Origin of the sequence: Sphingomonas fucosidasi, assembly GCF_036663855.1 — a bacterium.
In the GTDB taxonomy this organism is placed as follows: Bacteria; Pseudomonadota; Alphaproteobacteria; order Sphingomonadales; family Sphingomonadaceae; genus Sphingomonas; species Sphingomonas faeni_B.
The window spans coordinates 54,893-111,314 of sequence record NZ_JAXOJR010000005.1 but is presented as its reverse complement, the minus strand read 5'-3'; the positions used below and the strand labels follow the sequence as shown (position 1 = coordinate 111,314).

The following is a 56,422-nucleotide window of genomic DNA, read 5'->3' as shown; positions in this document are numbered from 1 at the left end:
CGTCGCCGAGAGTCGCAGCTTGTTGAAATCATGCGCGAGCAGCATCGCGCCCGATTGCTGCGTGTAATAGATCGGCTTGATCGTTTGCGAGAAGATGTCCTGCGACAGGCGCGACTGGTGAATGCCCTCGGCACGGATCGCAGCCGTCAATGCGGTCGCGTGATCGAATTCGTAGACGCCGCGGCCGGTGACCGAATAGTCGGCGACGTTCTCGGTGCTGCGGTTCAGATACCGGTCGATCTTGCCTCTGGCATCGAGGCTGAGGCTGTTGCGCGCCCATTGCGACTGCAGTTGCGCCCGTGGCTGGATGCGCAGCAGGCCGTCGGTGACCCTGTCATCCTGCGTACCGAAGATATTGTCGTCGTAGAGGCCGGTGATCTCGACCGACGGCGCAAGCTGGAAACCGCCGAGCGGGATTCCCGGCGCGACATAGCCGGGCTGCACGCGCTCGAGTACGGCTGTATGGCGTGTGTCGATCTGGGGCTTTTCCTCGGGCAAGAGCGGCGCCTCCTGGGCATGGACCAGATGTGGACACACCATCGCACTGCCCAGCACGCCAGTGCGAGCGGCGTGACGAAGCCAAGACGGTGTACGGCGGGACACGGCGGCTAGAAGTTTCGCTCTCGGATCCGGACGGTATCGCCGGGCTGTACGATCACGTCCGCGGTCAACGGCTCGCGTTGCTCGGCGGCCTGTCCGGTATGGCGGATCATCACGGTCTTCTGGTTCGCGCGATAGGTGAAGCCACCCGCCGTCGCGACGGCACCCAGCACCGTCATCCCCGATTGATAGGGGAACTGGCCCGCCTTGTTCACTTCGCCGAGCACGTAGATCGGCCGCGAGGCGATCAGGTCGACCACCAGATGCGCGTTCTTGAAATACCGCGCCTGAAGCGTCTGCGTCAGCGTGGCCGAGAATTCGCCGAGCGTCTGCCCCTGCGCCTTGATCATGCCGACCAGCGGAAACGAGATGTCGCCTTCGCTGTTGACGGCATATTCGCCGGTGACACCCGGTTCGTTGTAGACATTGATCCGCAGTCGATCGTCGGGCGCGAGCCGGTAGACATAGGCGGCGGCGGGCGGTGCTCCGGCCGGAGTCGGCGCGATATCGGGGGTGCAGCCGGTCAGCCAGACCGCAGCCGCAAAGGCCGCCGTCCATGTCCTTGCGACATGCCGGTTCATATCGCCTCTCCGCCACGTTCGGCACCACGAACGCGCTCAATCTCGGTATCGATCATAGGTTTCCTTGTTCGAAACTGGAGCGCCTTGCGCTTCAGGAAGCCCGCCCCCCATGCAAGGTGCATCGTCGCCAGTGCCGGTGCGGCCATGAGCGCGCCGAGCCACCGCGCCTTGACCGCGAACACGGCCGAGGCGGCAAGCAAGGCGAGTCCATATGACAGCGGGATGACGAGAAGCGCGGGCAGCAGGGTTGCGCCAAGCAGGCTGAACCCGATCGCCAGCGTGATCGCAGGAGGCAGCATCTGTCGCAGGCGCAGCCGCTCGCCATGTTTGTGGCTGTTACGCGCGCGACCCGAGCCATAGCGGAAATATTGCCTGGCAAGACCGCGCAGCGTGTTCCGTGGATAATAGATCACCGGGATCGTCGCATCGAGCCAGATCCGGCCGTCCAGCGCCCGCAGCCGCGCATCGAGCTCGGCATCCTCGTTCGCCTCGAAACTGGTGTCGTACCCGCCCGCCTGCTCGAACAGAGTGCGACGGAAGGCCGCGTGATGACCATGATCCACCCAGCCCGATGCGCCACCCATGCGGTGTGCCGAGCCGCCCGTGCCGATGCGACTGTTCTGCGCGATCGCCACCGCGCGCTGGAAGCGGCTATGCCCTCGCGTCGTAAGCCCGACGACGACCGAGTCCGCGCCGCTCGTCGCGAGCGACGTCAGCAGTCGCGCGACATAGTCCTGTGGGTACGACGCATGCGCGTCGACGCGAACGAGGATGGCGAAGCGGGGATCGGCCGCCGCCGCCGCACGATTCATGCCGGCAGCCTGAATGCGCTCTGGGTTGTCGATCAGCCGAACGCGGGACGCGCGATCGGCGACATCGGCCACGCGTTCGCGCGTGCCGTCGCGGCTGCCGCCATCGGCGACCAGGATCTCGCCGACCACGGAGGACGGTTCGCGCAGAAGCGTGTCGAGCAACGCCTCGATATGGGCGATCTCGTTCAGGGTGGGAATGATGACCGTCGCGGTCATGCTGCACGGCTTTCCGGTCGTAACGCCTCGACGAAGCGCGTGCTGGAACGATCGAGGCCGGTATCGTTGAGACGGGCACCGACATGGCTGCGATACTCGGCGATACCGGATGGCGTGATGGCACGCGCCATCGCGCCGGCAAGATCGACATGCGCGAAGTCGACCCGATTGGCAGACGGCAGATAGGACTGGAAGACGTCTATGTCCGACGCCAGGATGGGGATGCGATAGGTCATCGCCTCCAGCATCACCAACGGCACGCCTTCCCACCGCGACGGCATCAGCAGCAGATCGGCCGCCGCCAGGGTCGCATGGGGGGTGTCGGTCCACCGCGAACAGCGAATGTCGACCTGACCGGCGAGATCGTGCCGCAGCCGCTCGATATCCGCTTCACCCTCGCCCGAGCCGACGAACAGGAAGATCCAGTCGCCGAGCCGCGCCGCGGTCCGCCGGATCGCGTCTGCCAGCGCATCCAATCCCTTTTGTCGTACGTCGAGGCGGCCGAGGAACAGCGCGACGCGTGGACCGGGATCGAGTCCGAGCATCTCCCGGGCCTGCGCACGCGCGGGCACCGGCGGCGGTGCGACGATGTTGTCCGCCACGACGATGGGCGCGCTGCCACCCGCCGCGCGAACCTGCTCGACGACCGCGGTGCTCGGCACGATGAAGCGATCGGGTCGACGATACAGCCGGCGGCGGACCCAATCGCCGGGTACCGCGCTGCGACCCAACGCCGCCATGCCGTGCGCCATCGGCACATAGCTGACGACAAACGCATCGCGGGGCGCCGCGAGCAGCGGAACGACGCAATTCTCGATGCGTCCCTGCAAGAGCAACGTCGTGGCGGGACGCAGGTCGGCGAAAGCATCCCGCGCCGCGCGCGCGTAAGCCCGCCGGAACCCTCCGAGATAGGGCTCGGCGCGTGCCTTGGTGAAGACCCAGGGCCTCACCTCGAACCGATCCGAGACATGGGGTTGCAGGCGCTCGGCCAGCTTGGCGTTGGCAGTCGGATACCGCACGACGATGCGGTCGAACTCACCGCTCTGCACGAGTGCCGGCAGGAACCGCAGGAACATCGCTTCGTGCCCGCCAAAGTCCGGGCTGTCCTGGAAGATCAGGAGGGAGCGGCTCATGATACGGCGCCCGGTCGGCGATCGGCCAGCGCAGCTTCGTAGACGGTGCGGGTCAGTGCGCCGATCTGCGTCCAGTCGGGCATGTCCGTAGCGGGTCCGGTGCGCGGATGTCGGCCGATCGAGTCGACGATCGCGCCCGCCAGTGCGCCAAGGTCCGCGGGCGGCACCAGGGCGCCTGCCGCACCGCCGGTACCGATCATCGTCCGAAACGCGCCGATGTCGCTCGCGATCAGCCAGCGGTCGAGGTCTGCCACCAGATGCAGCACACCGCTCGCGTCGATCGTCCGGTAGGGGAAGACGAACGCGTCGGCGCTCCGGAGCAAGCCAGCCATCGCATCTTCGGACCGTCGTCCGGCACGCACGGTAAAGGCGGCGCCGAGGTCCAGTTCCCTGGCGCGGGCCAGAATGGGCTCGATCGGGATCTGGACTTCGCCGGCGACGATCACCTCGAGGCGATCGCGGACCTGCGGGTCGATCAGGCCGAGCGCTTCGACGAGCAGGTCGACGCCCTTATACGCCTGTATCCGTCCGAACAGCACGATCCGCCAGCGACGCGGCTCGACGCGAGGCTCGGGCGCCGCCGCGCGCAACGGCAGGACGCCGTGCGGCACGACGTGGACCCGATCCTCGCGCAACCCACGCGCGACCAGCGCATCGCGTCCCTGCTCGGTGTGCACGATCAGCCGATCGAACGCCGCCAAGATGGCGGTGTAGCCGCTGCGTTGCGCAGCGCTGACCGGGCGACCGTTGAACGGCTCGATATCGTGGACCGTCAGGATCACCGGGCGGGTCCGCCGGATACGGCGGACTGCACGCAGATCGAGCATCGGCAATGCCGCCCACTGAAAGTGGACGAGGTCGAAACGCGCCGCCTCCCGCTGGAGACGCCGCAGTCCGACGGCATGCTCGACACCCTTCAGTGCGCGCCATACCGATCCGACCCGACGCCTTGGCCCATCCGTGTACGGATAGAAGAAGGGCAATGTCGGGATCGCTGCGAGCAGATCCTCCTCCATCGGACGCAACGCGCGCGTCGCCCAGTTCGGTCGGATCGCATTGGCCTGCAAGCCGTTCGACAGCGCCGCGTCGTACGGCGCAGTGAACAGCGAGGGATCGACGAGCAACACCGATCGTATCGCGCGGTGGTCTGCGCGATCGTCGGCCGCAGCGTCGAGGTGGAGAGGGAAATCTCGGACGAGATCCTGGCGAGCGGGGGGCGCGGCGGTGCTCAGAACGACCCCTTGCTGGCAAAAACTGCCGGCACGGTGCGGACCATGATCCAGATATCGCCACCCACCCAGCGCGTCCGGCTGTAGATCGTGTCCATCGCCACGCGTCGCCGATAGCTGATGTCGTTGCGGCCACTGACCTGCCACAACCCGGTGATGCCGGGACGCATGGTGCAGTAGAATTGCATGTACCGGCCGTACCGCTCGACTTCGGCCGGTACGATCGGTCGCGGACCGACCATACTCATATGGCCCCAGACGACATTGATCAGCTGCGGCAGTTCGTCGAGGCTCGACTTGCGGAGAAAACGCCCGAGAGGGGTGATCCTCGGGTCATTGCGCAACTTCTGATCGAGCGCCCATTCGGCCTGCGCTTCAGGATTCTGTTCAAGATGTCGGCGCAGCCTCACTTCGGAGTCGCGGACCATCGTGCGCAGTTTAAGGCACGGAAACATCCGGCCGCCGCGACCGATGCGCCGATGGATGAACACCGGAGAACCCCCGTCCTGCAGAGAAATCGCTATACAAAGCAGTACCATGACGGGCAAAAACACGAGCAACGCGCTGGTGGAGAAGATAATGTCGACCAGCCGCGACAGGTTGCCATCGACCTTCCGCATGACACTGAAGTTGCTTGCCGACTTACTCGAGGCATCAGGTCCCGAGTGCACTCTAACGCGAGTGCGTACATTGCCATAAAATGTCATGGCCGCACCTCATTGACTGCTGTTTGTTGTCGCACTGCAATATCGCAGAGGTGCTAGCGGTTGGCTAGCGTATTGAGCGCCCGCTATCTCACCTTTACCTCTATCTACCGCATTGCAGCATGAACTTGGGAGCGTAAGGCGCTGAACAATGTTGTCAGTAGAGCAGTAGGGAGGTGGCCTTACTTGCGATCGTTTGAAGCGTCGTGCGCTGAATTAACCATATTCTGGAGCAGTCGTAGTATTTCGATAGAAGGCTAATCGCTTGATTATCCTGAAAAATACGGCGAAATCGGCGTGGTCGAGCCGTACTGGCAGGGAATTGGCACGGCGCGCTCGCCGCGGCGCAATCCGCGATGCGTATCCAAAACCGCCAGCAGGATCCGAATCGCTCATCTCGCCTGCTCCGGCGACGTCATGAACCGCTATCATCCGATCTCAGCGAGCTTTCGACACGCTGTCGCAACGCCGTATCGACGGTGATGTTCGACGTCACGCACCGATCGCGGTCATCGCCTTATGTAGCAGGCCGCGTGGGGAGCAGCCCGGGATCACGACCGCTGCGCGCAGCGTCATTCCGGGCCCTTTGTCCTAGGGCGGCGAACCGCCTTCAGGCCGTCTCGCTCACCGTCGCGGCCTGACCCACGGCGATCGCGCTGAGGTTGACGATCCCGCGCGCGGTCACGCTCGGCACCAGCATCTGCAGCGGCTTGGCGAGCCCCAGCAGCATCGGCCCCATCGGCGCCGATTCGGTCGAGGCCGACAGCAGCGACACCGCGATGTTCGCCGCGTCGATATTGGGCATCACCAGCAGATTTGCCGACCCGGTCAGCGGGCTATCCCCGACCAGCCGCCGCCGCAGCGCCTCGGACAGAGCCGCATCGCCGTGCATCTCGCCGTCGAACTCGAACTCCGGCGCGATGTCCTTGAGCAACGCATGGCCTGCGCGCATCTTCTGCGCGGACGGCGAGCGCGACGCACCGAAGCTCGAATGCGACAGCAACGCGGCCTTCGGCTCGATCGCGAACGCGCGGACCGCTTCGGCCGCGAGCATCGTCATCTCGGCGATCTGCTCGGCGGTCGGATCGACCGTCACGTGCGTATCGCAGAAGAACAGGCTGCCGGTCCGCAGGATCACCGCCGACATCGCGTACAGCCGCGACACGCCCGGCATCCGCGGCAGCAGCGGCATGACGTAGGTCATCTGCGTCCACCAGTCGCCGATCCCGCCACACAAGGCCGCATCGACGCGTCCTTCGCGCAACAGCATCGCCGCCGCCACGCTGGGCCGCGTCCGCAGCGCCCGCTCGGCACTGTCGGGCGGCGTGCCGCGACGGCCGACCAGCGCGCTATAGCCCGCCAGCAGTGGCTCGAACACTTCGCGATCGGTCGCCGGATCGAGCACCTCGACGTCGGTGCCGATCGTCATCCGCAGGCCGCTCGACTCGATCTTCTCGGCGATCACCTCGCGCCGTCCGATGAGCACCGGCCGACCGATGCCCTCGTCAATTACCGTCTGCACCGCGCGCAGCGTCCGCGGGTCCTCGCCCTCGCCATACGCGATCGAGCGCCCCGCCTGCTTGGCGCGCGCGAAGATCGGCCGCATCAGCTGGCCCGAGCGATACACGAACACTTCGAGATCACGCAGATACGCGTCGAAATCCTCGATCGGCCGCGTCGCCACGCCCGAATCCATCGCCGCCTTAGCGACCGCTGGCGCGACGTGCAGGATCAGCCGCGGATCGAACGGCTTCGGGATGATGTAGGTCGGCCCGAACACCGGCGTCGCGCCGCCATAGGCGGTAACGACCACGTCGGACGCCGTAGCCCGCGCCAAGGCCGCGATCGCGTCGACCGCTGCCACTTTCATCGCCTCGTTGATCTCGGTCGCGCCGACGTCGAGCGCCCCGCGGAAGATGAACGGGAAGCACAGCACGTTGTTGACCTGGTTCGGGAAATCCGAACGCCCGGTCGCGATGATCGCATCGGGCCGCGTCGCATGCACCAGCGCCGGCTGGATCTCGGGCTCCGGGTTCGCCAGCGCCAGAATCAACGGATCGGGCGCCAGCAGATGCAGCCACTCCTGCTTCAGCACGCGTGGTGCCGACAGGCCGAGGAAGATATCCGCTCCCTCCAGCACGTCCGGCAACGTCCGCGCGTTCGTCTTGCGGGCATAGCGCGCCATGTTCGGCGGCATCACGTCGCCGCGATCGGCATGCACGACGCCGGCGATATCGGTCAGCGTCACGTTCTCGGGGTTGAGCCCCATCGACACCAGCAGGTCGACCGTCGCCAGCGCCGCCGCGCCCGCGCCCGACGTCACCAGCTTCATCTGGTCGAGCCGCTTGCCGCGCAGTTCGAGAACGTTGCGGACCGCGGCGGCACACACGATTGCGGTACCGTGCTGGTCGTCGTGGAACACCGGGATGTTCATCACCTCGCGCAGCTTCGTCTCGATCTCGAAGCATTCGGGCGCCTTGATGTCCTCGAGATTGATCCCGCCGAACGTCGGCTCGAGCACGCGCACGGCTTCGATGAACGCCTGCGGGTCGAGCTGATCGATCTCGATGTCGAAACAGTCGATCCCCGCGAACTTCTTGAAGAGCACCGCCTTGCCCTCCATCACCGGCTTCGACGCCAGCGCCCCGATCGCGCCAAGGCCCAGAACCGCGGTCCCGTTGGTGATGACCGCGACCAGATTGCCCCGCGCGGTATAATCCCGCGCCTTGTCCGGATCGGCGGCGATCTCCTCGCACGCAGCGGCGACGCCCGGCGAATAGGCGAGCGCCAGATCGCGCTGGGTCGCCATCCGCTTGGTCGCCTCGACCGAGAGCTTACCGGGCTTCGGATAGCGGTGATAATCGAGCGCGGCCTTGCGGAAATCGTCTTCCATGGTCTTCCTAACCTGTCGGCCGCGGCGGCGACCGGGTTGAGCGCGCAAGCAAAGCTCGCGGCGACTGTTCAAGGGAGCGCATAGCCGCAGGGGAGGCGATCCGCCAACCCCGCGCGGACGTAGCGTCGGTTTGGTTGGGGGGCAGGGGGCAGCGTCACCTATCAGGCCACCACCCATCAGAGGCCCCCCCGGCGAAGGCCGGGGCTCAATTGGAACGTCGGACATAACGAAGCGCGGTCCTTCGTTACCACCGCCCCTCAAATTGGACCCTGGTCTCCGCCGGGGGGGCAGAGGAGGACGAACCCTCCACGATCCTACCCCGCCAGGGGGAGGTGGCACCGACGGTGACGGAGGGGGAGGGCCACGCAACATACGTGTTCGCTTCCCGCCCCCTCCGTCCGGCAAGTGCCGGCCACCTCCCCCTTGCGGGGGAGGATCGAAAATCGGCGATTCCACAAATCTCCTGTCCTACAACGAACCAATATGGTTCGCTCCCCCCGACAAAACCCGGGGAGCCAACCATGACCATCCACGCCCTAATCGACGCCGTAATCGACCGCGAAGGCGGCTACACCAACCACCCCGCAGACCGAGGCGGCCCCACCCGCTACGGCATCACGCAAGCCGTAGCCCGCACCAACGGCTACCCCGGAGACATGCGCAATTACCCCGCGCGAAGGCCAAAGACATTTACAGCCGCCTCTACTGGACCCGCCCCGCCTTCGATCAGATCGCCCCCCGCGCCCCCAAAATCGCCGAAGAACTCTTCGACACCGGTGTCAACATGGGGCCCAGCGTGGCCGCCACCTTCCTCCAACGCGCCCTCAACGCGCTGAACCGGGGCGCCTCCGACTACCCCGACATGACCCTGGACGGGCGCATCGGTCCAGCAACATTAGCCGCACTCGATGCTTTCCTCGCCCGCCGAAAACCAGGCGGCGAAACCGTGCTCCTGAAAGCGATCGAAGCCCTCCAGGGCGAACGCTACGTCGCCCTCGCCGAGACCCGCCCCGCCAACGAAGCCTTCCTCTACGGCTGGCTCGCCAACCGTACCTGACGCCCCTGCGAAACGCTGCCAGCGTCTATACTTTCTATACTTCACTTTTGCCGGAGGCAGCCAATGACCCCGCAACCCCTTGATCCAGCACCCGATCCCATCCCGGCCGACCTTTGGGTCAGCAGAGCCCGGCCGACCTTCCTCTACGTCATGTACACACTGCTGCTCGGCGCGATTCCCGCCGGCCTGATCGCCGCAGTCAGGCCACAAATGGCGCAGGCCATCGCGGCAGGCATGGCGGCGTACCTCAACGCGATTCCCGAACCGCTCTACGCACTCGTCGGGACCGGCTATCTCGGCTACACGGTGGCCAGGGAATGGGGGAAGGGGCGCTAACCTCCCCCTCCGTCATCCTGACGAAAGTCAGGATCCAGAGCCGAGGACGTCAACCTGCGTTACCCTGGATCCTGACTTTCGTCAGGATGACGGGGAGGGCGCGCGATAAGCGGTCGTGCCGTGGCGGTCCGACCGTTGCACCCCCAAAACCAAACCCTACATCGCTGCCATGAGCAACGACCCCCACGCCATGCCGACTTGGCATGGCACCACCATCCTCTCGGTCCGCCGCGGCGGCAAGGTCGTCGTCATCGGCGACGGCCAGGTCTCGATGGGCCAGACCGTCATGAAACCCAACGCGCGGAAAGTGCGCCGCCTTGGTGACGGCAGCGTCATCGGCGGATTCGCCGGCGCGACCGCGGACGCCTTCACGCTGTTCGAGCGCCTCGAGCGCAAACTCGAAGCGCATCAGGGCCAGCTTCTGCGCGCCGCGGTCGAGCTCGCCAAGGACTGGCGCACCGACAAGTTCCTCCGCAACCTCGAAGCGATGATGATTGTCGCCGACAAGGACGTGACGCTGATCCTCACCGGCAATGGTGACGTCCTCGAGCCGGAAAACGGCGTCGCCGCGATCGGCTCCGGCGGCAACTATGCGCTAGCCGCGGCCCGAGCGCTGGTAAAATACGAGACCGATGCGGAGGTCCTTTGTCGCAAGGCAATGCACATCGCCTCCGAACTTTGCGTCTACACCAACGACCGCCTCACGGTCGAAACGATGGACAGCACGACCTGATGCGAAAACGCGCCGCCTAAATCCCGTCACCCCAGCGCACGCTGGGGTCTCCCCGTTTCAGAGCGTGCCCTCGCGGCACGCGATCCCAGCTTTCGCTGGGATGACGAATTGGAAGCCATGAACGACCAGCTCACCCCCAAGGCAGCCCTGTCTCCGAAACAGATCGTCGCCGCCCTCGACGCCCACATCATCGGTCAGGCCGCCGCGAAACGCGCGGTCGCCGTCGCGATGCGCAACCGCTGGCGCCGCCAGCAGCTCAGCGAAGACCTCCGCGACGAGGTCACGCCGAAGAACATCCTGATGATCGGACCGACCGGCTGCGGCAAGACCGAGATCAGCCGCCGCCTCGCGAAACTCGCCGACGCGCCGTTCGTGAAGGTCGAGGCGACCAAGTTCACCGAGGTCGGCTATGTCGGCCGCGACGTCGAACAGATCGCCCGCGACCTCGTCGAGGAAGCTATTCGCCTCGAAAAGGAACGCCGCCGCGTCGCCGTCAAGGACAAGGCCGAGGAGGCCGCAATGTCCCGCCTGCTCGACGCGCTCACCGGCAAGAACGCCAGCGAGGCGACGCGCGAGAGCTTCAAGCAGCGCTTCCTCGATGGCCACCTCAACAACGCCGAAGTCGAGATCGAGATCGAGCAGGCCTCGGCCATGCCGTTCGACATCCCCGGCGGCGCGCCGCAGATGATCAATCTCGGCGAGATGATGAAGTCGTTCGGCGGCGGCCAGCAGTTGAAGCGCCGGAAACTCACGGTCCATGCGGCCTGGGACAAGCTCGTCGAGGAAGAAGCTGACAAGCGTCTCGACCAGGACGAGGTCAGCCGCGCGGCGCTCGCCGATGCGGAGGCCAACGGCATCGTCTTCCTCGACGAGATCGACAAGATCGCGGTCAGCGACGGCCGTGGCGGCTCGATCAGCCGCGAGGGCGTCCAGCGCGACCTGTTGCCCTTGATTGAGGGCACCACCGTGGCGACGAAGTACGGCCCGATGAAGACCGACCACATCCTCTTCATCGCCAGCGGCGCGTTCCACGTCGCCAAGCCGAGCGACCTACTCCCCGAACTCCAGGGCCGCCTGCCGATCCGCGTCGAGCTCAAGGGTCTCACCGAAGCCGATTTCGTCGCGATCCTGTCGGACACCAAGGCGTCGCTACCGCTGCAATACAAGGCGCTGATCGCAACCGAAGGCGTCGGTATCGAATTCACCGAGGACGGTATCGCCGCGATCGCGCGCATCGCTGCCGAAGTGAATGCCGAGATCGAGAACATCGGCGCGCGGCGTTTGCAGACGGTGATGGAAAAGCTGCTGGAGGAGGTAAGCTACAACGCGGAGGATCGCGGTGGCTCGAACCTCGTCATTGACGGCGCGTATGTCGACAGCCAGTTGAAGGAAATCGCGCGCAACACGGACCTCAGCCGCTTCGTGCTGTAGGCAGGACACCGGTCGGTTTTGTATCCTCCCCACGCCAGGGGCAGGTGGCGCCGAAGGTGAAGGAGGGGGAGGACACGCAACGGACGTGACCCCTTTCCTCCCTCTCCGTCTGGCAAGGGCCAGCCACCTCCCCCTGGCGGGGGAGGATTGATTGTTACGATAGACGTCGGATAATTTTCGTTATGGGCGCCGTCAGGAGAAGATCATGGACGTGACCGAAGCCATAGCCGCTCGCCGATCCGTCCGAGGCTTCCTCGACATCCCCGTCGACCCGCTTCTGCTCCACGATCTGGCCGTAAAAGCATCCCGGGCCGCAACCGGCGGCAACCTCCAGCCCTGGCACATTGCCATAGTCCAGGGCGAACCGCTGACCGGTTTCAAGACCATCATGGCCGATAAGATCGCCACCGGTGCCACCGAAACCCCCGCCTACGACATCTACCCTAGGGAATTGGTCGCCCCCTACCGGGACCGACGCTACGCCGTTGGCGAAGCGATGTACGCCCACATCGGCATCCCCCGCGACGACAAGGCTGCGCGCCAAAAATGGTTCGCCCGAAACTTCGCATTCTTCGGGGCCCCGGCCGCGTATTTCTGCACGATCGACAAGCGCATGGGCCCGCCCCAATGGTCGGACCTCGGCATGTACCTGCAAAACCTAATGCTGCTCGCGGTGGACGCTGGCCTTGCCACCTGCCCGCAGGAATGCTGGGCGATGTATCCGGAAACGGTTGGGACGTTTCTCGGGATACCGGAAGACCGCATGCTCTTCTGCGGCATGGCGATCGGCTACGAGGACAAGACCGCCCCGGTCAACGCGCTGCGCACCGAGCGCGCAGACGAGACGGAATGGTTGACGACTATCCAGCCGTCATCCTGACGAAAGTCAGGACCCAGGGTAACGGAGGGCCGCCCTTATGGCTCTGGATCCTGACTTTCGTCAGGATGACGGGACTACAGAATCACCGTCACCGGCTTGGCGCCCTTGATCCCTGCGAGGATCATCGCTTCCCAAATCGCCGGATCACCCGCAGCGGCCATCGCCTTGTCGGGTTCGCGCAACGTCTTCAGTACGGCGAGCGCATCGGGCAGGTAATCGGGCCATGCATCGTCGATCAGCCGCGACGCCGATTCGGCATCGCCGCCCGCGTTGCAACTGATCCGATGTCCCGCCAGCACGCGCGCGACGCGTTCGGCAACGGGGGTCGTGGAAACGTCCATGTTCGCTCTCCTCGCGGGTCGGCATATAGCAAACCCGCGAGGCGAACGAGAGGCTTAGCGCGCCGGGCCCGAGCCTGCGCCGCGTGCCGGTCCGCGGTTGCCGCCGCCGGCAGGACGCCCGCCGCCAGCCGGACGACCGCCGCCGCCCTGGCCACCGGGACGCCCACCGCCCTGGGGACGTCCGCCGCCGCCCTGGCCGCCACGGCTCGCACCCGCATAGCTGCGGCCGTTGCTACCGGTGGGGTTGGCCGAATGCGTCGCGCGCGGACGTGCCGGATCGCGCGGACGGTCGATCCGGACTTCGGGATCGGCACCCATCGTCTTGACGCGCGTCTGCTTGATCTGGTTCGACAGATTGACGAAATCCGCCGGCAGCGGCTGGACCGTCACCTTCTGGCGGGTGATCCGCTCGATGTCGCGCAGGTACGCCTTCTCGTCATCCGCGCAGAACGCGACGGCGATGCCGCTCGCGCCAGCTCGTGCGGTCCGGCCGATGCGGTGGACATACTGCTCTGCGACGTTCGGCAGCTCGAAGTTGATGACGTGCGAAACGCCCGAGACGTCGATGCCGCGTGCGGCGATGTCGGTCGCGATCAGGACCTTGACCTTGCCCTGCTTGAACTCGCCGAGTGCCCGTTCGCGCTGGCCCTGGCTCTTGTTACCATGGATCGCGTTCGAGGCGATGCCGTTGCCCGCGAGCAGCTTCACGACGCGGTCGGCGCCATGCTTGGTGCGCGTGAATACGAGCGCACGGTCGATCGCAGGATCGGCCAGCGTGATCGTCAGCAGCGCCTGCTTCTCCGACTGGTTGCAGAAGGTGACATACTGGTCGACGCGCTCGGCAGTCGTCGCGGCCGGCTTCACCGACACTGTCTTCGGGTCGAGCAGGAACTGGCTGGCCAGCTCGCGGATCGCGACCGGCATCGTCGCCGAGAAGAACAGCGTCTGGCGCTTCTTCGGGAGCATGCGGACGATCTTCTTCAGCGCGTGGATGAAGCCCAAGTCCATCATCTGGTCGGCTTCGTCGAGCACGAGGATCTCGATCATCGACAGGTTGCAGAAGCCCTGCTCGATCAGGTCGATCAGGCGGCCCGGCGTGGCGACGAGGATGTCGACGCCGCGGCTCAGGTCCTGGCGGTTCTTGTTGATGCTGGTGCCGCCGAACACGGTGGTCACCGACATCTTGCTGAACTGGCCGTAGGCGCGGGCGCTGTCGGCGATCTGGCTGGCGAGTTCGCGCGTCGGTGCAAGCACCAGCATGCGGCAATGCGTCGGCAGGACGCGCTTCTGGTTTTCGGTCAGCCGCTGGATCGACGGCAGCACGAACGCCGCGGTCTTGCCGGTGCCGGTCTGCGCGATGCCGAGCAGGTCGCCGCCCTCGAGCAGGATCGGGATCGACTGCGCCTGGATCGGCGTCGGCTCGGTATAGCCCTTGGCTTCCAGCGCGCGGACGAGGGGCTCGGCAAGGCCGAGGTTTGCAAATGACATGTAGAGTCTCTCAAATGTGCCGGGCTCGCGAATCCACACAAGGACGCGCGAGGGGCGGTGGTGTTTTGACACCCCGCGTGAAAAGGGAAGCCCGTTGGAAACGACCGAGGCGGAGCCAAGACCTGTAAAGGTCCAATCACGCTGCATTACGCTTCGATGGCGGCCCTCTGACGTATCGCCGTCGAAAAGTCAACCTTCGGCGCGGGTCAGCGCGCCGCCGCAGGGTCAGCCACGGATCTGATCGAGGTGCAGATAGCGCTCGTTGAACTCGGCCGCATCGCGCAGCCCGGGCCAATCGACCACGCTGACCTGACGCTTTTTCCGCGCGATCAGCCCATCGGTTTCAAGCGATTTCAGTACGCGGTTGACGTGCACCGGGGTCAGCCCGAGCGCATCGCCGAGCTGTTCCTGCGTCATCGGCAACTCATAGGCCATACCGCCGACCAGCGCCGAATTCCTGAACCGCACGGAGAATTCGCACAGCAGGTGCGCCAGCCGGCTGCGGGCATTGCGCCTTCCGACATTCAGCAGCCACTCGCGGTGGATCGATGCCTCGACCAGCGCATCGATCCACAACGCCTGGCCCGCCGCCGGGCATGATTCGACGAACAGGCGCAGCGCCGGGATCGGCACCTCGGCCAGCGTCAGCCGGGTCAGTGCCTGGATGTCGTGATCGGATTCGTTGAGGAACAGGTTCTGCAGGTCGACGAACTCGCCGGGCATCAGGATCGATACGATCTCGCGCTCGCCATTGGGGGTCAGCTTCTGCCGATAGGCGAGGCCATCAAGGATGAACGCGCACCGCGTCGGACGCTGGCCCTCGCGCAGCATATAGGTCGACGCATCGATCGTCCGCATCTTGAACGGCAAGGCGGCAATCTGGGCGCGATCGTCCGCCCGCAGTTCCATCCGCGACTCGAACTTCCGAATAACCTGTTCAGTCACGGTGGACATATCCACGTGCACTCTCCGCATCCAGGGCAGGAGCACTCGTTTCTCGCTGTCACCCTCTCTGGGATAGCGCGTCGCCGGGCCGTGCACCTTATCCCAGGATTGAGCGGTCCGACAAAACCCATGTTACATTGTGAGGGTGATTATTCTGCCAGCGTGGCCGGTCGAAGGCGCCCCGCGGCATGGGTTCAGACGTGCGGTGAGGCAGGTGCGCTGCTGGAGGTGTTGCCGGGCGCGTCGCCGACCTCGTCGCCGGCCTCGTCGATCATGACGGCGACAGCCAGCAGAACTCGTCCCCGGTCGTTTCGCACCGCGACGCTAAAGTGCGCGCCGTGGCGTGCGATGGCCGGATGGTCGCTAAGATAATCGCCCGCGAAGATGACCGCCTGGACGCGCGCTTCTTCGTCGTTCGCCAGATCGGTGCCGTCGTCGTCATTGACGGGTTTGTGGTTGTCGATGTCGAAGAAGTATCTGGGCATGCTCGACTTCCTCAACCGTTACGCAAGCTCGACAATAACAGGCCGTCAATCGCTCCGCTCTTACCAAAATCAGTTTCTGTGCACGGTGCATGCTCGACTTGAACTGCGTCGCGAGCGTAGGATGCGTGCAAACAATAGAGGATCAGCCGCATGAAACTGGCCAGCCTGAAGCATCCCGATGCCATCAAGGGACGAGAGCGCGGACGAGACGGCAAGCTCGTCGTCGTCTCGAACGATCTCGCATGGTATGCCGATGCGAGCCATATCGCGCCGACGTTGCAGGCCGCGCTCGACGACTGGGATCGGCTGTCGCTCGATCTCAGGAACCTGTCGACCGATCTCGAACACGAGATGATCCCGATGCGGCGCTTTCACGAGCATGACGCCGAGTCGCCGCTTCCGCGTGCGTATCAATGGGCCGACGGTTCGGCGTATGTGAATCACGTCGCGCTGGTCCGGCAGGCGCGTGCGGCGGAGATGCCCGACAGCTTCTGGCACGATCCGCTGATGTATCAGGGCGGCTCGGACGGTTTCCTTGGGCCCCGCGATCCGATCCCGCTCGGCGACGAGGCGTGGGGCTGCGACATGGAGGGCGAGGTCGTCGTCGTGACGGGCGACGTGCCGATGGGCGCGACTCGTGACGAGGCGCTCGCGGCGATCCTGCTCGTCGGGCTGACCAACGACGTTAGCCTGCGCAACCTGATCCCCGGCGAACTCGGCAAGGGCTTCGGTTTCTTCCAGTCGAAGCCGGCGAGTGCCTTTTCGCCGGTGTTCGTGACCCCCGACGCGCTCGGCGACTGGTGGCAGGACGGCAAGCTGCACCGAAAACTGATGGTCGATCTCAATGGCCAGCCGCTCGGTCGCGCGGAAGCCGGGGAGGATATGACGTTCGATTTCGGCACGCTGGTCGCGCACGCGGCCAAGACGCGGAAACTCGGCGCAGGCACGATCGTCGGCTCGGGCACCGTCTCGAACCGCGGCCCCGATGGCGGCCCCGGCAAGTCGATCGGCGAGGGCGGCGTCGGCTATTCCTGCCTCGCCGAAGTCCGCACGATCGAGACGATCCAGGGCGGCAAACCGATCACGCCGTTCCTCAAAAAGGGCGACGTCGTGCGAATTTGGGCGGAGGACGACAAGCGCCACCCGATCTTCGGCGTGATTGAACAGACCGTTGAATAGATAGCCCGCTCCTCCTTGTTTCCCCGCGAAGGCGGGGACCCAGTCTGGGCTCCCGCCTTCGCGGGAGAACAAGGAGTTGGCGGAATGGCCTGCGTAAGTGTTTCGGCCGGCCCGTAATTTCCACCCGGCCATCGTAAGCCCGAAAATCCCCTCGCAATCGCCGTTGAAATTTAATAACACGCTTCGGTAAGAGTGTTCCGCGGTCACAGCGGCCTCATGGAGATGGAATGACGATGGCAAGTGAGCATCCGCGCGCCAATTTGCAACCGCTCACGTTGCATATCCCCGAGCCGAAGTTCCGCCCCGGCGACGCGGTGGACTTCGCCGAAGTCGACGTGCCGCCCGCCGGCGAGGCGCGCCGCCCCGACACTGCGGACAAGGCGTCCGACTTCATCGATCTCGCCTATACGTTGGTCCGCGTGCTCGATGACGACGGCAACGCGGTCGGACCCTGGGATCCCAAGCTCTCGCCCGACGTGATGCGTCGGATGTTGCGCAGCATGGCGCTGCTCCGCGCGTTCGACGAGCGCATGTTCCGCGCCCAACGCCAGGGCAAGACCAGCTTCTACATGAAGGCGCTCGGCGAGGAGGCGGTCGCGGTCGCGGCGGCGTATGCGCTCGATTACGAGGACATGTGCTTCCCCTCGTACCGCCAGCAGGGTCTGCTGGTCGCACGGGGCTGGAGCCTCGTCGACATGATGAACCAGATCTATTCGAACACGGCGGACAGGCTGGGCGGCAAGCAGCTGCCGATCATGTATTCGGTCAAGGAAGCCGGGTTCTTCTCGATCTCGGGCAACCTCACGACGCAGTACCCGCAGGCCGTCGGCTGGGCGATGGCGTCCGCGGCCAAGGGTGATACGCGGATCGCCGCTACATGGTGTGGCGAGGGCTCGACTGCGGAGGGCGACTTCCACTCCGCCTGCACCTTCGCCGCGGTGTACCGCGCGCCGGTGATCTTCAACGTCGTCAACAACCAGTGGGCGATCTCGAGCTTCTCCGGGTTCGCCGGCGCCGAAGCGACGACCTTCGCCGCCCGTGCGGTCGGCTACGGCATCGCCGGCTTGCGGGTCGACGGCAACGACGCGCTCGCGGTCTACGCCGCGACCGAATGGGCCGCCGAGCGCGCCCGCACCAACCAGGGCCCGACGCTGATCGAGCACTTCACCTACCGCGCGGAAGGCCATTCGACCTCGGACGATCCCGGCCAGTATCGCAGCGAAGGCGAACCCAATGCCTGGCCGCTCGGCGATCCGATCAAGCGCCTGAAGGATCACCTGATCGCGATCGGCGAATGGGACGACGAGCGCCACGCCGCGCAGGACAAGGAACTCGCCGAGCAGGTCAAGGCGGCGCAGAAGGAAGCCGAGAAGAATGGCATCCTCGGCCACGGCCTCCACCAGCCACTCGAATCGCTGTTCGACGGCGTGTTCGAGGAACTGCCTTGGCATCTGAAGGAGCAACGCCAGCAGATGCTCGACGAGGAATCCGCGAGCGGCCGCCCATGGGATATCAAGGCGTGAGCGCGTTGATGTCCACGACGTGTGCCTGCCCGCTCCCCCGCGTCGCTCCACCCTCATCCGTCATCCCAGCGAAAGCTGGGATATCCCGGTTATCGAGCGTGCCCTCGCGGCATGAGACCCCAGCCGTCGCTGGGGTGACGAAGGTGATTGTATGAGCGACGTGACAGAAGCACGTGGGTTGGACGCAACCGAGGCAGCGGAAGCGGCCTCGTCGAGCCACGCAGATACCGGACCCACTACCCGCATGAACATGATCCAGGCGATCAACTCCGCCATGGACATCATGATGGAGCGCGACCCGGACGTGATCGTCATGGGCGAGGACGTCGGCTATTTCGGCGGCGTGTTCCGCGCGACCGCCGGGCTCCAGGCGAAGCACGGCAAGACCCGCGTGTTCGACACCCCGATCACCGAATGCGGGATCATCGGCGTCGCAGTCGGCATGGGCGCGTACGGCCTGCGTCCCGTCCCCGAGATCCAGTTCGCGGACTATATCTACCCCGCGCTCGACCAGCTCGTGTCCGAAGCCGCGCGTCTCCGCTACCGCTCCGCCGGCGAGTTCACCTCGCCGATCACGGTGCGCTCGCCGTTCGGCGGCGGCATCTTTGGCGGCCAGACGCACAGCCAGTCGCCGGAGGGGCTCTTCACCCACATGTCGGGCATCAAGACGGTGATCCCGTCGACGCCCTACGACGCCAAGGGCCTGCTGATCGCCGCGATTGAGGACAATGATCCGACGCTCTTCTTCGAGCCCAAGCGCATCTACAACGGCCCGTTCGATGGCTATTGGGATCGCCCCTCGCAGAACTGGTCGAAGCACCCCGCCGGCGAAGTCCCGACCGGCTATTACAAGATCGAGCTCGGCAAGGCGAAGATCGTCCGCGCGGGCGAGGCGCTCACGATCCTCGCTTACGGCACGATGGTGCATGTCTGCACGGCCGTGGTCGCCGAGGCAGGGATCGACGCCGAGATCATCGACCTGCGCACGCTCGTGCCGCTCGATATCGAGACGATCGAGGCATCGGTGAAGAAGACCGGGCGCTGCATGATCGTCCACGAGGCGACTCGCACCAGCGGCTTCGGCGCGGAGCTGTCGGCGATCGTCCAGGAACGCTGTTTCTACCATCTCGAGGCGCCGATCGAGCGCGTGACCGGGTTCGACACGCCGTACCCGCACAGCCTCGAATGGGCGTATTTCCCAGGGCCGGTCCGCATCGGCGAAGCCCTGAAAAAGATCATGAAGGACGCATAATGGCCCGCTTCACCTTCAAGCTGCCGGACATCGGCGAAGGCATTTCCGAAGCCGAGATCGTCGCATGGCACGTCGCCATCGGCGACCGCGTCGAGGAGGATTCGCCGATCGCCGACATGATGACCGACAAGGCCACCGTCGAGATGGAGTCGCCGGTGACCGGCGTGGTCGTCGAACTCGCGGGCGAAGTCGGCGACCAGGTGTCGATCGGCGCCGCGCTGGTGGTGATCGAGACTGACGCGGTGGATGTTGCTGACGAAGTCGTCGCTGCCCCGCAGACGTCGGCGCAGGCCGAAACCGCCGAGCAGTATGAGGCGGAGAACCCAGGCGTCGAAGAGGTGGTTGAGGCAACTCCCTCTCCCCTCCGGGGAGAGGGTCGGGGTGAGGGGCAGCCCCAGGCGGAAACGCCGGCAACTGCTCCAGCCCCTCACCCCAGCCCTCTCCCCGCAGGGGAGAGGGAGCAGAAGGCGCATGCCGTTCCTGCGGCTGAGACCGAGCAGAAGTCTCACGCGCTAGCGTCTCCCGCAGTCCGCGCCCGCGCCCGCGACCTCGGCATCGACCTCGCCTCGGTCAAAACCGACTCCGACCGCGTCCGCCACGCCGACCTAGACGCCTACCTTCGCTACGGCTCAGGCGAAGGCTATCACCCCCCGCACGCCAGCCGCGACCGCGAAGACCAGCCCATCAAGGTCATAGGCATGCGTCGTCGCATCGCCGAGAACATGGCCGCATCCAAGCGCGCGATCCCGCACTTCACTTATGTCGACGAGATCGACGTCACCGCCCTCGAAGCGATGCGCGCCGACCTCAACGCCAATCGCGGCGGCCGCCCCAAGCTTACCATGCTGCCGTTGATGATCGTCGCGATCTGCAAGACGATCCCCGACTTCCCGATGCTCAACGCGCGCTACGATGACGAGGCGGGCGTGGTGACGCGGCACGGCAGCATCCACCTCGGCATGGCCGCGCAGACCGACGCAGGGCTTACCGTCCCCGTGATCCGCAACGCACAGGACCGCAACGTCTGGCAGCTCGCGACCGAGATCACGCGGCTCGCCGAAGCAGCCCGCGCCGGCAAGCTCGCCCCCAGCGAAATGGGCGGCGGCACGATCACGGTAACCTCGCTCGGCCCCCTCGGCGGCATCGCGACCACCCCAGTCATCAACCGCCCCGAGGTCGCGATCATCGGCCCCAATAAGATCGTCGAACGCCCCGTCTTCCGCGATAATGGAAGAGGGGGCGACGAAGTCGTCCGTGCGAAACTGATGAACCTGTCGATCAGCTGCGACCACCGTGTCGTCGACGGCTGGGACGCGGCCAGCTTCGTCCAGGGCCTCAAGAAATATCTGGAAACCCCCGTCCTCCTCTTCGCCGACTGAGCGACGGCCAACTGAAATACCGAAGCGATCATGCCGTTGGCCACGATCGCTTCGGTTACCGTCGATCCGGACCATTCTGAGGTTAACCGCAACCGTCTCGGACGCAGACGGGCGTGACGCACGGAACCTCGAGCGCATACTCGCAGGGCAAGCCTAGCTCCATTCAGTCAGGACTCTGTCGCTGATCGCCTCGCCGTAATGTCGGGAGGTGGTCGGTGTGTGCCCGTGCGTATCCTCAGACAGGAGACCCGAGATGACCGAACGACGCCAATCGCCCATGGCCCTGAAAGCCGGTGGCCGCGCATCATCGCTCTATGCGGCCGAAGGATTCGACGATGCCAATGGCCAGGCAGAGCTTGCCGCCAGCTATATCACGCAGTTGCGCGAACAGGCGGCAACCGTATTGGGCAGCACGGTCGCCGCGACGCTCGTGCCGGTTGAGTATAACGGCGATTTCAACTGGTCGTGGACCGACGGGATCAACGTCAACCAGTTGACCTATAATTATATCTCGGGGGCGGTGACGCCGAGCGAGACGCAGGCGGATACGGTTCAGATCGCCGGACAGGGCACGCTGGCGCTGATGTATCAGCAACTGGTCAACGGTATCGCCTGGCAGTTCAGTGCGGCCGATAACGCCGTGCAGCAAACGGCCATGACGAACAGTCAGACCCAGGCGACCTCGGTCGTTACCGCTTATATCGGCGTCTATGGTGCCCCGACCGCGGCGCAGATGACGGCGGCGCAGGCGATCAACCCGTATATCACGCAGCCGATCGACTATATCGTGCTGTATGCCGCCGGTATCCAATGGGCCGGTATCGCGAAGGGCCTGCCGGGGCTTTCCCTGACGACGATGCAGGGCGCGGCCAATCTGCGCTTGTTGTTGCAATACGCGCCGCCAAGCGCACAGCCGGTTATCCAGGCGATCGTCGCCTATCTCAATGCGCTGGGAGGTGCCGTTCGACTGTTCGATATGCAGTCGCTCGGCAATTATACGCTGCAGCAGATCAAGAACAACCTGACGCCCAACACCACAAATGGCGGCATCTCGCTATTCAACCCGCCCAGCGCCGGACCGGCGCTCGGCTATTCGAGCAATATGACGACGAGCGCGATCCTTCAGGATCTCAACAACGTCAGTCAGAAAGCCACGCTGTCGTTCACGGCGCAGAAGACGCAGAGCAGTTCGTACAACGTCGCGTTCCAGGGTTCTGCGGGGTTGAGCTTTGGCGGCGCCTTGCTCAACATCAGCGCAGGCACTTCGTTCAAGGGCGACGTCGCGGCCCAGCAGGGGTCTGGCTCGTCCATGACGATAACCATGGTCTATCCCGGGGTGACGATCATTCCGTTCTTTCCGACCGGTTATCAGGGAACGGCGGTGCCGACGACCGGCTGGTTCTACGAGCCGATCTTGAACCAGGCCTGGAGCAATCTTCAGGCCGGCTCTGCTGCGGCGGAATCGGGTTTCACGTTCGTGAATGCGATACCCGGCGGGATCACGCTCGGCGCCGACGGGCTCGCCTATATCAAGGCACTCGTCGTGTCGGGCTATCCTACGATCACCGTCGACTTCGCCCAAGGAGAGTATGCCAGCTTCTCGTCCTGGCTATCGACGCATACCAGCGTCTCCGTCAGTCTGTTCGGGTTTATCCCGCTGGGCGGGTCGAGCGTCGATACCTACACGGCCAGTGCGTCGCAATCGTCGTCGGGCACGGGCTTTTCGCTGACCTTGACGCCGCCTGCCGCAGGATCGCAGGGGCAGACTATTCCGGTTGCAAACCAGACGGTGCCGGTTTTGGCAGCGCAGACGTTCCCACTGGGCGTTTCGCAAGCTTGAGCGGAACCTGAATCCGTGTGCGGGGTGGCGACAGATCGTTCGTCACCCCGCATATTGTGCCGTGAAACAGCGGCAGCCGATCGTGGCGGCCGGTTTGGGTTCTCGACGGAGTTCGGGGTTCAGACGATCTCGAACAACCCCGCGGCGCCCATCCCGCCGGCCGTGCACATCGACACCACCACATAACGCACGCCGCGCTTGCGCCCCTCGATCAGCGCATGCCCGACCAGCCGCGATCCGGTCATGCCAAAGGGATGCCCGACGGCGATCGCGCCGCCATTGACGTTATACTTCTCCGGATCGATCCCGAGAAAATCGCGGCAATACAGGCATTGCGACGCAAACGCCTCGTTCAGCTCCCAAAGCCCGATATCGCCTACCGACAGGCCTGCACGCTCGAGCAGCTTCGGGATGGCGAACACGGGACCGATCCCCATTTCCGCCGGACTGCACCCCGCCGCCTGGAACCCGCGATAGATGCCGATGATGTCCTTGCCCTCGGCCTCCGCGGTCCTGCGGTCCATCAGCAACTGCGCCGACGCGCCGTCCGACAACTGGCTCGCATTGCCCGCGGTGACGCTCGACCCCGGGCCGGAGAATTCGCCGCCCGGCCACACCGTCTTCAAGCCCCGCAGACCCTCCAGCGTCGTGCCCGCGCGAATGCCCTCGTCCTGCGACAGTGTGACGCTCTCGATCCCGGCATGCGCGCCCTGCTTGTCGTAGAGCGCCTTCTCGACCGTGATCGGCACGATCTCCTCGGCAAACGCGCCGCTTGCGAGGCCGGCGGCGGCACGCTGCTGGCTCATCGCCGCATATGCGTCCTGCGCCTCGCGGCTGATCCCGTATTTCTCCGCAACGATTTCCGCGGTCTCGATCATCGGGATATACGCTGCCGGCTCCTTCGCCACGACGCTCGCATTGACGTAGCGCGGCGCGTCCTTCGTGACAGTGTAGCTGATCGACTCCATCCCGCCCGCCAGCGCGACGTCCGCCTCGTCGCAGATGATCGTCCGCGCCGCGAGCGCCACCGCGGTCAGCCCCGATCCGCACTTCCGATCGAGCGTGAACGCCGGTACCGACTCGGGCAGCCCACCCGCGAAGATCGCCATGCGTCCTGCGTTGCCACCTTGCGTGCCCCATTGGTTGCCGACGCCCCAGAACACTTCGTCGATGCGCGCGGGATCGATCCCCGCACGCTCGACCACCGCGTTCATCACATGCCCCGCCAGCACCGGTGCTTCGGTCGCATTGAACGCGCCGCGATACGCCTTGCCGATAGCGGTACGGGCGGTCGAGACGATGGCGGCTTCACGCATGCTGGAACCTTTCGAGGATCGGGTATGCGCCCGATCTACCGCGTCGATCCCGCAACGCAAAGCCCGAAGGTCTTACCTCATCAGTACGAGTTCTTCGGCCATGGTCGGATGCAGCGCGACGGTCGCGTCGAAATCGGCCTTGGTCAGCCCAGCCTTCACCGCCACCGCCGCCGATTGCAGGATTTCGGGGCAGTCCGGCCCGATCATGTGGATGCCCACCACCCGGTCGGTCTCGCCGTCGCAGATCATCTTGTAGAGCGAACGCTCGTTGCGGCCGGCCAGTACGTTCTTCATCGGGCGGAAGTCGGACGTGTAGACCTTCACCGAGCCGAGCGCCTGCTTGGCCTGCGACTCGGTCATGCCGACGCCGGCCATCGGCGGGTGGCTGAACACCGCGGCGGGGACGTTGGCGTAATCGACCCGCGTGGGCTTGTTGCCAAAGAAAGTGTCGGCGAATGCCTGTCCTTCGCGGATCGCGACCGGAGTCAGCTGGATCCGGTTGGTGACGTCGCCGACCGCAAAGATCGAGTCGCAGCTCGACCGGTTGTCCTCGTCGACGATCACCGCGCCCGCCGCGTCCATCTCGACACCCGCGGTTTCGAGGCCCAGCCCCTTGGTGTTCGGCAGGCGCCCGGTCGCGAACATCACGAGGTCGACGGTGATCGGCTCATGCCCGCTCATACGGACGGTGAGACACCCGTCCGTATCCTTCTCGATGCTTTCGAACGCGGCGTTGAAGCGGAAATCGATGCCCTTGCTCATCGAGATCTGGAGCAGGCGGTCGCGGATCGATTCGTCATAGCCGCGCAGGATCACGTCGGTGCGGTTGACCAAAGTGACGTGCGCCCCGAACTGGTGGAAGATCCCGGCGAACTCGTTGGCGATATAGCCCGCGCCGGCAATCAGCACGCGCTTCGGCACGTCGTCGAGATGGAAGACCTCGTTCGAAGTGATGCCGTGTTCCGAGCCGGGGAACTCGGGGGTCAGCGGATGCGCGCCGACCGCGATCAGGATCTTTGCCGCGGTCTTCACGGTCCCGTCGGCGAGCGTAACTTCGTTGGGCCCGGAGACGACCGCGCGCTGGTGGATGATGTCGACATGGTTGTTCTGCAGCGTGGTCGTGTACGCGCCGTTGATCCGGTCGACCTCCTCCATGACGTTGTCGCGCAACGTCGGCCAGCTGAACGCGCAGTCGTCGGGCACCTGCCAGCCGAACCGCTTGGCATCTTTCAGGTCCTCGGCGAAATGCGCACCATAGATCAGCAGCTTCTTGGGCACGCAGCCCCGGATGACGCAGGTGCCGCCGACGCGGTATTCCTCCGCGACCGCGACGCGTGCGCCGTGCGCAGCGGCAACACGTGAGGCGCGCGTACCGCCCGAGCCTGCACCGATGACGAAGAGGTCATAGTCGAATTGGGTATCGGTCACAGGCAGTCCTTGCAGGTCACGCGCCGCCGAGCGGCTTTGCATGCCATCTGGGGCAGGGCGCGCGACGCCACAACCCCGGCGCGGCGATCACGCTGATCGGTCGGCTCTATCGCTGACCGGCCCTGCGCATCGGCATCGCGTCGATCGTCTGCTCGAGAACGGCGGCGGGGAAGGGCTTCGCGCTGCGCAGTTTCTCGCCCCCGTCCTTGCCGATCAGGATCGCGGTAAAAGGGGAGGGAAGACGGTATTTGCGGCGGATCGAAGCGGCCGTGTCGCCCGCGCCACGAACCCGGTCGCCGATGACTTCGACGATCGTGAGGTCGCGGTCATCGCTGTTAGCCTTCCAGCTCACAAGGATGCGGCGTTGTTCGGCGAGCAAAGTATCTTGCTCGGATGGCGCGGCTACGATCAATACGCGCCGCTCCCACTTCATTTGAGCGAGGGTAGGGGAGGCGGCGAGCGCTACGGCAAGAAGAACGGGGCATCTAAGAGTAACGCGCAACCTTCTGTTGTCTCCCGCGAGCTATTGTTCTCCCGCGAAAGCGGGAGCCCAGGGTCACGAGCGCCGCGCGTGGTATCCTGGCCCCCCGCGTTCGCAAGGGAACAGAAAAAGAGTCACGTTACCCAAACGCCCCCTCCCTTCCTACCACCCCGGCGAAGGCCGGGGCCCAATTGGAAAGGCTCGCGTTCGATGCGTCGCGGTTCACCCAATTGGGCCCCGGCCTACACCGGGGTGGTGGAGTGGGGTGGGGCAGATAGCCCCCACCCCAGAAATCACCCAAACGCGCGCTTGATCAGATCGTCCGTCGAAGGATCGAACGTCTGCCCGCCCTTCTCCGCAGCCTTCTCCGCAGCCTTCGCCATTTCCTTCCCCAGTTCCACCCCGAACTGGTCGAACGAATTAATCCCCAGCAGCACGCCGTTCACGAACACCCGGTGCTCGTAAAACGCGATCAGCGCCCCCAGAGTCCGTGCATCCAGATCGTCGAGCAGCAGCGTCGACGACGGCCGATCGCCCGAATAACTGCGCGCCGGGTCCTCGACCTGCTTGCCCGCCATCAACGCCGCCCCCTGCGCGAACGCATTCAGCAACAGCGCACGGTGATGCTCGTCGGGCAGCGTATCGCCCGGCTCGATCGACGCGACGAACTCGACCGGCACCAGATGCGTGCCCTGATGCAGCAACTGGAACACCGCGTGCTGCGCCTCGGTGCCGACCCCACCCCAGGTGATCGCCGCCGACGGCCGTCCAAGCGGCTCGCCGTCCGCGGTCACCGACTTGCCGTTCGACTCCATCTCCAGCTGCTGGAGATAGCTCGGCAGCAACCGCAACCGCTCGTCATACGCGAACGTCGCGCGCGTCTCTGCCCCGCGAACCTGCGTGTAATACAGGTCGGCGAAGGCCGCGAGCGCGGGCGCGTTCTCATGCAGCGCGGCGAGGCGGAAGTGGCGATCCATCTCGGCCGCGCCCTCCAGCAGTTCCTCGAACCGGTCCCAGCCAAGCCCGATCGCCGCCGGGAATCCGATCGTCGACCACAGCGAATACCGCCCGCCGACGCTCTCCGCGAACGGCAGGATGCGCGTCTCGTCGACGCCCCATTCCATCGCCTTCTCGGGCGCCGCGGTCAGCGCGATCACGCGCCCGTAAGGATCCTCGACATTATGCTCGGTCATCCATTGCAGGACGCTTTCGGCGTTCATCAGAGTCTCGGTCGTGGTGAAGGTCTTCGACGCGACCACCAGCAACGTCGCCGCCGGATCGAACTTCGCGAACATGTCCTCCAGCGCGACGCCGTCGACATTGGCGACGATGCCGACGTCGTAGCGCTTGTCGTCACGCCCCAGCGCATCGACCAGCAATTGCGGCCCCAGCGCCGATCCGCCGATCCCGACGTGCAGGATATGCCGGACCGGACCCAGCGCATCCGCCTCGATCGCATCGATCAGCGTCCGCATCCGCGCGTGGCTTGCCTGCGCGATCGCGACGCTCTCGGGCTTGCCCTCGCCGCGCTCGGCGGTGTGCTCGACCGCGCGGCCCTCGGTGACATTGACGATCTCGCCCGAGAACATCGCCTGGCGCTTGCCCGCGAGGTCCTGCGCCTTCGCCATCTCTTCGAACGCGGTGACCATGTCCGTCGTCAGATGCGTCTTCGACCAGTCGAAATGGATGCCCGCGACGTCGAGGCTCAGCTTGGAGAGGCGCTCCGAATCCTGCGCGAACAGGTCGGTCAGCTTGGTGGCGGGCAGGGCTTCGATCTTGGACCAGTCGGCGGTCATGCTACTTCTCCGAATAGACGTGCGCGCCGTTCATGCTGCAAGCGCGAGACCGCGACAACGCTCTTTCGGTGACAGGTATCCCGCATACGCTTGACGACGCGCGCCGTCTGCGCAAACCCGCGCGCATGGCAAATGACGTGAAGACGAAACCCAAGCGGTCTGAAACGAGCGAGACCTTTCGCTTCCTGCTGAAGCTCGCGCTGGTCGTGCTGATCCTGCGCAGCTTCATCTTCGCGCCGTTCAGCATCCCCTCCGAGTCGATGCTGCCCCGGCTCCTGATCGGCGACTATCTGTTCGTCTCGAAGTGGAACTACGGATACTCGCGCTGGTCGCTGCCCGCCGGCGTGCCGCTGATCCCCGGCCGCATCTTCGGCAGCACGCCGGCGCGCGGCGACGTCGTCGTCTTCCGCGCACCCGAAGTGCTCGACCACGACGTCATCAAGCGCGTCATCGGCCTGCCCGGCGAGACGATCCAGATGCGCCAGGGCATCGTCTACCTCAACGGCAAGGCGATCCCGAAGCAGCGCATCGCCGACTTCACGATCCCGCTCACCGCCAATTTCAACGCCGAGAAATGCGGCGCGCCGTTCGTCGACGTCGTCGCGAACGTGCAAATCTGTCGCTACCCCCGCTTCCGCGAAACGCTGCCGGGCGGCCGCAGCTACGAAGTCCTCGATCAGGCCGAACTCCCCGACCGCGACGACACCGGGCTCTACACGATCCCCGCCGGTCACATTTTCGTGATGGGCGACAACCGCGACGATAGCGGCGACAGCCGCTTCCCCGCGCCGAGCGGCATGGGCTATGTCCCGCTCGAGAATGTCGAGGGCAAGGCGGTCGTCAACTTCTTCTCGACCGACGGCGACGCCGAATGGCTCAAGCCCTGGACCTGGGTCAGCGCCGCCCGCTGGAGCCGCATCGGGGAAGGCTTTTGAGCGACCTCGCCGGCTGGCTGAAGACGCTCTTCGGCCGCACACCGACCAATCTCGCCCCCTATGAGCGCGCGCTGACGCACGGCAGCCAGGCCGCCGCGAACTATGAGCGGCTCGAATTCCTCGGCGACCGCGTCCTCGGCCTGATCATCGCCGAGTGGCTGTACGAACTCTTCGCGACCGACCCCGAGGGCTCGCTGTCGAAGCGTCTCAACGCGCTCGTCACCGGCCCCGTTTGCGCCGACGTTGCCCGCGAACTCGGCGTCCGCGCGCATCTGAAACTCGGCAAGCAGGCGCGCGACGACGGCGCCAGCGACAGCGACAACGTGCTCGGCGACGTGATGGAGGCGCTGATCGGTGCGTGGTATCGGGAAGCCGGCCTCGACGCCGCGCGCGCCTTCGTCCGCGGCGCCTGGGGCGACAGGGTTCAGGCCGGCGCCAAGGCCCCGCAGCACCCCAAGTCCGCGCTCCAGGAATGGGCCGCCGCACACAACCGCAAGCCCCCCGAATACACCGTCGTCGAGCGCTCCGGCCCCGGCCACGCGCCCAAATTCACGATCCTCGTCTCGATCGGCAAGCTCGCCGAAGCGACCGCCACCGGCTCCAGCAAACAGGAAGCCGAAACCGCGGCGGCCAAGGCGCTGCTGGAGAAGCTAGGCTAAGAAGGATTTTTTCGCGCAGAGCCGCAGAGAGCGCGGAGATGGTGCGATCGGGGCAAGGTCGTGCCCGGCAAGACACCGATTATTCGGCGGCGTTTGGTTCAGCGGGTGCGACCCTCATTCCCTTCATCTCTGCGTCCTCTGCGCCTCTGCGCGAACAAACTCTTTCTTCTCGGACTGCGCCCGACGCGCCGGCGAGTGAGGCCGCAGTTCGGCGGGAATGACGCGAGGGCGTTTTGTCTGTATGATCGACCCGAATATCCCGATGCCGAAAAGAGCCTAAGTGACCGAACCTACCACGCCTGAAATCTCCGCCCCCAAGCATTGCGGCCTAGTCGCCATCGTCGGCGCGCCTAACGCGGGCAAGTCGACGCTCGTCAACGCGCTCGTCGGCCAGAAGGTCGCGATCGTCAGCCCCAAGGCGCAGACGACGCGCGCCAAGCTGATGGGCGTCGCCATCGAGGCCGACACGCAGATCCTGCTCGTCGATACCCCCGGCATCTTCGAGCCCAAGCGCCGCTTCGACCGCGCGATGGTCGCCGCCGCCTGGGGTGGCGCGGAAGGCTCCGACATCATCGCACTGGTGGTCGACGCCAAGGGCGGGATCGGCGGTAAGGTCACGACGATCGTCAAGTCGCTGGTCGGTCGCACCGAGCCGATCTGGCTGATCCTCAACAAGGTCGATCTCGCCGACAAGACCAAGCTGCTGATCCACGCCGAGAAACTGAACGCACTGCTCCCCTTCGCGGAGACGTTCTTCATCAGCGCCGGCACCGGCGACGGCCTCGCTCACTTCAAGACCGAGCTCGCCAAGGCGATGCCCGAAGGCCCGTGGCACTACCCCGAGGACCAGGTCTCCGACTCGACCGAGCGCGCGCTGGCGTCCGAGGTCACGCGCGAGCAGCTCTATCTCCAGCTCCACGCGGAACTCCCCTACGCGAGCACGATCGAGACCGAGCAGTATATCGAGCGCCAGGACGGCAGCCTCGAGATCCACCAGCAGATCCTCGTCGAGCGCCCGACGCAGCGCGCGATCGTGCTGGGCAAGGGCGGCGTCCGCATCAAGGAAATCGGCGCCCGCTCACGCATCGAACTCGCCTCGATCACCGGCAAGCCGGTCCACCTGTACCTGCACGTAAAGGTAAAACCCGGCTGGGACGAAGACCGCGAAATCTACCGCGACATGGGCCTGGACTGGGTCGACTGACCCCCCTGACCCTCCCCTGCAAGGGGAGGCGGCTGGCGCAGCCAGACGGAGGGGTGACCCGCTCTCGATACGGCGACACCCCTCCGTCATCCCTTCGGGCTGCCACCTCCCCTTGCAGGGGAGGATCAGACGTCCGACAAAATCCCTTCCACCCAAGCCGGCACCAACACCCCGGCCGCCCCGATCCGCGTCTCTTCGAAGAACACGCTCCCCATCGAAGGATCCAGGTTTAGCTCCAGCGTCCGCGCGCCATGATACGCCGCAGTCTGCACGAACCCCGCCGCCGGATACACCGCCCCCGAAGTCCCCACCGAAACGAAAAGATCCGCCCGCGCCAAAGCCGCCTCGATCCGCTCCATCTGGTACGGCATCTCCCCAAAGAACACGATGTCCGGCCGAAGCGACGCCGAACCGCACGCGCCACACACCGATCCCTCGGGCAAAGCCCCCGTCCAAGCCTCCCGCGCCCCACAAACAGCACACAGCGCCGACAACAGTTCGCCATGCATATGCAGCATCCGCGTCGCGCTAGCCCGCTCATGCAGGTCATCGACATTCTGCGTGACGATCAGCAACTCGCCGTCCCAACCCGCATCCAGCCGCGCCAGCGCCCGGTGTGCAGCATTTGGCTCCACCCCCGTCAGAGCCGCCCGCCGCAAATCGTAAAACCGGTGCACCAACGCGGGATCCGCCGCGAGCGCCTCGGGCGTGCAGACATCCTCGACCCGGTGCCCCTCCCAAAGCCCACCCGGCCCCCGAAACGTCGCGATCCCGCTTTCCGCCGAAATCCCGGCCCCGGTCAGAACCAGGATGTTTTTTATGTCATGCATGACCGCAGCATAGGCAGCCCGGCTCGGGACTGGAAGTGAAGCTCCCAGGGCACACGGGCGCATTGGCGTCGGCGCGATCGTGTGGGAAGACATCGCGTGGGAGAGCAGGCCGATGAGCAGACATAGCGTGAAGTTTCTGTCCCTGTTTGCAGGCGGCATCCTCTACTGGCAGTGCGTATCGCAGATAACCGGCGCAAAGGAGCCCTGGGACGCGGACGGCTATTGGCATGTCTGGTATCCCGTGGCTTTTGGATTGGCGGCGATCAGCGGCACCGCGCTGAGGCGGCGCGGTTGGACCGCGGGCGTCGGTCTTTCGTTGGCCCAACTTCCGGTCATGTGGTGGGATATCGGGACTGCGGCATCCTGGGCGATCGGCTTGGCGATGGCGTGCCTGTTGAGCATCCCTCTCGCAGCGGTGTCTGCGCTGACCGCTTTGTTGGCGGCACGTGCTCGGGCAGCGTGACGCGAGCCGGGCGATCGCCGATCATCCGCCGTGCGCCCGCACCCCGTCTTCATAAATCGCACGATCGCCGCTAAGACGCCTGCAAACCTGTATCCGTAAAGGCGCTGCATGACCGTCATCACCGAAGCCGACCTGATCGAAAGCGTCGCCGACGCACTCCAGTTCATCAGCTACTACCACCCGATGGATTACATCCGCGCGCTCGGCGTCGCGTACGAGGCCGAGAAATCGCCCGCCGCCAAGGATGCGATCGCGCAGATCCTCACCAACAGCCGGATGTGCGCCGAGGGTCACCGTCCGATCTGCCAGGACACCGGCATCGTCACGATCTTCGTGAAATGGGGCCAGGATTGCCGCCTCGACTCGACCCGCAGCTTGCAGGAGGTCGTCGACGAGGGTGTGCGCAAGGCGTATCTCAACCCCGAGAACAAGCTGCGTGCGTCGATCCTCGCCGACCCCGCCTTCACCCGCCGCAATACCAAGGACAACACGCCGAGCGTGATGCATGTCGAGATGGTGCCCGGCAACACCGTCTCGATCGACGTCGCGGCGAAGGGCGGCGGCAGCGAGAACAAGTCCAAGTTCAAGATGATGAACCCGAGCGATTCGATCGTCGACTGGGTGCTCGAAATGATCCCGCAGATGGGCGCCGGCTGGTGCCCGCCCGGCATGCTCGGCATCGGCATCGGTGGCACTGCGGAAAAGTCGATGATCCTCGCCAAGCAGTCGCTGATGGGCTCGATCGACATGGCGCAGCTGAAGGCGCGCGGGCCGAAGAACGACATCGAGGCGCTGCGGATAGAGATCTACGACAAGGTCAACGCGCTCGGCATCGGCGCGCAGGGGCTGGGCGGGCTGTCGACCATCCTCGACGTGAAGATCTTCGACTGGCCGACGCACGCCGCGTCGAAGCCGGTCGCGATGATCCCGAACTGCGCCGCCACGCGCCACGCGCATTTCGTGCTCGACGGCTCGGGCCCGGTGTATCTGGAGGCGCCCAAGCTGGAGGAATGGCCGGATGTGAACTGGACGCCCGACAAGGCCGCGATCCGCGTCGATCTCGACACGCTCACCCCGGAAGTCGTGCAGACCTGGAAGCATGGCGACCGCTTGCTGCTCAACGGCAAGATGCTCACCGGGCGCGATGCGGCGCACAAGCGGATCGCCGACATGCTCGCCAAGGGCGAACCGCTCCCCGTCGATTTCGCCGGTCGCGTGATCTATTATGTCGGGCCGGTCGATCCGGTCGGCGACGAGGTGGTCGGCCCCGCCGGTCCGACGACCGCGACGCGTATGGACAAGTTCACCCGCATGATGCTCGACCAGGGCCTGCTCGCGATGGTCGGCAAGGCCGAGCGCGGCGCCGACGCGACCAAGGCGATCGCCGAACGCAAGTCGGCTTATCTGATGGCGGTCGGCGGCGCCGCCTATCTCGTCGCGCGCGCGATCAAGGGGAGCAAGGTCGTCGGGTTCGAGGATCTCGGGATGGAAGCGATCTACGAGTTCGAGGTCGCCGACTTCCCAGTGACCGTCGCCGTCGATTCCGCAGGCGAGAACGTCCACCAGCTCGCACCGCTGGTCTGGCGCGAGAAGATCGCGCGCGAAAGGTTGCTGACGCCGGCATGACGACGAGGGTTCGCAGAAGGGGGCAGGGGCCCGTCCGGTGGATCGCCTCCGTCCTCCTTCTGCTTGCTGTCGCAATTTTCTACGCGCCACAGCTACTCGCGTTTCCGAACAAGCAGCGGATAGGCACCGTCACCGTCTATGCCGAGCGCCCGATCGATTCGCGGATCGGCAGCGAACTGGCGCGTGCCGAGGGCTTGTTGCGCGCCAGTCCAATCTACACCGGTCCGCTAGAACGATCGCTGTTCCTCACGGCTGGCGGCTGGCGCTGGCGGCTCCTTGCGATCCAGTCGCCCGGAGCCTTCGCGTTCCGCCGGCCCTTCGACTCGGCGATCGTGTTCAATCGCAGCGACATCGGCGCCGACCGCGTGACGAACGGTCGCGCGATCGGCGGCACCCGCACGCTGTCCGGCGTGATCGCGCACGAGACGGCGCACATCATGATCGCCAACCACCTCGGCGAACTGCGCAGCGCGATGCTGCCGACCTGGCAGTCCGAGGGATATGCGGATCATGTTGCGCGCGAGAGCAGCCTGACGGACGCGGATGCTGAAAGTCTTCGCACGACCGGCCCGGGCGCATAGTCCCTCGTATATTACGACGCTCGTCGAAGGGTCGAGGCGTCATTGCGAGCCAATGGCGGATCGGTCGACGCGTTGTTCGCCGGTCGCTGAGCGAACCTTTTCGGAACGCACCTTGGCCAGTCCCGTTGGTGACATAACCCTATCGGAGCACCCTATCATGCCCAAGACCGCAATCGCCCTCGTGGCCGCCCTAGCCCTCGCGACCCCCGCATCGGCGCAGTCCAGCGCACCGCAATCGGCGTCGACGCAAAATGGTCTCGGCGGACTTGGTGGGCTAGGCGACCTCGGCGGACTCGGTGGCTTGCTCGGTGGTGCGCTGCCGAGCGTGGGATCGATCGGTGCCGGCAATGCCGCTGGCCTGCTCGGCTATTGCCTGAAGAACAATCTGCTCGGGCAGGGTGGAGCGCTCGGCGCACTGACGGGTGGACGGAATGCCGCGGCACGAGCGGGCGGCTCGACGAATGCGCCGGCCACTGGCGCGCAGTCGATCCTCCAGCGTCTGACCGGGCGGCAGGGCGTGCGAACGTCGCCTGGCTACGCGGCGGGACAAGAAGGCGAGGTGCAGGCGCCGAACGGTCAGGCGTTCTCGCTCGACGACCTTGGCGGCCAGGTGAAGACGCGGATGTGCAGCATCGTGCTCAACCGGGCGAAGACGTTCCTGTAAAAGGGGCAATCGCGGGCTAAGGGTGGCCGGGGCGCAACGTACGCGGCAGCCGGAGCTGGGGGCATAAGCCAGTCCCTCAGTCGTGCCCGTTCCGTCGTCCCATATCTCACGTCATCCTGACGAAAGTCAGGACCCAGAGTATTGGGTTACTACCCTATGGGATCCTGGGTCCTGACTTTCGTCAGGATGACGATGTGGGCGTGGGGACGTTTCCGCGTCTTCCGCTGCTTCAGCGTTAGCTCAATGCGCGCTCTAATTTCGGGTTCTCACCGTTAAGGCAGAACACAAGTGGTGACGGGTGCGCCGCAGGCGTTGGTCACCCGCTCAGCCTGCGCCTGCCAATATCGTCAGCTAGGAAAAGGCGGGGTGGCTTCGACGACGGCGAACGTCGTTGGTTCCCGCAACATTGTCGTAAATGGCAGTTGGATCGATCACCGCAACCAAGCACACCCGCACAAATGAAAAGAGGCTGCCGGATCGTCTCCCGACGACCCGACAACCTCCTGACATGGTCAGCGGCCGGAGAGCTCCAGCCCGGAGGACCATGCGTACCGCTTATCCTATGACCCGCGTGTTGACTGGGAGAGGATACTCCCCACGCGGACCGGCGGCGTTAGCGGTGCGTCCCCCGAACGAACCGAACCGAACTCACTGCTGAACCATGAGACATCGGATCACCTCCTTTCGCTTGTTGAAACAACGCGGCCAAGCCTGACCGCAACCGCAATGTGTGCCGACCCGCCTCGTGATACAAGCCTTGTTTTACGGAAGTTTTCGGCCGATCCTGTACGACTGTCGTCTCGTCGACAACGGGGTCGATATCAGGCGCGACAATCCTCGGTCACGCGCTCGATCTCGGCCCAGGCGGGTACGACAAGCGGTGGCAGCCCGGCCTGCTGGACGACGAACCGCCCGCGACTGAACCCCATCGCCTCCAGCAACGAGTCGTTCGGCATCAGCGCGGCGGCGACATAGGGCGGCGTGCCACCGGTCGGCTGGACGGACACGGCGCGGGTCGCGCTCGACGTGCGGATCGTCAGCGGAGTCGGCGTGCTGCCCGCGCGTGCGAGGTAAATCTGACGCGTCGCCGTGTCGCAGCGCAACGTCAGCGAGGCGTCCGCATTGGCGGGTCCGAACAGCGCGATCGAGCCGCGGGCGTCGCGGCGATACACCCAGGTCCCCGGCGAGTACGGCCAATCGCGCCAGTCCGCGGCGATCGGTGCCGGGCGCGGTGCCGGCGCGGGGGTCGGCGCGACGGTGCGCGGCGGCGGCGGCGCTTCGACCCGCGGTGGCGGAACGCAGCCGGCGATCGATACAAGCGTCGCCAGACCGGCAAGTCTTGCCAGGGCGAGGGGGCTGGCAAGCGATCGCAAGCCGACGAGGTGGGGGGACGGAGTGCGCATCGTATCGCTATGCGGCACGCCCGGCGGTCGCTCAAGTACGACGAAGCACTCTAGGCGGGAACCGCCGCACGGTGGTACCGGTTCAGCGACGGAAGATATCAGGAGAAATTTCATGTCCGACACCGCCGCCCAGACCCCGACCCAGCTACTCGTCCAGTCGAACATCTCCGGCACGATGAAGGTCGAGAGCCGCGATGGCGACAATGTCGGCTCGGTCCACGCGTTCATGGTCCACAAGGGCACCGGCCGCGTCACGCACGCCGTGCTGAGCCTCGGCGGCTTTCTCGGCATGGGCAAGAGCTTCTACCCGCTGCCGTTCGCGCTGCTCCAGTTCGACGCGGTCCGCGACCTCTACGTCGTAACGATCGACAAGCGCGTCCTCGAAGGCGGCCCGAGCTGGTCAAACAACGCACCGGTCTTCGACCAGGCTTATGCCGACCGCGTCGCTAGCTATTACGGGTCGAGCAGCGAAGACCTCGTCGTCGGCTAAGCCGCGCGGGGAACGATCCGGTCGAGCGCGCCATTCAAGGCGCGCTTGGCCTCTAAAAGCTCATACTGATTTTGCAGTCGGAGAAAAAAACCCTCCGACAGTCTGAAGTACCGCGTCAGTCGCAGGTCAAGTTCGCCGTCGACCGGGACGTTTCCACTAATCAGCGCTTCGATCCGCGACTGCGAAACGTCGATGGCAGCTGCCAGATCTACCGATCTAAGGCCTAGCGGCTCCATGAATTCACTCGCCAGTAATTCTCCGGCGTGATCGTTCTCGATCCAGTCACTCTCAGTGATAGTCTGTGATTTCGACACGCTCGGCACCTCCATCGCGCCAGACGAAGCATACACGCCATTGCATATTGATGGAAATGGAATGCTGACCGGTGCGGTCGTCAGTCAAGGCATGAAGGCGATTGCCTGGCGGAAAGCGAACATCGTCGAGCGTTTCTGCAGCATCGAGCAACCTTAATCGGTTGACAGCTCGATGTAGGATATCTGGAGGGAATCGGCGGCTTCGCTGCCGGAGCCAGACGCGCTCAGTTTCGTTGTCATGAAAGCTGCGGATCATAAGGCACCATCAATTAGGCATAGGTGATCCGTTAGTGTTCAGCGGCAAGCGCAAGCACGCAAGGCTACCGCGATCGCGAACCACCCATCCGCATCTTCTGACTCTTCCCGTAGCGCGTCTTTCGGGTTCCCGGCTTGCCCTCGTTCGACCGCCCCATGACCGGCGCTTTCTGCTGATCCGCCGGCAGGCCCAGTTCCTCGTTCTCCAACTGCCGGATTTCGTCGCGCAGTCGACCGGCGGTTTCGAACTCCAGATCGCTAGCAGCCTTGCGCATCTGCTTTTCGAGATCCTCGATGTAGGCGCGAAGGTTATGCCCGACCATGTGCGGACGGTCCTCGTCGATCGGGATAGTCACCTGATCGTGGCTCGCGACATGCGCGATGATGTCGCCGATGTTGCGGCGGATCGTCGTCGGGGTGATGCCGTGCTCGGTGTTGTAGGCGACCTGTTTCTCGCGGCGGCGCGACGTTTCGTTCATCGCGCGCTCCATCGATCCGGTGACGCGGTCGGCGTACAGGATCACGCGGCCATCGACGTTGCGCGCCGCGCGGCCGATCGTCTGGATCAGCGACGTCTCGGAGCGCAGGAAGCCCTCCTTGTCCGCATCGAGGATCGCGACCAGCCCGCATTCGGGGATGTCGAGCCCTTCGCGCAGCAGGTTGATCCCGATGAGGACGTCGTAGACGCCGAGACGGAGATCTCTGATAAGTTCGATGCGTTCCAGCGTCTCGACGTCGCTGTGCATGTAGCGGACCTTGATGCCCGCCTCGTGCATGTATTCCGTGAGGTCTTCGGCCATCCGCTTGGTCAGCGTCGTGACCAGCGTGCGGTAGCCCAGCGCCGTGGTCTTGCCGACCTCGACGATCAGATCCTGCACCTGTTCCTCGACGGGCTTGATCTCGACGGGCGGATCGATCAGCCCGGTTGGTCGGATGACCTGCTCGGCGAACACGCCGCCGGTCTGTTCCATCTCCCAGCTGCCCGGGGTCGCCGAGACATAGGTCGTCGGCGGGCGCATCGCGTCCCATTCGTTAAAGCGCAGCGGGCGGTTGTCGATCGCGCTCGGCAGGCGGAAGCCATACTCCGCGAGCGTCAGTTTGCGACGGTGATCGCCGCGTGACATGCCGTTGATCTGGCCGATCGTGACGTGGCTCTCGTCGACGAACAGCAGCGCGTTGTCGGGGAGATATTCGAACAAAGTGGGTGGCGGCTCACCCGGCATGCGACCGGTGAGGAAGCGACTGTAATTCTCGATCCCCGCGCAGGACCCGGTCGCCGCGATCATCTCGAGATCGAAGTTCGTCCGCTGCTCAAGCCGCTGCGCCTCGAGCAACTTGCCTTCCAGCACCAGCTCCTTCAGCCGCTCGGCCAGCTCGTGCTTGATCGCCTCGCCCGCCTGCTTGAGCGTCGGGCCAGGCGTCACGTAATGCGAGTTTGCGTACACCCGCACCGAGTTCAGCGACGCGACCTTCTTGCCGGTCAGCGGATCGAACTCGGTGATCTCCTCGATATCGTCGCCGAAGAACGAGATGCGCCACGCGCTGTCCTCGTAATGCGACGGGAAGATTTCGAGCGTGTCGCCCTTCACGCGGAAATTGCCGCGCTGGAACGCCGCGTCGTTGCGCTTGTACTGGAGCGCGACGAGCTTCCGCACGATCTCGCGCTGGTCGACGGTCGTGCCCTTCTTCAGGTCGAAGATCATCGCCGAATAGGTCTCGACCGAGCCGATGCCGTACAGGCACGACACCGACGCGACGATGATCACGTCGTCGCGTTCGAGCAGCGCACGGGTAGCGGAATGCCGCATCCGGTCGATCGACTCGTTGGTCGACGACTCCTTCTCGATGTACGTGTCCGAGCGCGCGACATAGGCTTCGGGCTGGTAATAATCGTAATAGCTGACGAAATATTCGACTGCGTTCTCGGGGAAGAACGACTTCATCTCGCCGTAGAGCTGCGCCGCCAGAATCTTGTTCGGCGCGAGGATCAGCGCGGGGCGCTGGACGCGGTTGATGACGCTGGCCATCGTGAAGGTCTTGCCCGAGCCGGTGACGCCGAGCAGCACCTGATCCTTCTCGCCGTCGCCGATCGCGGAAACGAGTTCGGCGATCGCAGTGGGCTGGTCACCCGCGGGTTCATACTCGCTGACGAGCTTGAACGCCTTGCCCCCCTCGACCTTGTTCGGGCGTGCGGTGGGGCGGTGCGGGACGAAGCTTTCGCCGGTTTCGGGCTCGGCGAGACTGGTGCGGATCTGAATGGCCATCGTGGGGGAATATGGGGAACATGCGGTCGGTCGGCAACGGCTCGCGATCTTCCGCGGAGGAGGCGGCGCAAGGCGGATCGACCTTCAAAGGATTCTCCCCCGCCAGGGGGAGGTGGCTGGCACTTGCCAGACGGAGGGGGAGGCAGGCGCAACGGCTGTTCCGTGTCCTCCCCCTCCGACGCCTTCGGCGCCACCTCCCCCTGGCGGGGGAGGATTGCTTAAGGTCGACTGTCGCGGGCTAGGGGCTGTTTGGGCAAGGCCAAGTTTAGCTGTTGTTGACCCATTCCCCCGACACCAATACTGCGACCGTTTCGCAAGCATTGACCCGCCAGCGCGATTCTGCGCGGCCGAAGGAATAGACGCATGACCGCCCCGATGATCGAAGCAACGCGCCCGCCCGTGCTGATCCCCGAGACCCCCGCGTTCCTCAACGCCAAGGTGCTGTGGGTGCGTCACTGGAACGAACATCTGTTCAGCTTCGCGATCGAGCGGCCGTCGACCTTCCGCTTCCGCTCGGGCGAGTTCGTGATGATCGGCCTCCCCCAGGAGGGCGGCAAGCCGATCATGCGCGCTTATTCGATCGCGTCGCCGCATTATTCGGAGGAGCTCGAGTTCCTGTCGATCAAGGTCGAGGATGGCCCGCTCACCTCGAAGCTCCAGCTGATCCAGCCCGGCGACGAAGTGTATCTCGGCAAGAAGCCGACCGGCACGCTGGTGCTCGACGCGCTGCTGCCGGGGAAGCGGCTGTTCATGTTCTCGACCGGCACCGGCCTCGCGCCGTTCCTCAGCCTGATGCGCGATCCCGACGTGTATGCGGCGTATGAGCAGGTGATCGTCGTGCACAGCGTGCGGCGGGTGAGCGATCTCGCCTATCATGACGAGATGGTTGGGCTGCTGGCGGAGGATCCGCTGATCGCCGATGAGGCGCAGACGCAGTTCCACTATATCCCGACCGTCACGCGCGAGCCGTTCCGCACCACGCGACGGATCGGCGCGTTGATCGAGGATGCCTCGCTGTTCGGCCACCCGGTGCGCGGCGAGCAGAAGCTCAATCCCGAAACCGACCGGGCGATGCTGTGCGGCTCGACCGAGATGATCAAGGAATTCGCGGTGATGCTCGAGGCGCAGGGCTTCGAGGAAGGCGCGAATTCGAAGCCGGGTACGTTCGTGATCGAGCGCGCGTTCGTCGGCTGACCTACTCAACTGTTCCCCCGCGAACGCGGGGGCCCAAGGATTACATCACCGTCGAATGCCGGGAGGGTTCGGGCCTGGACCCCCGCCTACGCGGGGGAACGGTTAGTTGCGTCTCTCGCTCAAGCCCGTGATACTCGCCTCAAACAAAGAGGAGAGACCCATGATCGGTTACGCAACGCTCGGCACCAACGATATCGACTCGGCGCTGACCTTCTACGACGCGCTGTTCGCGACGGTCGGCGGCAAGCGGCTCATGCAGATGCCCGACGAGCGAAAACTGACCTTCTATGGCGCCGGCGCAAGGACGCCGATGCTGGCGATCGGCAAGCCGTATGACGGGCAGGCCGCGACCGCCGGCAACGGCACGATGGTCGCCTTGTCGGCCGATACGCGCGAGCAGGTCGATCAGGTCTACGCCAAAGCGATCGAACTAGGCGGCGCGGACGAGGGTGGTCCGGGGTCGCGCGGGCCCGAGCAGATGGGGTTCTACGGCGCCTATTTCCGCGATCCGGACGGCAACAAGCTTTGCGTGTTCAAGATGGGGTGAGTGGCGGGCGCGATTGAGGGAGAGACCACCCCGGCGGAGGCCGGGGCCCAGTTGGAAAGGTAGCAGTAACAGCGGGCCGTGCCCCGTCAGCAACGTCCCCCAACTGGACCCCGGCCTCCGCCGGGGAGGTGACGGGCGAGCGATCTCGACTACCGCAAAGCGCGAACCTCCGGCGTATCTAGGCACTTCAGCAAGGCCGCCCGCGCCATCGGCGTTACCGCCGCCGGCTTCGCATACCCAGCAACCTCCACCGGCCGCCCGATAGCCACCGGCGCGAACCCGGTCTGCCCGGTACACCGCATCGCCGCCGCCAGCAGTTTCGGCGGCGTATCATACCCTTCGAACGACAGCCGGAACGTCCCCCAGTGGATCGGGATCGCGTGCGCCGCGCCGAGCCGGCGATACACTTCGACCGCATCGACCGGCCCGATATGACTCCCCGACTCCATCTGCCCATCGACGAACCGGAACGCACCGATCGGGATCAGCGCCAGCCGGATCGGCCCCAGCGCCGCCGCCTCGACCGGCCACTGACCGTCGCCCATTCCGGTATCGCCCGCAAAGAACACGTTGCCGCCCGGCAAGGTCACGACGAAGCTCGACCACAGCGCGCGGTTGCGATCGGTAAACCAGCGGCTGCCCCAATGATGGTTGCGCGTCACGGTTACGGCGACACCCGGCTTGATCGCCACCCGCTGCCCCCAATCGAGCGCGGTCGCCGCCGCCCCGGTCTGGCCGATCACGCTGTCATTGCCCAAACTCGTGACGATCCGCGGCCGATCGCGCTGCCAGAGGCGTTGCAGCGTCACCTTGTCGAGATGGTCGTAATGATTGTGGCTGACCAGCACGAGATCGATTTTTGGCAGCGCATCGAACGCGATCCCCGGCGCGGCGACGCGACGAGGCCCTGCGCCAAGCGGCCCGGCCGTCTCCGCCCAGACCGGATCGGTGAGGATGTTGAGCCCCTGCGTCTGGACCAGCACACTTGCATGGCCGACCCACGTCACGACCATCCGCTGCCCCTGAACACGGGCCGGGGGCGCGATCCGCTGCACCGCCACCGATTTGGGCCAACCCGGCCGCCCATCGCTGCCGGTGAAATAGCGCCAGAAAAAGCCCGCGCGACCGCCGCCACTGCCTGCCGGTTGGATCTGCTGTGTATCCGCGTCGTTGTCGGGATTGGCGAAGCGCGCGCCGTCGAAATGGCCGGTCGTCGGTCCGCGGTAATAGATGCGGTCGAGGAAGCGCGGCGCGATCGTCACCGCCAGCGCGACAACCACGATCGCCAGCAGCACGACGCCCCCGACGAACTTCAACACCTGACGCACGCCGTTCCCCTATCCGTTGCCGATCCGTAACGCATCGTATCGAGCATCGTTCAGCCCGCTTGGCGCGGGCGCGCAACCCCGATAGCCTTCCGGCAAAGGGGAATCGGAAAATGCGTAAATATATCATCGGGCTATTGCTCGCGACCGCCATTCCAGTGGCGGCGCAGGCCAAAACGATCGCGGTCGAGGAACAGTCGATCGACCAGCTTCAGGCGATGTTGGCGTCAGGCAAGGCGAGCAGCGTCGATCTCGTCCGCGCCTATCTCGCACGGATCGCGGCGATGGACCGCACCGGTCCGACGCTACGCAGCGTGATCGCGCTCAACCCCGATGCACTCGCGCAGGCGAAGGCGCTCGACGCCGAGCACAAGGCCGGGCGCATGCGCGGTCCACTCCACGGCGTGCCCGTGCTGATCAAGGACAATGTCGAGACCGCTGACGCGATGCCGACCACGGCGGGCAGCTTGGCGCTGAAAGACAATTTGACGCGACGCGATGCGCCCGTGGTCGCGCAGCTGCGTGCGGCGGGGGCGGTGATCCTGGGCAAGACCAATCTCAGCGAATGGGCGAACATCCGCTCGACCCGCTCGATGAGCGGCTGGAGCGCGGTGGGCGGGTTAGTGAAAAACCCCTATGCGCTCGACCGGACCGCCTGCGGGTCGTCGAGCGGGTCGGGCGCGGCGATCGCGGCGAGCTTTGCGGCGGCGGCGATCGGGACCGAGACCGATGGCTCGGTGGTGTGTCCGTCGTCGCTCAACGGGCTGGTCGGGCTGAAGCCGTCGATCGGGCTCGTCAGCCGTACGCATGTTGTGCCGATCAGCCACAGCCAGGATACGCCCGGCCCGATGGCGCGCAACGTGCGCGACGTGGCGACGCTGTTCTCTGCGATGATCGCTGCCGATCCGGCGGACGCGGCGACCGCGGGGGCGGGCGCGTACAAGCGCGACTATGCGGCCGGGCTGTCGACGAGCGCACTCTCCGGGCTGCGCATTGGCGTGATCCGGCCGGAGATGACCGCGGACCTTGCAGCGAAATACCAGGCCGCGCTCGACGTGATGAAGGCGGCGGGGGCGGTGCTGGTCGAGGTGAAACAGCCCAAGCTCGACGGGCTCGGCGAGGCGGAACTGCTGGTGCTCCAGACCGAGCTGAAGGCCGACCTCGACACCTATCTCGCGACCACCCCCGCCACGGTCCGCACGCGCACGCTCGATCAGGTCATCGCGTTCAACGCGGCCAATGCGGCAACGGAAATGCCGTTCTTCGCGCAGGAGACGTTCGAGGCTGCGGCCAAGACCAAGGGGTTGAACGACCCGGCGTACAAGGCGGCGCGTGCGAAATCTCTGCGGCTGGCGGGCGCGGAGGGGATCGACGCGATGCTCAAGGCGGCAGGGGCGACGGTATTGGTCGAGCCGACCTATGGCGCGGCCTGGCTCAGCGACCCGGTGTACGGCGATCAATATGGCGGCCCGAGTTCGAGCGGGCTGCCAGCTGTTGCGGGCTATCCGAACCTGACGGTGCCGATGGGGTTGGTGCGCGGGTTGCCGGTCGGCCTGTCGTTCATCGCGACGAAATACGGGGACGCGGCGGTGCTGGGTGCGGGGTATGCGTATGAGCAGAGGGCGAGGGCGCGGGTTGCGCCGCGCTACCTACCCTCGGCAGACGCCGGCCCTGGCTTGGAGGCAGCTCGCTGACCTTACGATCCTCCCCCGCAAGGGGGAGGTGGCACCGCAGGTGACGGAGGGGGAGGACACGGAACGGCGGTTGCTCCTTTCCGCCCCCTCCGTCTGGCAAGTGCCAGCCACCTCCCCCTGGCGGGGGAGGATCGTCAGGCTAGGGCCACTCGCTTCGCGAAATTCCACTGCCAGAGCATCAGCAACGGCACGACCACCGTCTCCATACCCAGCCCCAGCACGTGCCCCTGCGACGGTACGCCGACCGCCAGCAGCGAGATCCCCCGCGATACGCCGCCGACGAAAATGAGCCCGCCCAGCAACCGAAACCGCGCCCCCTTCCGCTCGACATCCGGAATACAGCTCAGAAACCCGAGGCCGGTCGCGAAGAATATCCCCGAGATATACCGGAAATGGCTGTCCAGATCGCGCGGCACATCGGTCAGATGCCCGAACGGCGCCGGCCCGTGCAGCACGCCCTGGCCGCCGACGATCAGCGGCAACAGGCACGCGACTGCGATCACGGCCTGCAACAGGCGCTTCTCGATCACGACAGGTCCTTCAGCAATTCCGGCCGGATCCGGAAGGCCCGCAACGACATCCGGACCTCGAAAATAAAGGATACCAGCGCCGCGATCAGCAGGATCATCGCGAGGATGAAGCACAGCGCCACCGCGGTGCCGAAATGCAGCTTGGCCAGCTCGGCGATGAACAGCAGCGCGATCAGCACGCAAGTCATGATCGCGCTCGACACCGCCAGGAACAACGCGGCGTTGATGATCGTCATCCGCCGGTCGAGCAATCGCAACTCCCAGCCATAGCGGGTCCGGTCGGCCGCCGAGAAATTTGGGTGCAACTGCTCCAGTTTCCGCGCCCGGTCGATGACCCGCGACAGGCGTCCCGCGAGCACGTTCAGCAACTGGCCGATCCCGGCGAGCATGAACACCGGCGCGAGCGAGAGCTGGATCGTCTGGGCGATGGTCGAGATGGCGGGAATGATCGGCATGCCGCCACCATGATGGGGAATGGCCGATTGCAAAAGGGGGCGATTGCAAAACAGCATGCAATCGTAACCTTCCGCGCGGTATCTAGCGGTCCATGTCCAAGCCGATGCTCCTGGCCGACTTCGTCCGGCTGCCGCCCAACGTCCGCGGCGACGTGGTCGAGGGGCTTGCCGCCGCGATCGACATCGTCGCGGAGCGGGGCGCGCACAGCCACCGCTTCCTGCGCTTCGGCTGGTACGCCGCCGCGCTCGCCGCCTATGGCGGACAGGCGCGGACGCTGGTGGTCGAGCAGGACGACGCGCCGGTCCTGACGCTGCCGTTCGTGCCGCTGGGTCCGCGTATGTTCGGGATGGCGGCGATCCCCGGCTGCTACTGGCCGTTCCGCAGCTTCGGCCTCGCGCTCGAAGCCGGCGAGCCTGCGCTGAAGACCGCACTGTCGACACTGGCGCGCCATGCGAGCGGCCTCAGAATCGGCCCGGTCCACGACAATGATCCCGCCGCCAGCGCGCTGATCGTCGCTGCCCGCGCGCAAGGCTGGACCGCGATCGATCGCACCATCGGCGATAGCTGGTCGCTAGACGTACCCCTTGCGAAAGACGGACAGCCCTGGCCACGCACCTCGACGCTGCGCAAGAACCGCTTCCACGAAAAGCACCTTGTCGAACACGGCGTACCCGATTGGCGCTTCCTGTCGGGTGCGGACTGGCCCGCCGCGTTCGCCGATCTCGGCGCGGTCGAGCAGACGAGCTGGATCGCGCACGACACCGATCGTACCGGCATGAAGTTCACCGCCGACGGACATCTCGCCTTCTGGCAGGCTGCGGTCGCCGATCCGGTGCTTGCCGCGATGTTCCGCGCCGCGCTGCTGACGGTCGACGATAGGCCCGCCGCCTTCTCGTTCGATATCGACACTGGCGAACTGCTGTACGCGGTCGCCAACAGCTACGACCCACGCTTCGCCAAGCATTCTCCCGGCAAGCTGCTCTACTGGCGTAACCTGGTCGCGGCGCAGGCGCGTGGCATTCGCCGGGTCGACTGGGGCGCCGGCGACAGCGGCTACAAGCAGGTCATCGGCGCCACGATCGACGCGCCGATCCGCGACTGGCTGCTGCTGCGCCCCGGCCTGCCGGCGCTCGCCGGTCGCCTGCTTGGCTGGATATGGCGGCGCAGCAGTCAGCGGCGCGGTTGACGCGCATCATGTCCGTGCGGCTCAGGCCACGCTAGCCGAGAACCCATCCGCCGCGCCGCGCAGCACCCCGAGCTGATCGTCGACGTCGCCGAACGCATGTCCCAGCTCGTCGATCTCGGTCGCCACCGCCTCGGTGTTCGCGCGAATGGTCGCGATCGTCGTCGACATCGAATCCGCCGCCAGCGCCGTCTCGTCGACCGCAGCGGTGATCGCGGTGACGGTGCGCGCCTGTGCCTCCATCGCATGACGGATTCGGTCGGCGCTGTGCTGCACCTCGGTCACCGTCGCCTTGATCCCCGCATTCGTCGCGACCGTCGCCGCCGTCGCCGACTGGATCGCGGCGATCTTGGCGGCGATGTCGTCTGTCGCCCGCGCGGTCTGGCTGGCGAGCGATTTTACCTCCTGCGCGACCACGGCGAAGCCGCGCCCGGCATCGCCCGCCCGCGCCGCTTCGATCGTCGCGTTCAGCGCCAGCAGGTTGGTCTGCCCGGCGATGCTGCGGATCAGCCCGAGGATCGATTCGATCGACTTGGCATGCTCGCTCAGCGCCTCGGACACGCCAACTGCCTCGCCGGTCTGCGTACAGGCACGGTCGGCGATGGCGGCGGCGGCCTCGACTTCGATGCGCGCATCCTCGATTGCGCGGATCAGCCCGGCGGTGGTCTGCGCCGCCTCGCGCATCGCCACCGCGGACTGCTCGGCCGCCGTCGCGACTTCGCTCGCCTTGCACAGCATGCCGCGGGTCGATGCCGATGCGCCCGTCGCCTGCACCCGGATCCGCGCGCCCAGTGCAGCGGTATGCTCGATCGATGCCGCGATGCTGCCCCGGAACTCGGTCGCGCGCGCCTGTCGTTCGACCCGCGCGGCCTCCGCATCGCTCGCGCCGAGATGCGAGGCCATGATGTCCGCCTCGATCAGCGCCAGCCGCTGCACCACGTCGCTGAGAGTCCGCATCGCCGCCATGTCCGCGCCCAGCCGGTTGGAGATCACGTTGAGCGTCACGCTATGCGCAAACGCCAGCGACGAGAGCAGCGCGGGCAGGGGGATGCCCGAGCGATGCGAGTCCTCGGCATGGCGGATCGCCATCGCCTTCCACGCATCGTCGTTGGGCGAGATGTATTTCAGCCGGACATACTGCGCGCTCGATGCGATCCGGTGTTCGAGCACCTCGGGCGTGAAATGTCGCTCGATGTGCCGTGCCGATTCCAGCGAGAGGTAATGCCGCCAGAACGTCTCGGCGATCTCACGGCGATCGGCTGGTCCGAGCAGCGCGCTGAGCGTCGCACAGGCCGGCTCGATCAGGCCGTCCCAGTCGTAATCGTGAATGCGTTCGCGCAGCGGTCGCTGGTCGCCGCCCCAGTTTCGGGCCGGCGTGCGCGCGCCTTCACGTGTCCTTTCGGAACCGGCAGGCTGCCCCCCGTCTTGGACGGGTGGACTGGAAATCCTCTCCTGATGCTCGATCATCGCCCCCTCCTGAGGGTCCGTTATGCAGCGACCTTCGCGACGAAATCGCCCGCGCTGTTCTTGAGATTGCCCAGCCGCGTATCCAGCACGTCGAAGCCGCGGCCGACGCCGTCGATCTCGGTCGCGACCGTCTCGGTATCCTCGCGGATCGCGGCGATCGTGGTCGACATCGAATCCGCCGCCAGCGCGGTCTCGTCGACCGCCGCGGTGATCGCGGTCACCGTCTGCGCCTGCGCTTCCATCGCGTAGCGGATCCGGTCGGCGCTCTCCTGCACCTCGGCCACGGTCGACTTGATCGACGCGTTTGTCTCGACGGTCGAGCGCGTCGCCGACTGGATCGCGGCGATCTTCGCGGCGATGTCGTCGGTCGCGCGTGCGGTCTGGTTGGCGAGGCTCTTCACTTCCTGCGCCACCACCGCGAAGCCGCGCCCGGCATCGCCCGCCCGCGCCGCCTCGATCGTCGCGTTTAGCGCGAGCAGGTTGGTTTGCCCGGCGATGTCGCGGATCAGGCCGAGGATCGACTCGATCGACTTGGCATGATCGCTCAGCGTCTCGGACATGCCGACCGCCTGGCCCGCCTGCGCGGACGCGCGGTTGGCGATCTCGGCGGCTGCTTCCACTTCGGTGCGCGCATCCTCGATCGCGCGGATCAGCCCGGCGGCGGTCTGCGCGGCCTCGCGCATCGCCACCGCGGATTGTTCGGCGGCGGCGGCGACTTCGCTCGCCTTGCCCAGCACCGCGCGCGTCGACGCCGAGCTGCGCATCGCCTGTTCGCGGAGCATATGGCCCTCGTCGGTCGCGGTCTCCACCATCGCCGCGATCCCGTCGCGGAACTCCGCCGCCAGCGTATCGCGCGCCACCCGCGCCGAATGCGTGCTGTACGCATTGTAGATCGCGACGGTGATCTCGCCTTCCAGCGCGGACAGCCGCATCAGCGTGTCGATATAGACCGGCAGCTTGGCATCCGACCGGTCGACCCGCCGCATCAGCACCTCCAGCGCGGCACGGTCGCTCGCGCTGATCATCGACAGCAGCGCCATCGGCGACACACCGGCGACATAGGCCGCGGCGACGGAGCGCTCGACCGACTCGATCCAGGCGCGCCCGCTCGTATCGAGGAAGCGATTGCGCAGGAACGTGCAGCCGACCTCGATCATCTGCTCGGTCTCGTGCGGTGCCCAGATCCGCTCGTCGGAGAAACAGCGCAGCCACTGCTCCCAATACGCCTTCGAGACATGCGTGATCTCGGGGGCCAGCGCCGCCCAGACTTCGCGGCTCGCGTTGCTGAGCGATCCGTCGAAGTCGAAAACCCGCAGCCGTGCCGCGAGGTCGACAGAGGCCGCAATCGCGCCGGGAACCGGCAGGTCGGTGGTGGTCAAGACGATGGACTCCGGATCGGGTATGCGCATCCGGCGCTACAGCCTATGTCTTAAGGCCGGGTTAGGGATCGATCGCACCGCGGCCTTCGCGCGAAATCATTTCGCATCCGGCCCGCCCGGTAATTCCGTCCGGCATCTTGGCTCGGGCAGCAGCACGGTTTGCGGTGTCATGGGTTATCGGACCGCGCCCAATGGGTTGCATCGCAGCACGTGGTGGCTAATAGGTCGCCCGATCTATATATTGTGGACCAAGATAATTTTGGTTCGTCATCTTCTGGTTCGAGGACTCCGCCCTTGGCATCGCGCAACCCGGCACGCCCGCTTTCTCCCCATCTGCAGGTCTATAAATGGGGCCCGCACATGCTGGTCTCGATCCTGCACCGCGCGACCGGCAGCGGGATGGCGACCGTCGGCAGCCTGCTGCTCGTCTGGTGGCTCGCCGCGATCGCATCGGGCGATCAGGCGTATGCGACGTTCGTCGACGTGTTCACGACCGATACCGGCGGCCTCAATATCCTCGGCTACGTCATCGCGGTTGGCCTGACGCTGTCGCTGTTCCAGCACATGATGACCGGCATCCGCCACTTCGTGCTCGACACCGGTGCCGGCTACGAACTGAAGCGGAACAAGATGGGCGCGCTCGCGACGATGGTCGCCTCGGTCGCGTTGACGGTCGTGTTCTGGCTCTACATGGGGATCAAGTAATGGGTTCGGGTACGGCAATCGGTCGCGTCCGCGGCCTCGGCAGCGCCAAACATGGCGCGCATCACTGGTGGCAGCAACGGCTGACGGCGGGCGCTAACCTGTTCCTCATGCTGTGGCTGATGATCTCGGTCGCACGCATGCCCGGTTATGATTACGCCGCGGTTCATCTGTGGCTGGAATCGGCCTGGGTCGCGGTGCCGATGGCGCTGCTGATCCTGTCGGTGTTCTATCACTTCCGTCTCGGTCTGCAGGTCGTGATCGAGGATTACGTCCACGGTGAGAGCCGTGTCGTGACGATGATCCTCCTCAACCTGTTCACCTTCACGCTGGGCGGCATCGCCCTGTTCGCGATCCTGAAGGTCGCCTTCTCCGGAGCCCCTGCGTAATGTCAGCTGCCTACAAGATCATCGATCATACCTATGATGCGGTCGTCGTCGGTGCCGGCGGTTCCGGCCTGCGCGCCACGATGGGCATCGCCGAGAGCGGCCTGAAGACCGCGTGCATCACGAAGGTCTTCCCGACCCGTTCGCACACCGTTGCAGCGCAGGGTGGCATCGCCGCGTCGCTCGGCAACAACTCACCGGATCACTGGACCTGGCACATGTTCGACACCGTCAAGGGGTCCGACTGGCTCGGCGACCAGGACGCGATCGAGTATCTCTGCCGCGAAGCCCCACAGGCGGTCTACGAGCTCGAGCATGCCGGCATGCCGTTCAGCCGTAACGAGAACGGCACGATTTATCAGCGTCCTTTCGGTGGCCACATGCAGAACATGGGCGAGGGGCCTCCGGTCCAGCGCACCGCCGCCGCCGCCGACCGTACCGGCCACGCGATGCTCCACGCGCTGTACCAGCAGAGCCTGAAGTACAATACGGACTTCTTCGTCGAGTATTTCGCACTCGACCTGATCATGGAAAACGGCGTCTGCCGCGGCGTCATCGCGCTGTGCATGGAAGACGGTTCGATCCACCGCTTCCGCAGCCACCAGACCGTGCTCGCCACCGGCGGCTATGGCCGCGTCTATTTCTCGGCGACCTCGGCGCACACCTGCACCGGCGACGGCAACGCTATGGTGCTCCGCGCCGGCCTGCCGTTGCAGGACATGGAGTTCGTCCAGTTCCACCCGACCGGCATCTACGGCGCGGGCGTGCTCATCACCGAGGGCGCACGCGGTGAGGGCGGTTACCTGACCAACTCCGAGGGCGAGCGCTTCATGGAGCGCTATGCCCCGTCGGCAAAGGACCTCGCCTCGCGCGACGTCGTCAGCCGCTCGATGGCGCTCGAAATGCGCGAAGGCCGCGGCGTCGGCAAGAACGGCGACCACATCTTCCTGCACCTCGATCACATCGATCCCAAGGTGCTCGCCGAGCGCCTGCCGGGCATCACCGAGACCGGGAAAGTCTTCGCCGGCGTCGATCTCACGCGCCAGCCGCTGCCCGTCACGCCGACGGTGCATTACAACATGGGCGGCATCCCGACCAACTTCCACGGCGAGGTCGTCAACCTCGTCGACGGCAACCCCGACGCGGTCGTTCCCGGCCTGTTCGCCGTGGGTGAAGCGGCATGCGTCTCGGTCCACGGCGCCAACCGCCTCGGTTCAAACAGCCTGATCGATCTCGTCGTGTTCGGCCGCGCGACCGGCCTGCGGATCAAGGACACGCTGAAGCCCGGTACGGCGCACGCTCCGCTCCCTAAGGGCTCGGAAGACCTCGCGCTGACGCGTCTCGACCATTTCCGCAATGCGAGCGGCGGCTCGCCGACCGCGCAGATCCGTCTCGACATGCAGCAGACCATGCAGAAGCATTGCGCGGTGTTCCGCGACACCGAGCTGCTGAACCAGGGCGTCGAGAAGATGGCCGGGATCTACAACCGGATGACCGACGTCGCCGTGAAGGATCGCAGCATGATCTGGAACACCGATCTGGTCGAGACGATGGAGCTCGACAATCTGATCGGTCAGGCGGTCGTCACGATGAACTCGGCGGCGAACCGCACCGAATCGCGCGGCGCGCACATGCACGAGGATTTCCCCGAGCGCGACGACGCCAACTGGATGAAGCACACCATCACCACCTTCGACGGCTGGGGCGGCAATGGCGGCGAAACCAAGATCGATTTCCGCCCGGTGCACGACTATACGCTCACCGACGACGTCGACTACATCAAGCCCAAGAAGCGGGTATATTGATGATCTGGGCCATCATCGCGATCGGGTTCTTTGTGCCGGTCGCGGTGGGGCTCTTGACGCGTTTCCAGCCGATGATTGCCGGGTTTTTGTGGCCGGCGGTCGTCGCGATCCTGACCGCGATCTACGTCTTCGGGATCGAAACCCGAGGCGTAGGCGAAGAACCCCAAAAGATCGCAATAACCTTTTACGCCCTGTTTTCGCTGGTAGGCGGAGTCCCCGGCGGACTGGTAGGCTGGATCCTCCAGCACAAGCGTTCGGCCAAACAGGTAAACTAAGTCCCGTTCTACTGCGAACGCAGGAGTCCAGGATCACAAACGCCGCGCTCCTTAACCCTCGACTCCTGCGTTCGCAGGAGAACAACTGGCTGCGACCGATTTGCTACCGCTCGACCCGACCCGCCGCGATCTTGTAAACCAGATTACGATCCCGCCGCCCGACCGCCACGACGATCACCGTCACGAGGCCGTCATCGACCCGGTACACCAACCGATACCCCGCAGCCCGCAACTTGATCTTGTAGCAGCCGGTCATCCCGTTTAGCCGTGCGCTCGCAATATGCGGTTCGCCCAACCGCTCGGTCAGCTTCGCCTTGAGTTGCTCACGAACATTGGCACCCAGCTTCTCCCATTCCCGCAGCGCACTCGGCAGGAATGCGAGGCTATAGATCGCCAAGCGACACCGCGACCGGCACTTCCTCAGCACGCGCGCGTACCAACTCAGCCAGTTCGACGTCCTCCAACCGGTCCATCAACTCTTCCCAAGCCGCAGCCGGGACGAGATACGCCGCAGGCGTATTGCGATTGAGTACCGCCACCGGAAACCCGCCTGCGGCCTCGATGACGCCGGACGGGTTCTTCTTCAGGTCGCTGATGCTAACCGTCGCGCCGGCATGAATGGTCTCGATCATGACCGTTTTATAGCACGTCAAACAGGTCTCACCAAATCACTGTGCTGATATGCAGCAACCAGCTCGGAACCCACTCCCCCCGCAGAAGTTAGCCGCGGCATGACCGACACATCCCCCGCTTCGAACGCCCGCAACTACCCGTTGCTCGCCGCCCCCCACGTCCACCTCCACGGCCCCGTCGACGACGCGATGTACGACACCTTCAAGTCGCAACTCGTCGCCGCCCCCACCGAAGGCCCGCTGGTCGTCTCGATCACCACGCTCGGCGGCGACCCCGAAGTCGCGCGCGCGATGGGCGACAACATCCGCCTGCTCCGCGAATACACCGACCGCGAGACGCTCTTCCTCGGCAAGGTCGCGGTCTACTCCGCCGGGGCGACGTTCATGTCCGCCTTCCCGGTCGACAGCCGTTTCCTGACGCGCGGCAGCCGCATCATGATCCACGAGCGCCAGATGCAGAGCACGATCGAGCTCAACGGCCCGCTCAACACGCTGTCCTACGCGCTCAAGGCTAAGCTCCACGAGATCGAGGATTCGATCAATATCCAGGAGGAAGGCTTTCGCGCGATCGTCCAGGGCTCGAAGGTATCGCTCGAGGAGCTGAAGAAGAAGGCCCCCTCCAACTGGTACATCGAAGCCGAGGAAGCCCGCGACCTCGGCCTTATCCTCGATATCATCTAAGCCCTAGGGAGCAGGCGACGCGGCAGCGTGGGTGACCCATGTTGCACCCGCGAAGCTAAGCATTTGCGAGCGGGGCCCGTGTCATGTATCGGCTTCCACAACCTATAAACACACCACGGACGGACCGCTCGCAATGGCCGAATTCTCGCTCCCGAAAAACAGCGTCGTCAAGAAGGGCGTCAAGCACGCCTCTACGAGCCAGGGTTCGGGAGACAGCAAGCGTCTGAAATCGTTCAAGGTGTATCGCTACGATCCGGATTCGGGTGAGAACCCGCGCTACGACACGTTCGCGCTCGATCTCGATGACACCGGCCCGATGGTGCTCGACGCGCTGATCAAGATGAAGAGCGAGCATGACTCCTCGCTCACCTTTCGCCGGTCGTGCCGCGAGGGCATTTGCGGCTCGTGCTCGATGAACATCAACGGCAAGAACGGCCTCGCCTGCACGACCGCGATCGAGGATTGCAAGGGCGAGGTCCAGATCACGCCGCTGCCGCACATGGACGTGATCAAGGACCTCGTCCCCGACTTCACGCATTTCTACGCGCAATATTCGTCGATCAAGCCGTGGCTGCAGACCGTAACCCCGCCGCCCTCGGGCAAGGAGCGCCTCCAGTCGCCCGAAGATCGCTCGAAGCTCGACGGCCTGTACGAGTGCATCCTTTGCGCCTGCTGCTCGACCTCGTGCCCGAGCTATTGGTGGAACGCCGACAAGTTCCTGGGTCCGGCGATCCTGTTGCAGGCCTATCGCTGGCTCGCCGACAGCCGCGACGAGATGACCGGCGAGCGCCTCGACGAACTTGAGGATCCGTTCCGCCTGTATCGCTGCCACACCATCATGAACTGCGCGAACGCGTGCCCCAAGGGCCTGAACCCCGCCAAGGCGATCGCCGAGATCAAGAAGATGGAAGCCGAACGGATCGTCTGATCCTTTGGTGGAGGGGGTGTGTTTTACGCCCGCCCCCTTCTTCCCCGCCTCAATCCGCTTCCCCCTCCGGTGCCGCTCCCCCCTCCCGTTCGTGCTGAGCGAAGTCGAAGCACCCGCTCGGGGCGGGGGATGACATTCCCAAGATCCTTCGACTTCGCTCAGGATGAACGGGGAAAGGGTTTCAAGGAAACATCTTTGACCCAACCCCATTTCCTCGAAGCCGAAGACCCAGCCAACCCCGGCTGGCGCAGCTGGTCGCTCTCCGACCCGACGCGCTTCAACACCCTCCTCGGCCCCATGCTCTACCGCGTCGACGGCCACACTGTCCGCGTCCGCATCACCCCCGAGCATCGCCACTCCAACCTCCAGAACAACGTCCACGGCGGAGCGCTCCTCGCGTTCATCGACGTAGCCCTGTTCGCGGCCGCAAGAGGCTTCGGCCTGATCACCGCCGGCACCGCGGTGACGCTCGATCTCAACACCCAGTTCATCGGCGGCGGCCGCGTCGGCGAGCCGATCGAGGCGCAGGTCGAGGTGCTCAAGGAAACCGGCCGCCTCTTGTTCCTGCGGGGCTTGGTGGTGCAAGGCGACGACGAGAACAAGATCGCCGCCTTCTCGGCCACGATCCGCAAGCCGTCCGGCAAGCCCCCAAAGGCTGACACCGCCACCTAATACCACCCCGGCGAAGGCCGGGGCCCAATTGGGACACGATCATTGTTGAAGCGCCCCGCTCCATTATCAAAACCTTCCATATTGGGCCCCGGCCTCCGCCGGGGTGGTGCAGGGGTGGCGAAGTGACCGTCCTCAAAGCCTACGAAGCCCTCGTAGCCTCAGGCGAACTCCGTCCCGACCCCGAACAAGCCGCCGCCGCCGGCCGCCTCAACACCCTCGCCACCGAACTCGGCATCCCCAAGTCCACCGGCTTCTTCGCGCGCTTCTCGAAGAAACCGGACCCCCGCGGCGTCTACCTCTGGGGCGGGGTCGGTCGCGGCAAGTCCATGCTCATGGACCTGTTCTTCGCGAACGCGCCCGTCGAAAAGAAGCGCCGCGTCCACTTCGGCGAGTTCATGCTCGAGGTCCACGCGCGCATCGCCGCCGAGCGTCGCAAGGAAGTCGGCGACCCGATCGTCCCCGTCGCCGCCGCAATCGCCGACGAGACCCGCCTGCTCGCGTTCGACGAGATGATGGTCACCAACAGCCCCGACGCGATGATCCTGTCGCGGCTGGTGACCTCGCTGCTCGATTCCGGCGTGACGATCGTCACCACCTCGAACCGGCCGCCGTCCGATCTCTACAAGAACGGCCTCAACCGCGAGCATTTCCTGCCCTTCATCGCGACGATCGAACACCGCCTCGACGTGCTCCCGCTCAACGGCCCGGTCGACTATCGCCGCGATCGTCTCGGCAGCCAGGACACCTGGCTCGTCCCCAATGGCCCCGAGGCGACCGCGCAGCTCTCCGCCGCGTTCTTCCGCCTCACCGACTTCTCGAC

At 65.4% G+C, this 56,422-nt stretch carries 55 protein-coding genes and 2 pseudogenes (2 of these 57 cut by a window edge); 30 read left to right on the top strand and 27 right to left on the bottom strand.

Annotation, left to right across the window (positions count from 1 at the left end):
* The 7 genes from U1737_RS10535 to U1737_RS10505 form a co-directional block, all read right to left on the bottom strand.
* Positions 1 to 540 carry the 5' end (the start) of an outer membrane beta-barrel protein gene (locus tag U1737_RS10535; RefSeq protein ID WP_248522682.1) on the bottom strand. It extends 702 nt beyond the left edge of the window, so only the first 540 of its 1,242 coding nucleotides appear in the window; its start codon is at positions 538 to 540; the stop codon falls past the left edge of the window.
* A gap of 68 nt (positions 541 to 608) precedes the next feature.
* Positions 609 to 1,181 (bottom strand): polysaccharide biosynthesis/export family protein, encoded by a 573-nt coding sequence (locus U1737_RS10530; RefSeq protein ID WP_248522683.1) that lies wholly within the window; start codon positions 1,179 to 1,181, stop codon positions 609 to 611.
* Positions 1,178 to 2,209 carry a glycosyltransferase family 2 protein gene (locus U1737_RS10525; RefSeq protein WP_332796744.1) on the bottom strand — a complete coding sequence of 344 codons (1,032 nt, stop codon included), beginning with the start codon at positions 2,207 to 2,209 and terminating at the stop codon, positions 1,178 to 1,180. Before U1737_RS10525 ends, U1737_RS10530 begins: the two co-directional genes overlap by 4 nt.
* The gene (locus U1737_RS10520; RefSeq protein ID WP_248522685.1) at positions 2,206 to 3,342 is read right to left on the bottom strand and encodes a glycosyltransferase family 4 protein; all 1,137 of its coding nucleotides are present in this window, start codon (positions 3,340 to 3,342) and stop codon (positions 2,206 to 2,208) included. Before U1737_RS10520 ends, U1737_RS10525 begins: the two co-directional genes overlap by 4 nt.
* Complete coding sequence (locus U1737_RS10515) at positions 3,339 to 4,466, bottom strand: glycosyltransferase family 4 protein (RefSeq protein WP_332796743.1); 1,128 nt, start codon at positions 4,464 to 4,466, stop codon at positions 3,339 to 3,341. Before U1737_RS10515 ends, U1737_RS10520 begins: the two co-directional genes overlap by 4 nt.
* Before the next feature lie 104 nt (positions 4,467 to 4,570).
* Positions 4,571 to 5,191, bottom strand: coding sequence for a sugar transferase (locus tag U1737_RS10510; RefSeq protein WP_248522687.1), 621 nt, complete (start codon positions 5,189 to 5,191; stop codon positions 4,571 to 4,573).
* Positions 5,192 to 5,885: 694 nt separating this feature from the next.
* On the bottom strand, positions 5,886 to 8,168 hold the full coding sequence (locus U1737_RS10505) for an NADP-dependent malic enzyme (protein ID WP_248522688.1): 2,283 nt from the start codon (positions 8,166 to 8,168) through the stop codon (positions 5,886 to 5,888).
* Positions 8,169 to 8,689: 521 nt separating this feature from the next.
* Between U1737_RS10505 and U1737_RS10500 the strand changes: the two are divergent.
* The 5 genes and pseudogenes from U1737_RS10500 (at position 8,690) to U1737_RS10480 (ending at position 12,605) form a co-directional block, all read left to right on the top strand.
* Positions 8,690 to 9,225: pseudogene (locus U1737_RS10500) on the top strand (glycoside hydrolase family 108 protein).
* Between the two features lie 108 nt (positions 9,226 to 9,333).
* Positions 9,334 to 9,561, top strand: a pseudogene (locus tag U1737_RS10495) (3TM-type holin); the annotation flags it as partial.
* 190 nt (positions 9,562 to 9,751) lie between these two features.
* On the top strand, positions 9,752 to 10,294 hold the full coding sequence (gene hslV / locus U1737_RS10490) for an ATP-dependent protease subunit HslV (protein ID WP_332796886.1): 543 nt from the start codon (positions 9,752 to 9,754) through the stop codon (positions 10,292 to 10,294).
* 117 nt (positions 10,295 to 10,411) lie between these two features.
* On the top strand, positions 10,412 to 11,725 hold the full coding sequence (gene hslU, locus U1737_RS10485) for an ATP-dependent protease ATPase subunit HslU (protein WP_332796742.1): 1,314 nt from the start codon (positions 10,412 to 10,414) through the stop codon (positions 11,723 to 11,725).
* A 205-nt stretch (positions 11,726 to 11,930) separates the two neighbouring features.
* Positions 11,931 to 12,605 (top strand): nitroreductase, encoded by a 675-nt coding sequence (locus U1737_RS10480; protein ID WP_332796741.1) that lies wholly within the window; start codon positions 11,931 to 11,933, stop codon positions 12,603 to 12,605.
* A 74-nt stretch (positions 12,606 to 12,679) separates the two neighbouring features.
* On the opposite strand, the gene U1737_RS10475 is transcribed toward U1737_RS10480, so the two are convergent.
* From U1737_RS10475 to U1737_RS10460, 4 genes are all read right to left on the bottom strand, one after another.
* Positions 12,680 to 12,946 carry a hypothetical protein gene (locus U1737_RS10475; RefSeq protein ID WP_332796740.1) on the bottom strand — a complete coding sequence of 89 codons (267 nt, stop codon included), beginning with the start codon at positions 12,944 to 12,946 and terminating at the stop codon, positions 12,680 to 12,682.
* A gap of 54 nt (positions 12,947 to 13,000) precedes the next feature.
* Positions 13,001 to 14,434, bottom strand: a complete 1,434-nt coding sequence (locus U1737_RS10470) for a DEAD/DEAH box helicase (protein ID WP_248522693.1) — start codon at positions 14,432 to 14,434, stop codon at positions 13,001 to 13,003.
* Positions 14,435 to 14,659: 225 nt separating this feature from the next.
* Positions 14,660 to 15,388, bottom strand: coding sequence for a Crp/Fnr family transcriptional regulator (locus U1737_RS10465; RefSeq protein WP_248522694.1), 729 nt, complete (start codon positions 15,386 to 15,388; stop codon positions 14,660 to 14,662).
* 185 nt (positions 15,389 to 15,573) lie between these two features.
* Positions 15,574 to 15,864, bottom strand: coding sequence for a DUF6894 family protein (locus U1737_RS10460; RefSeq protein WP_248522695.1), 291 nt, complete (start codon positions 15,862 to 15,864; stop codon positions 15,574 to 15,576).
* Between the two features lie 150 nt (positions 15,865 to 16,014).
* Between U1737_RS10460 and U1737_RS10455 the strand changes: the two genes are divergently transcribed.
* The 5 genes from U1737_RS10455 to U1737_RS10435 all read left to right on the top strand — a co-directional run bounded on the left by U1737_RS10455 (position 16,015) and on the right by U1737_RS10435 (position 23,037).
* Positions 16,015 to 17,043 carry a fumarylacetoacetate hydrolase family protein gene (locus U1737_RS10455; protein WP_248522696.1) on the top strand — a complete coding sequence of 343 codons (1,029 nt, stop codon included), beginning with the start codon at positions 16,015 to 16,017 and terminating at the stop codon, positions 17,041 to 17,043.
* 233 nt (positions 17,044 to 17,276) lie between these two features.
* A complete protein-coding gene (locus U1737_RS10450; RefSeq protein WP_332796885.1) occupies positions 17,277 to 18,566 on the top strand; it encodes a thiamine pyrophosphate-dependent enzyme in 1,290 nt (429 codons plus the stop codon).
* Between the two features lie 244 nt (positions 18,567 to 18,810).
* Positions 18,811 to 19,818, top strand: a complete 1,008-nt coding sequence (locus tag U1737_RS10445; protein ID WP_332796884.1) for an alpha-ketoacid dehydrogenase subunit beta — start codon at positions 18,811 to 18,813, stop codon at positions 19,816 to 19,818.
* Complete coding sequence (locus U1737_RS10440) at positions 19,818 to 21,197, top strand: dihydrolipoamide acetyltransferase family protein (RefSeq protein WP_332796739.1); 1,380 nt, start codon at positions 19,818 to 19,820, stop codon at positions 21,195 to 21,197. The genes U1737_RS10445 and U1737_RS10440 overlap by 1 nt, the downstream gene beginning before the upstream one ends.
* Positions 21,198 to 21,450: 253 nt before the next feature.
* Positions 21,451 to 23,037 (top strand): hypothetical protein, encoded by a 1,587-nt coding sequence (locus U1737_RS10435; protein ID WP_332796738.1) that lies wholly within the window; start codon positions 21,451 to 21,453, stop codon positions 23,035 to 23,037.
* A gap of 119 nt (positions 23,038 to 23,156) precedes the next feature.
* Here U1737_RS10435 and U1737_RS10430 read toward each other — a convergent pair whose 3' ends face one another.
* From U1737_RS10430 to pgi, 4 genes are all read right to left on the bottom strand, one after another.
* Complete coding sequence (locus U1737_RS10430) at positions 23,157 to 24,353, bottom strand: thiolase family protein (protein WP_332796737.1); 1,197 nt, start codon at positions 24,351 to 24,353, stop codon at positions 23,157 to 23,159.
* A gap of 72 nt (positions 24,354 to 24,425) precedes the next feature.
* A complete protein-coding gene (gene gorA, locus U1737_RS10425) occupies positions 24,426 to 25,781 on the bottom strand; it encodes a glutathione-disulfide reductase (RefSeq protein ID WP_443027118.1) in 1,356 nt (451 codons plus the stop codon).
* Between the two features lie 106 nt (positions 25,782 to 25,887).
* Positions 25,888 to 26,214, bottom strand: coding sequence for a DUF4174 domain-containing protein (locus U1737_RS10420; protein WP_332796735.1), 327 nt, complete (start codon positions 26,212 to 26,214; stop codon positions 25,888 to 25,890).
* A gap of 341 nt (positions 26,215 to 26,555) precedes the next feature.
* Complete coding sequence (gene pgi, locus U1737_RS10415; RefSeq protein ID WP_332796734.1) at positions 26,556 to 28,058, bottom strand: glucose-6-phosphate isomerase; 1,503 nt, start codon at positions 28,056 to 28,058, stop codon at positions 26,556 to 26,558.
* Between the two features lie 125 nt (positions 28,059 to 28,183).
* Here pgi and lepB point away from each other — a divergent pair, with 125 nt between their 5' ends.
* The 3 genes from lepB to era all read left to right on the top strand — a co-directional run bounded on the left by lepB (position 28,184) and on the right by era (position 30,856).
* The gene (lepB, locus tag U1737_RS10410) at positions 28,184 to 28,993 is read left to right on the top strand and encodes a signal peptidase I (RefSeq protein ID WP_443027123.1); all 810 of its coding nucleotides are present in this window, start codon (positions 28,184 to 28,186) and stop codon (positions 28,991 to 28,993) included.
* Positions 28,948 to 29,652 carry a ribonuclease III gene (gene rnc, locus U1737_RS10405; RefSeq protein ID WP_443027122.1) on the top strand — a complete coding sequence of 235 codons (705 nt, stop codon included), beginning with the start codon at positions 28,948 to 28,950 and terminating at the stop codon, positions 29,650 to 29,652. The genes lepB and rnc overlap by 46 nt, the downstream gene beginning before the upstream one ends.
* Before the next feature lie 280 nt (positions 29,653 to 29,932).
* Positions 29,933 to 30,856 (top strand): GTPase Era, encoded by a 924-nt coding sequence (gene era / locus U1737_RS10400; protein WP_332796731.1) that lies wholly within the window; start codon positions 29,933 to 29,935, stop codon positions 30,854 to 30,856.
* Between the two features lie 125 nt (positions 30,857 to 30,981).
* On the opposite strand, the gene U1737_RS10395 is transcribed toward era, so the two are convergent.
* Positions 30,982 to 31,686 carry an NAD-dependent deacylase gene (locus U1737_RS10395; RefSeq protein WP_332796730.1) on the bottom strand — a complete coding sequence of 235 codons (705 nt, stop codon included), beginning with the start codon at positions 31,684 to 31,686 and terminating at the stop codon, positions 30,982 to 30,984.
* 127 nt (positions 31,687 to 31,813) lie between these two features.
* Between U1737_RS10395 and U1737_RS10390 the strand changes: the two genes are divergently transcribed.
* The 4 genes from U1737_RS10390 (at position 31,814) to U1737_RS10375 (ending at position 35,020) form a co-directional block, all read left to right on the top strand.
* Entirely contained in the window at positions 31,814 to 32,149 is a 336-nt protein-coding gene (locus tag U1737_RS10390) for a hypothetical protein (RefSeq protein ID WP_332796729.1), read from the top strand.
* Between the two features lie 108 nt (positions 32,150 to 32,257).
* Positions 32,258 to 33,775: a fumarate hydratase gene (locus U1737_RS10385; protein WP_332796728.1), complete on the top strand. Its 1,518-nt coding sequence runs from the start codon at positions 32,258 to 32,260 to the stop codon at positions 33,773 to 33,775.
* Positions 33,772 to 34,356, top strand: a complete 585-nt coding sequence (locus U1737_RS10380) for a hypothetical protein (protein ID WP_332796727.1) — start codon at positions 33,772 to 33,774, stop codon at positions 34,354 to 34,356. Before U1737_RS10385 ends, U1737_RS10380 begins: the two co-directional genes overlap by 4 nt.
* Positions 34,357 to 34,513: 157 nt before the next feature.
* A complete protein-coding gene (locus tag U1737_RS10375) occupies positions 34,514 to 35,020 on the top strand; it encodes a DUF2501 domain-containing protein (protein WP_332796726.1) in 507 nt (168 codons plus the stop codon).
* 821 nt (positions 35,021 to 35,841) lie between these two features.
* Here U1737_RS10375 and U1737_RS10370 read toward each other — a convergent pair.
* Positions 35,842 to 36,423, bottom strand: a complete 582-nt coding sequence (locus U1737_RS10370; RefSeq protein ID WP_248522711.1) for a hypothetical protein — start codon at positions 36,421 to 36,423, stop codon at positions 35,842 to 35,844.
* A gap of 112 nt (positions 36,424 to 36,535) precedes the next feature.
* Between U1737_RS10370 and U1737_RS10365 the strand changes: the two genes are divergently transcribed.
* Entirely contained in the window at positions 36,536 to 36,913 is a 378-nt protein-coding gene (locus U1737_RS10365) for a PRC-barrel domain-containing protein (protein WP_248522712.1), read from the top strand.
* Here U1737_RS10365 and U1737_RS10360 read toward each other — a convergent pair.
* From U1737_RS10360 to uvrB, 3 genes are all read right to left on the bottom strand, one after another.
* Positions 36,910 to 37,227, bottom strand: coding sequence for a HigA family addiction module antitoxin (locus U1737_RS10360; RefSeq protein ID WP_248522713.1), 318 nt, complete (start codon positions 37,225 to 37,227; stop codon positions 36,910 to 36,912). The genes U1737_RS10365 and U1737_RS10360 overlap by 4 nt on opposite strands.
* Positions 37,202 to 37,483 (bottom strand): type II toxin-antitoxin system RelE/ParE family toxin, encoded by a 282-nt coding sequence (locus U1737_RS10355; RefSeq protein WP_248522714.1) that lies wholly within the window; start codon positions 37,481 to 37,483, stop codon positions 37,202 to 37,204. Before U1737_RS10355 ends, U1737_RS10360 begins: the two co-directional genes overlap by 26 nt.
* Before the next feature lie 64 nt (positions 37,484 to 37,547).
* Complete coding sequence (gene uvrB, locus U1737_RS10350; RefSeq protein WP_332796725.1) at positions 37,548 to 39,746, bottom strand: excinuclease ABC subunit UvrB; 2,199 nt, start codon at positions 39,744 to 39,746, stop codon at positions 37,548 to 37,550.
* 363 nt (positions 39,747 to 40,109) lie between these two features.
* Between uvrB and U1737_RS10345 the strand changes: the two genes are divergently transcribed.
* Positions 40,110 to 40,940 carry a ferredoxin--NADP reductase gene (locus U1737_RS10345; protein WP_282580498.1) on the top strand — a complete coding sequence of 277 codons (831 nt, stop codon included), beginning with the start codon at positions 40,110 to 40,112 and terminating at the stop codon, positions 40,938 to 40,940.
* A 160-nt stretch (positions 40,941 to 41,100) separates the two neighbouring features.
* The gene (locus U1737_RS10340; RefSeq protein ID WP_248522716.1) at positions 41,101 to 41,487 is read left to right on the top strand and encodes a VOC family protein; all 387 of its coding nucleotides are present in this window, start codon (positions 41,101 to 41,103) and stop codon (positions 41,485 to 41,487) included.
* A gap of 149 nt (positions 41,488 to 41,636) precedes the next feature.
* Here U1737_RS10340 and U1737_RS10335 read toward each other — a convergent pair whose 3' ends face one another.
* Entirely contained in the window at positions 41,637 to 42,806 is a 1,170-nt protein-coding gene (locus U1737_RS10335; RefSeq protein ID WP_332796883.1) for an MBL fold metallo-hydrolase, read from the bottom strand.
* A 119-nt stretch (positions 42,807 to 42,925) separates the two neighbouring features.
* Between U1737_RS10335 and U1737_RS10330 the strand changes: the two genes are divergently transcribed.
* The gene (locus U1737_RS10330; protein ID WP_332796724.1) at positions 42,926 to 44,506 is read left to right on the top strand and encodes an amidase; all 1,581 of its coding nucleotides are present in this window, start codon (positions 42,926 to 42,928) and stop codon (positions 44,504 to 44,506) included.
* A 134-nt stretch (positions 44,507 to 44,640) separates the two neighbouring features.
* Here U1737_RS10330 and U1737_RS10325 read toward each other — a convergent pair whose 3' ends face one another.
* On the bottom strand, positions 44,641 to 45,036 hold the full coding sequence (locus tag U1737_RS10325; RefSeq protein WP_332796723.1) for a DUF4345 domain-containing protein: 396 nt from the start codon (positions 45,034 to 45,036) through the stop codon (positions 44,641 to 44,643).
* On the bottom strand, positions 45,033 to 45,491 hold the full coding sequence (locus U1737_RS10320) for a DUF2721 domain-containing protein (RefSeq protein WP_093398747.1): 459 nt from the start codon (positions 45,489 to 45,491) through the stop codon (positions 45,033 to 45,035). The genes U1737_RS10325 and U1737_RS10320 overlap by 4 nt, the downstream gene beginning before the upstream one ends.
* A 92-nt stretch (positions 45,492 to 45,583) precedes the next feature.
* On the opposite strand from U1737_RS10320, the gene U1737_RS10315 reads away from it, so the two are divergent.
* Complete coding sequence (locus U1737_RS10315; protein WP_248522719.1) at positions 45,584 to 46,678, top strand: GNAT family N-acetyltransferase; 1,095 nt, start codon at positions 45,584 to 45,586, stop codon at positions 46,676 to 46,678.
* Between the two features lie 21 nt (positions 46,679 to 46,699).
* On the opposite strand, the gene U1737_RS10310 is transcribed toward U1737_RS10315, so the two are convergent.
* Positions 46,700 to 48,142: a methyl-accepting chemotaxis protein gene (locus tag U1737_RS10310; RefSeq protein WP_332796722.1), complete on the bottom strand. Its 1,443-nt coding sequence runs from the start codon at positions 48,140 to 48,142 to the stop codon at positions 46,700 to 46,702.
* 20 nt (positions 48,143 to 48,162) lie between these two features.
* Positions 48,163 to 49,506, bottom strand: a complete 1,344-nt coding sequence (locus U1737_RS10305; protein WP_332796882.1) for a methyl-accepting chemotaxis protein — start codon at positions 49,504 to 49,506, stop codon at positions 48,163 to 48,165.
* Between the two features lie 309 nt (positions 49,507 to 49,815).
* Between U1737_RS10305 and sdhC the strand changes: the two genes are divergently transcribed.
* The 4 genes from sdhC to U1737_RS10285 are packed head-to-tail and all read left to right on the top strand — an operon-like array spanning position 49,816 to position 52,689.
* The gene (gene sdhC / locus U1737_RS10300) at positions 49,816 to 50,226 is read left to right on the top strand and encodes a succinate dehydrogenase, cytochrome b556 subunit (protein ID WP_282580499.1); all 411 of its coding nucleotides are present in this window, start codon (positions 49,816 to 49,818) and stop codon (positions 50,224 to 50,226) included.
* Complete coding sequence (sdhD, locus tag U1737_RS10295) at positions 50,226 to 50,612, top strand: succinate dehydrogenase, hydrophobic membrane anchor protein (RefSeq protein ID WP_332796721.1); 387 nt, start codon at positions 50,226 to 50,228, stop codon at positions 50,610 to 50,612. Before sdhC ends, sdhD begins: the two co-directional genes overlap by 1 nt.
* Entirely contained in the window at positions 50,612 to 52,414 is a 1,803-nt protein-coding gene (gene sdhA / locus U1737_RS10290; protein WP_332796720.1) for a succinate dehydrogenase flavoprotein subunit, read from the top strand. The genes sdhD and sdhA overlap by 1 nt, the downstream gene beginning before the upstream one ends.
* Entirely contained in the window at positions 52,414 to 52,689 is a 276-nt protein-coding gene (locus tag U1737_RS10285; protein WP_248522722.1) for a hypothetical protein, read from the top strand. The genes sdhA and U1737_RS10285 overlap by 1 nt, the downstream gene beginning before the upstream one ends.
* 103 nt (positions 52,690 to 52,792) lie before the next feature.
* On the opposite strand, the gene U1737_RS10280 is transcribed toward U1737_RS10285, so the two are convergent.
* Entirely contained in the window at positions 52,793 to 53,086 is a 294-nt protein-coding gene (locus U1737_RS10280; RefSeq protein WP_282580500.1) for a type II toxin-antitoxin system RelE family toxin, read from the bottom strand.
* The gene (locus tag U1737_RS10275) at positions 53,073 to 53,321 is read right to left on the bottom strand and encodes a type II toxin-antitoxin system Phd/YefM family antitoxin (protein ID WP_248522723.1); all 249 of its coding nucleotides are present in this window, start codon (positions 53,319 to 53,321) and stop codon (positions 53,073 to 53,075) included. Before U1737_RS10275 ends, U1737_RS10280 begins: the two co-directional genes overlap by 14 nt.
* A 99-nt stretch (positions 53,322 to 53,420) precedes the next feature.
* On the opposite strand from U1737_RS10275, the gene U1737_RS10270 reads away from it, so the two are divergent.
* The 4 genes from U1737_RS10270 to zapE all read left to right on the top strand — a co-directional run.
* On the top strand, positions 53,421 to 54,002 hold the full coding sequence (locus U1737_RS10270) for a ClpP family protease (protein ID WP_248522724.1): 582 nt from the start codon (positions 53,421 to 53,423) through the stop codon (positions 54,000 to 54,002).
* 133 nt (positions 54,003 to 54,135) lie between these two features.
* Entirely contained in the window at positions 54,136 to 54,930 is a 795-nt protein-coding gene (locus U1737_RS10265; protein WP_254687679.1) for a succinate dehydrogenase iron-sulfur subunit, read from the top strand.
* 195 nt (positions 54,931 to 55,125) lie between these two features.
* Positions 55,126 to 55,602 (top strand): PaaI family thioesterase, encoded by a 477-nt coding sequence (locus tag U1737_RS10260; protein WP_248522726.1) that lies wholly within the window; start codon positions 55,126 to 55,128, stop codon positions 55,600 to 55,602.
* A 122-nt stretch (positions 55,603 to 55,724) separates the two neighbouring features.
* A protein-coding gene (zapE, locus tag U1737_RS10255; protein ID WP_248522728.1) for a cell division protein ZapE crosses the window boundary here: on the top strand, positions 55,725 to 56,422 show its 5' portion. The gene runs 394 nt beyond the window's last position; the window shows 698 of its 1,092 coding nt (coding positions 1-698); the start codon lies at positions 55,725 to 55,727; the stop codon falls past the right edge of the window.

Excerpts from the sequence above, each read along its gene's own strand:
- U1737_RS10530 (WP_248522683.1), bottom strand. The coding sequence starts at position 1,181 with ATGAACCGGCATGTCGCAAGGACATGGACGGCGGCCTTTGCGGCTGCG.
- U1737_RS10525 (WP_332796744.1), bottom strand. The coding sequence starts at position 2,209 with ATGACCGCGACGGTCATCATTCCCACCCTGAACGAGATCGCCCATATC.
- U1737_RS10520 (WP_248522685.1), bottom strand. The coding sequence starts at position 3,342 with ATGAGCCGCTCCCTCCTGATCTTCCAGGACAGCCCGGACTTTGGCGGG.
- U1737_RS10510 (WP_248522687.1), bottom strand. The coding sequence starts at position 5,191 with ATGCGGAAGGTCGATGGCAACCTGTCGCGGCTGGTCGACATTATCTTC.
- U1737_RS10505 (WP_248522688.1), bottom strand. The coding sequence starts at position 8,168 with ATGGAAGACGATTTCCGCAAGGCCGCGCTCGATTATCACCGCTATCCG.
- hslV (WP_332796886.1), top strand. The coding sequence starts at position 9,752 with ATGCCGACTTGGCATGGCACCACCATCCTCTCGGTCCGCCGCGGCGGC.
- hslU (WP_332796742.1), top strand. The coding sequence starts at position 10,412 with ATGAACGACCAGCTCACCCCCAAGGCAGCCCTGTCTCCGAAACAGATC.
- U1737_RS10480 (WP_332796741.1), top strand. The coding sequence starts at position 11,931 with ATGGACGTGACCGAAGCCATAGCCGCTCGCCGATCCGTCCGAGGCTTC.
- U1737_RS10475 (WP_332796740.1), bottom strand. The coding sequence starts at position 12,946 with ATGGACGTTTCCACGACCCCCGTTGCCGAACGCGTCGCGCGCGTGCTG.
- U1737_RS10470 (WP_248522693.1), bottom strand. The coding sequence starts at position 14,434 with ATGTCATTTGCAAACCTCGGCCTTGCCGAGCCCCTCGTCCGCGCGCTG.
- U1737_RS10465 (WP_248522694.1), bottom strand. The coding sequence starts at position 15,388 with ATGTCCACCGTGACTGAACAGGTTATTCGGAAGTTCGAGTCGCGGATG.
- U1737_RS10460 (WP_248522695.1), bottom strand. The coding sequence starts at position 15,864 with ATGCCCAGATACTTCTTCGACATCGACAACCACAAACCCGTCAATGAC.
- U1737_RS10455 (WP_248522696.1), top strand. The coding sequence starts at position 16,015 with ATGAAACTGGCCAGCCTGAAGCATCCCGATGCCATCAAGGGACGAGAG.
- U1737_RS10450 (WP_332796885.1), top strand. The coding sequence starts at position 17,277 with ATGGCAAGTGAGCATCCGCGCGCCAATTTGCAACCGCTCACGTTGCAT.
- U1737_RS10445 (WP_332796884.1), top strand. The coding sequence starts at position 18,811 with ATGAACATGATCCAGGCGATCAACTCCGCCATGGACATCATGATGGAG.
- U1737_RS10440 (WP_332796739.1), top strand. The coding sequence starts at position 19,818 with ATGGCCCGCTTCACCTTCAAGCTGCCGGACATCGGCGAAGGCATTTCC.
- U1737_RS10435 (WP_332796738.1), top strand. The coding sequence starts at position 21,451 with ATGACCGAACGACGCCAATCGCCCATGGCCCTGAAAGCCGGTGGCCGC.
- U1737_RS10430 (WP_332796737.1), bottom strand. The coding sequence starts at position 24,353 with ATGCGTGAAGCCGCCATCGTCTCGACCGCCCGTACCGCTATCGGCAAG.
- U1737_RS10420 (WP_332796735.1), bottom strand. The coding sequence starts at position 26,214 with ATGAAGTGGGAGCGGCGCGTATTGATCGTAGCCGCGCCATCCGAGCAA.
- pgi (WP_332796734.1), bottom strand. The coding sequence starts at position 28,058 with ATGACCGCCGACTGGTCCAAGATCGAAGCCCTGCCCGCCACCAAGCTG.
- lepB (WP_443027123.1), top strand. The coding sequence starts at position 28,184 with ATGGCAAATGACGTGAAGACGAAACCCAAGCGGTCTGAAACGAGCGAG.
- U1737_RS10395 (WP_332796730.1), bottom strand. The coding sequence starts at position 31,686 with ATGCATGACATAAAAAACATCCTGGTTCTGACCGGGGCCGGGATTTCG.
- U1737_RS10385 (WP_332796728.1), top strand. The coding sequence starts at position 32,258 with ATGACCGTCATCACCGAAGCCGACCTGATCGAAAGCGTCGCCGACGCA.
- U1737_RS10380 (WP_332796727.1), top strand. The coding sequence starts at position 33,772 with ATGACGACGAGGGTTCGCAGAAGGGGGCAGGGGCCCGTCCGGTGGATC.
- U1737_RS10375 (WP_332796726.1), top strand. The coding sequence starts at position 34,514 with ATGCCCAAGACCGCAATCGCCCTCGTGGCCGCCCTAGCCCTCGCGACC.
- U1737_RS10370 (WP_248522711.1), bottom strand. The coding sequence starts at position 36,423 with ATGCGCACTCCGTCCCCCCACCTCGTCGGCTTGCGATCGCTTGCCAGC.
- U1737_RS10365 (WP_248522712.1), top strand. The coding sequence starts at position 36,536 with ATGTCCGACACCGCCGCCCAGACCCCGACCCAGCTACTCGTCCAGTCG.
- U1737_RS10355 (WP_248522714.1), bottom strand. The coding sequence starts at position 37,483 with ATGATCCGCAGCTTTCATGACAACGAAACTGAGCGCGTCTGGCTCCGG.
- uvrB (WP_332796725.1), bottom strand. The coding sequence starts at position 39,746 with ATGGCCATTCAGATCCGCACCAGTCTCGCCGAGCCCGAAACCGGCGAA.
- U1737_RS10345 (WP_282580498.1), top strand. The coding sequence starts at position 40,110 with ATGACCGCCCCGATGATCGAAGCAACGCGCCCGCCCGTGCTGATCCCC.
- U1737_RS10340 (WP_248522716.1), top strand. The coding sequence starts at position 41,101 with ATGATCGGTTACGCAACGCTCGGCACCAACGATATCGACTCGGCGCTG.
- U1737_RS10330 (WP_332796724.1), top strand. The coding sequence starts at position 42,926 with ATGCGTAAATATATCATCGGGCTATTGCTCGCGACCGCCATTCCAGTG.
- U1737_RS10320 (WP_093398747.1), bottom strand. The coding sequence starts at position 45,491 with ATGCCGATCATTCCCGCCATCTCGACCATCGCCCAGACGATCCAGCTC.
- U1737_RS10315 (WP_248522719.1), top strand. The coding sequence starts at position 45,584 with ATGTCCAAGCCGATGCTCCTGGCCGACTTCGTCCGGCTGCCGCCCAAC.
- U1737_RS10310 (WP_332796722.1), bottom strand. The coding sequence starts at position 48,142 with ATGATCGAGCATCAGGAGAGGATTTCCAGTCCACCCGTCCAAGACGGG.
- sdhD (WP_332796721.1), top strand. The coding sequence starts at position 50,226 with ATGGGTTCGGGTACGGCAATCGGTCGCGTCCGCGGCCTCGGCAGCGCC.
- sdhA (WP_332796720.1), top strand. The coding sequence starts at position 50,612 with ATGTCAGCTGCCTACAAGATCATCGATCATACCTATGATGCGGTCGTC.
- U1737_RS10285 (WP_248522722.1), top strand. The coding sequence starts at position 52,414 with ATGATCTGGGCCATCATCGCGATCGGGTTCTTTGTGCCGGTCGCGGTG.
- U1737_RS10275 (WP_248522723.1), bottom strand. The coding sequence starts at position 53,321 with ATGATCGAGACCATTCATGCCGGCGCGACGGTTAGCATCAGCGACCTG.
- U1737_RS10270 (WP_248522724.1), top strand. The coding sequence starts at position 53,421 with ATGACCGACACATCCCCCGCTTCGAACGCCCGCAACTACCCGTTGCTC.
- U1737_RS10265 (WP_254687679.1), top strand. The coding sequence starts at position 54,136 with ATGGCCGAATTCTCGCTCCCGAAAAACAGCGTCGTCAAGAAGGGCGTC.